The 56,632-nt window shown below is 64.8% G+C and carries 52 protein-coding genes and 1 pseudogene (1 of these 53 cut by a window edge); 31 read left to right on the top strand and 22 right to left on the bottom strand.

The window, feature by feature from the left end; all coding sequences use genetic code 11:
- Positions 1–192, bottom strand: a 192-nt coding sequence (locus QTH90_RS26875) for a hypothetical protein (protein WP_286667634.1), incomplete at its 3' end; no start/stop codon positions are given.
- A gap of 1,023 nt (positions 193–1,215) precedes the next feature.
- Between QTH90_RS26875 and QTH90_RS26880 the strand changes: the two genes are divergently transcribed.
- The 7 genes from QTH90_RS26880 to QTH90_RS26910 all read left to right on the top strand — a co-directional run bounded on the left by QTH90_RS26880 (position 1,216) and on the right by QTH90_RS26910 (position 9,337).
- Positions 1,216–1,722 carry a 2Fe-2S iron-sulfur cluster-binding protein gene (locus tag QTH90_RS26880; RefSeq protein WP_286667635.1) on the top strand — a complete coding sequence of 169 codons (507 nt, stop codon included), beginning with the start codon at positions 1,216–1,218 and terminating at the stop codon, positions 1,720–1,722.
- Entirely contained in the window at positions 1,719–2,705 is a 987-nt protein-coding gene (locus QTH90_RS26885; protein WP_286667636.1) for an FAD binding domain-containing protein, read from the top strand. Before QTH90_RS26880 ends, QTH90_RS26885 begins: the two co-directional genes overlap by 4 nt.
- Positions 2,702–5,017: a xanthine dehydrogenase family protein molybdopterin-binding subunit gene (locus QTH90_RS26890; RefSeq protein ID WP_286667637.1), complete on the top strand. Its 2,316-nt coding sequence runs from the start codon at positions 2,702–2,704 to the stop codon at positions 5,015–5,017. The genes QTH90_RS26885 and QTH90_RS26890 overlap by 4 nt, the downstream gene beginning before the upstream one ends.
- A gap of 171 nt (positions 5,018–5,188) precedes the next feature.
- Positions 5,189–5,542, top strand: a complete 354-nt coding sequence (locus QTH90_RS31550) for a DUF421 domain-containing protein (RefSeq protein WP_353506635.1) — start codon at positions 5,189–5,191, stop codon at positions 5,540–5,542.
- Between the two features lie 9 nt (positions 5,543–5,551).
- Positions 5,552–6,172: a UdgX family uracil-DNA binding protein gene (locus tag QTH90_RS26900; protein ID WP_286667638.1), complete on the top strand. Its 621-nt coding sequence runs from the start codon at positions 5,552–5,554 to the stop codon at positions 6,170–6,172.
- A gap of 400 nt (positions 6,173–6,572) precedes the next feature.
- Positions 6,573–8,546, top strand: a complete 1,974-nt coding sequence (locus QTH90_RS26905; protein ID WP_286667639.1) for a CocE/NonD family hydrolase — start codon at positions 6,573–6,575, stop codon at positions 8,544–8,546.
- Positions 8,543–9,337 carry a hypothetical protein gene (locus QTH90_RS26910; RefSeq protein WP_286667640.1) on the top strand — a complete coding sequence of 265 codons (795 nt, stop codon included), beginning with the start codon at positions 8,543–8,545 and terminating at the stop codon, positions 9,335–9,337. Before QTH90_RS26905 ends, QTH90_RS26910 begins: the two co-directional genes overlap by 4 nt.
- A gap of 66 nt (positions 9,338–9,403) precedes the next feature.
- On the opposite strand, the gene QTH90_RS26915 is transcribed toward QTH90_RS26910, so the two are convergent.
- A complete protein-coding gene (locus tag QTH90_RS26915; RefSeq protein ID WP_286667641.1) occupies positions 9,404–9,838 on the bottom strand; it encodes a VOC family protein in 435 nt (144 codons plus the stop codon).
- A 1,167-nt stretch (positions 9,839–11,005) separates the two neighbouring features.
- Here QTH90_RS26915 and QTH90_RS26920 point away from each other — a divergent pair.
- A complete protein-coding gene (locus QTH90_RS26920) occupies positions 11,006–11,869 on the top strand; it encodes an extensin-like domain-containing protein (RefSeq protein ID WP_286667642.1) in 864 nt (287 codons plus the stop codon).
- Between the two features lie 51 nt (positions 11,870–11,920).
- Here the strand turns inward: QTH90_RS26920 and QTH90_RS26925 are convergent, their stop codons facing one another.
- The 5 genes from QTH90_RS26925 to QTH90_RS26945 all read right to left on the bottom strand — a co-directional run bounded on the left by QTH90_RS26925 (position 11,921) and on the right by QTH90_RS26945 (position 18,751).
- The gene (locus tag QTH90_RS26925) at positions 11,921–12,103 is read right to left on the bottom strand and encodes a hypothetical protein (RefSeq protein WP_286667643.1); all 183 of its coding nucleotides are present in this window, start codon (positions 12,101–12,103) and stop codon (positions 11,921–11,923) included.
- 217 nt (positions 12,104–12,320) lie between these two features.
- On the bottom strand, positions 12,321–15,506 hold the full coding sequence (locus QTH90_RS26930) for an error-prone DNA polymerase (RefSeq protein WP_286667644.1): 3,186 nt from the start codon (positions 15,504–15,506) through the stop codon (positions 12,321–12,323).
- A gap of 96 nt (positions 15,507–15,602) precedes the next feature.
- Positions 15,603–16,427, bottom strand: a complete 825-nt coding sequence (locus tag QTH90_RS26935; RefSeq protein WP_286667645.1) for a methyltransferase, TIGR04325 family — start codon at positions 16,425–16,427, stop codon at positions 15,603–15,605.
- An 18-nt stretch (positions 16,428–16,445) separates the two neighbouring features.
- Entirely contained in the window at positions 16,446–16,874 is a 429-nt protein-coding gene (locus QTH90_RS26940) for a serine/threonine protein kinase (protein ID WP_286667646.1), read from the bottom strand.
- Between the two features lie 977 nt (positions 16,875–17,851).
- Entirely contained in the window at positions 17,852–18,751 is a 900-nt protein-coding gene (locus QTH90_RS26945; protein WP_286667648.1) for a 1-acyl-sn-glycerol-3-phosphate acyltransferase, read from the bottom strand.
- A 75-nt stretch (positions 18,752–18,826) separates the two neighbouring features.
- On the opposite strand from QTH90_RS26945, the gene QTH90_RS26950 reads away from it, so the two are divergent.
- Positions 18,827–19,366: a Rieske (2Fe-2S) protein gene (locus QTH90_RS26950; RefSeq protein ID WP_286667649.1), complete on the top strand. Its 540-nt coding sequence runs from the start codon at positions 18,827–18,829 to the stop codon at positions 19,364–19,366.
- Positions 19,367–19,432: 66 nt separating this feature from the next.
- Here the strand turns inward: QTH90_RS26950 and QTH90_RS26955 are convergent, their stop codons facing one another.
- Positions 19,433–21,091, bottom strand: coding sequence for a sulfatase-like hydrolase/transferase (locus QTH90_RS26955; RefSeq protein WP_286667651.1), 1,659 nt, complete (start codon positions 21,089–21,091; stop codon positions 19,433–19,435).
- A gap of 230 nt (positions 21,092–21,321) precedes the next feature.
- Here QTH90_RS26955 and QTH90_RS26960 point away from each other — a divergent pair, with 230 nt between their 5' ends.
- The 6 genes from QTH90_RS26960 (at position 21,322) to QTH90_RS26985 (ending at position 25,855) form a co-directional block, all read left to right on the top strand.
- A complete protein-coding gene (locus tag QTH90_RS26960) occupies positions 21,322–21,732 on the top strand; it encodes a nuclear transport factor 2 family protein (protein WP_286667652.1) in 411 nt (136 codons plus the stop codon).
- A complete protein-coding gene (locus tag QTH90_RS26965) occupies positions 21,729–22,190 on the top strand; it encodes a MerR family transcriptional regulator (RefSeq protein WP_286667653.1) in 462 nt (153 codons plus the stop codon). Before QTH90_RS26960 ends, QTH90_RS26965 begins: the two co-directional genes overlap by 4 nt.
- Positions 22,191–22,472: 282 nt before the next feature.
- The gene (locus QTH90_RS26970) at positions 22,473–22,646 is read left to right on the top strand and encodes a hypothetical protein (RefSeq protein WP_286667654.1); all 174 of its coding nucleotides are present in this window, start codon (positions 22,473–22,475) and stop codon (positions 22,644–22,646) included.
- Between the two features lie 148 nt (positions 22,647–22,794).
- Positions 22,795–24,087, top strand: a complete 1,293-nt coding sequence (locus QTH90_RS26975; protein WP_286667655.1) for an aromatic ring-hydroxylating oxygenase subunit alpha — start codon at positions 22,795–22,797, stop codon at positions 24,085–24,087.
- Positions 24,088–24,102: 15 nt separating this feature from the next.
- Positions 24,103–24,795, top strand: coding sequence for an aromatic-ring-hydroxylating dioxygenase subunit beta (locus tag QTH90_RS26980; RefSeq protein ID WP_286667656.1), 693 nt, complete (start codon positions 24,103–24,105; stop codon positions 24,793–24,795).
- 121 nt (positions 24,796–24,916) lie between these two features.
- Entirely contained in the window at positions 24,917–25,855 is a 939-nt protein-coding gene (locus QTH90_RS26985) for a transcriptional regulator GcvA (RefSeq protein WP_286667657.1), read from the top strand.
- 11 nt (positions 25,856–25,866) lie between these two features.
- Here the strand turns inward: QTH90_RS26985 and QTH90_RS26990 are convergent, their stop codons facing one another.
- From QTH90_RS26990 to QTH90_RS27000, 3 genes are read right to left on the bottom strand one after another with little or no spacing between them, the layout of a single operon-like run.
- Positions 25,867–26,769 carry an amidohydrolase family protein gene (locus QTH90_RS26990; protein WP_286667658.1) on the bottom strand — a complete coding sequence of 301 codons (903 nt, stop codon included), beginning with the start codon at positions 26,767–26,769 and terminating at the stop codon, positions 25,867–25,869.
- Between the two features lie 11 nt (positions 26,770–26,780).
- Entirely contained in the window at positions 26,781–28,004 is a 1,224-nt protein-coding gene (locus tag QTH90_RS26995) for a CaiB/BaiF CoA transferase family protein (protein ID WP_286667659.1), read from the bottom strand.
- A gap of 40 nt (positions 28,005–28,044) precedes the next feature.
- On the bottom strand, positions 28,045–28,824 hold the full coding sequence (locus QTH90_RS27000; protein ID WP_286667661.1) for an enoyl-CoA hydratase/isomerase family protein: 780 nt from the start codon (positions 28,822–28,824) through the stop codon (positions 28,045–28,047).
- Positions 28,825–29,109: 285 nt separating this feature from the next.
- On the opposite strand from QTH90_RS27000, the gene QTH90_RS27005 reads away from it, so the two are divergent.
- From QTH90_RS27005 to QTH90_RS27030, 6 genes are all read left to right on the top strand, one after another.
- On the top strand, positions 29,110–30,072 hold the full coding sequence (locus tag QTH90_RS27005; protein WP_286667662.1) for a Bug family tripartite tricarboxylate transporter substrate binding protein: 963 nt from the start codon (positions 29,110–29,112) through the stop codon (positions 30,070–30,072).
- The gene (locus QTH90_RS27010) at positions 30,072–31,322 is read left to right on the top strand and encodes a fumarylacetoacetate hydrolase family protein (protein WP_286667663.1); all 1,251 of its coding nucleotides are present in this window, start codon (positions 30,072–30,074) and stop codon (positions 31,320–31,322) included. The genes QTH90_RS27005 and QTH90_RS27010 overlap by 1 nt, the downstream gene beginning before the upstream one ends.
- Positions 31,323–31,324: 2 nt before the next feature.
- A complete protein-coding gene (locus QTH90_RS27015; RefSeq protein ID WP_286667664.1) occupies positions 31,325–32,236 on the top strand; it encodes an NAD(P)-dependent oxidoreductase in 912 nt (303 codons plus the stop codon).
- Complete coding sequence (locus QTH90_RS27020) at positions 32,233–33,381, top strand: alpha-hydroxy acid oxidase (RefSeq protein WP_286667665.1); 1,149 nt, start codon at positions 32,233–32,235, stop codon at positions 33,379–33,381. The genes QTH90_RS27015 and QTH90_RS27020 overlap by 4 nt, the downstream gene beginning before the upstream one ends.
- A gap of 66 nt (positions 33,382–33,447) precedes the next feature.
- Positions 33,448–34,422 carry a tripartite tricarboxylate transporter substrate binding protein gene (locus QTH90_RS27025; protein ID WP_286667666.1) on the top strand — a complete coding sequence of 325 codons (975 nt, stop codon included), beginning with the start codon at positions 33,448–33,450 and terminating at the stop codon, positions 34,420–34,422.
- A gap of 13 nt (positions 34,423–34,435) precedes the next feature.
- Positions 34,436–35,923 carry an aldehyde dehydrogenase family protein gene (locus QTH90_RS27030; protein WP_286667667.1) on the top strand — a complete coding sequence of 496 codons (1,488 nt, stop codon included), beginning with the start codon at positions 34,436–34,438 and terminating at the stop codon, positions 35,921–35,923.
- A gap of 115 nt (positions 35,924–36,038) precedes the next feature.
- Here QTH90_RS27030 and QTH90_RS27035 read toward each other — a convergent pair whose 3' ends face one another.
- From QTH90_RS27035 to QTH90_RS27045, 3 genes are all read right to left on the bottom strand, one after another.
- Positions 36,039–37,370: an MFS transporter gene (locus tag QTH90_RS27035; protein WP_286667668.1), complete on the bottom strand. Its 1,332-nt coding sequence runs from the start codon at positions 37,368–37,370 to the stop codon at positions 36,039–36,041.
- 62 nt (positions 37,371–37,432) lie between these two features.
- Positions 37,433–38,530 carry a M14 family metallopeptidase gene (locus tag QTH90_RS27040; protein WP_444814772.1) on the bottom strand — a complete coding sequence of 366 codons (1,098 nt, stop codon included), beginning with the start codon at positions 38,528–38,530 and terminating at the stop codon, positions 37,433–37,435.
- Between the two features lie 108 nt (positions 38,531–38,638).
- Positions 38,639–39,424 carry a gamma-glutamyl-gamma-aminobutyrate hydrolase family protein gene (locus QTH90_RS27045; RefSeq protein WP_286667670.1) on the bottom strand — a complete coding sequence of 262 codons (786 nt, stop codon included), beginning with the start codon at positions 39,422–39,424 and terminating at the stop codon, positions 38,639–38,641.
- Between the two features lie 142 nt (positions 39,425–39,566).
- Between QTH90_RS27045 and QTH90_RS27050 the strand changes: the two genes are divergently transcribed.
- The 4 genes from QTH90_RS27050 (at position 39,567) to QTH90_RS27065 (ending at position 42,176) form a co-directional block, all read left to right on the top strand.
- Positions 39,567–40,508: a LysR family transcriptional regulator gene (locus QTH90_RS27050; RefSeq protein ID WP_286667671.1), complete on the top strand. Its 942-nt coding sequence runs from the start codon at positions 39,567–39,569 to the stop codon at positions 40,506–40,508.
- 194 nt (positions 40,509–40,702) lie between these two features.
- Complete coding sequence (locus tag QTH90_RS27055; RefSeq protein ID WP_286667672.1) at positions 40,703–41,047, top strand: ArsR/SmtB family transcription factor; 345 nt, start codon at positions 40,703–40,705, stop codon at positions 41,045–41,047.
- The gene (locus QTH90_RS27060; RefSeq protein ID WP_286667673.1) at positions 41,037–41,537 is read left to right on the top strand and encodes an SRPBCC family protein; all 501 of its coding nucleotides are present in this window, start codon (positions 41,037–41,039) and stop codon (positions 41,535–41,537) included. The genes QTH90_RS27055 and QTH90_RS27060 overlap by 11 nt, the downstream gene beginning before the upstream one ends.
- A 21-nt stretch (positions 41,538–41,558) precedes the next feature.
- Complete coding sequence (locus tag QTH90_RS27065) at positions 41,559–42,176, top strand: DUF1801 domain-containing protein (protein ID WP_286667674.1); 618 nt, start codon at positions 41,559–41,561, stop codon at positions 42,174–42,176.
- Between the two features lie 75 nt (positions 42,177–42,251).
- Here QTH90_RS27065 and QTH90_RS27070 read toward each other — a convergent pair whose 3' ends face one another.
- From QTH90_RS27070 to QTH90_RS27090, 5 genes are read right to left on the bottom strand one after another with little or no spacing between them, the layout of a single operon-like run.
- Positions 42,252–43,064, bottom strand: a complete 813-nt coding sequence (locus tag QTH90_RS27070) for an enoyl-CoA hydratase (RefSeq protein ID WP_286667675.1) — start codon at positions 43,062–43,064, stop codon at positions 42,252–42,254.
- A gap of 10 nt (positions 43,065–43,074) precedes the next feature.
- The gene (locus QTH90_RS27075) at positions 43,075–44,514 is read right to left on the bottom strand and encodes an aldehyde dehydrogenase family protein (RefSeq protein WP_286667676.1); all 1,440 of its coding nucleotides are present in this window, start codon (positions 44,512–44,514) and stop codon (positions 43,075–43,077) included.
- 6 nt (positions 44,515–44,520) lie between these two features.
- Positions 44,521–45,315: an enoyl-CoA hydratase/isomerase family protein gene (locus QTH90_RS27080; RefSeq protein WP_286667677.1), complete on the bottom strand. Its 795-nt coding sequence runs from the start codon at positions 45,313–45,315 to the stop codon at positions 44,521–44,523.
- Positions 45,302–47,428: an acetate--CoA ligase family protein gene (locus QTH90_RS27085; protein ID WP_286667678.1), complete on the bottom strand. Its 2,127-nt coding sequence runs from the start codon at positions 47,426–47,428 to the stop codon at positions 45,302–45,304. The genes QTH90_RS27080 and QTH90_RS27085 overlap by 14 nt, the downstream gene beginning before the upstream one ends.
- Before the next feature lie 8 nt (positions 47,429–47,436).
- Complete coding sequence (locus QTH90_RS27090) at positions 47,437–48,417, bottom strand: Bug family tripartite tricarboxylate transporter substrate binding protein (RefSeq protein ID WP_353506636.1); 981 nt, start codon at positions 48,415–48,417, stop codon at positions 47,437–47,439.
- A 99-nt stretch (positions 48,418–48,516) separates the two neighbouring features.
- Between QTH90_RS27090 and QTH90_RS27095 the strand changes: the two genes are divergently transcribed.
- Positions 48,517–49,419, top strand: a complete 903-nt coding sequence (locus tag QTH90_RS27095) for a LysR substrate-binding domain-containing protein (protein ID WP_286667679.1) — start codon at positions 48,517–48,519, stop codon at positions 49,417–49,419.
- Between the two features lie 66 nt (positions 49,420–49,485).
- Here the strand turns inward: QTH90_RS27095 and QTH90_RS27100 are convergent, their stop codons facing one another.
- Positions 49,486–50,523, bottom strand: a complete 1,038-nt coding sequence (locus QTH90_RS27100; RefSeq protein ID WP_286667680.1) for a LysR family transcriptional regulator — start codon at positions 50,521–50,523, stop codon at positions 49,486–49,488.
- Positions 50,524–50,623: 100 nt separating this feature from the next.
- Between QTH90_RS27100 and QTH90_RS27105 the strand changes: the two genes are divergently transcribed.
- Together QTH90_RS27105 and QTH90_RS27110 are read left to right on the top strand one after the other, a co-directional pair.
- The gene (locus QTH90_RS27105) at positions 50,624–51,937 is read left to right on the top strand and encodes an L-fuconate dehydratase (protein ID WP_286667681.1); all 1,314 of its coding nucleotides are present in this window, start codon (positions 50,624–50,626) and stop codon (positions 51,935–51,937) included.
- A gap of 52 nt (positions 51,938–51,989) precedes the next feature.
- Positions 51,990–52,949 carry a Bug family tripartite tricarboxylate transporter substrate binding protein gene (locus QTH90_RS27110; RefSeq protein ID WP_286667682.1) on the top strand — a complete coding sequence of 320 codons (960 nt, stop codon included), beginning with the start codon at positions 51,990–51,992 and terminating at the stop codon, positions 52,947–52,949.
- Between the two features lie 96 nt (positions 52,950–53,045).
- Here QTH90_RS27110 and QTH90_RS27115 read toward each other — a convergent pair whose 3' ends face one another.
- Positions 53,046–53,297: a hypothetical protein gene (locus QTH90_RS27115; protein WP_286667683.1), complete on the bottom strand. Its 252-nt coding sequence runs from the start codon at positions 53,295–53,297 to the stop codon at positions 53,046–53,048.
- A 40-nt stretch (positions 53,298–53,337) separates the two neighbouring features.
- Between QTH90_RS27115 and QTH90_RS27120 the strand changes: the two are divergent.
- Positions 53,338–53,430: pseudogene (locus QTH90_RS27120) on the top strand (thymidylate synthase); the annotation flags it as partial.
- 149 nt (positions 53,431–53,579) lie between these two features.
- Here QTH90_RS27120 and QTH90_RS27125 read toward each other — a convergent pair.
- Positions 53,580–53,885: a hypothetical protein gene (locus tag QTH90_RS27125; protein ID WP_286667763.1), complete on the bottom strand. Its 306-nt coding sequence runs from the start codon at positions 53,883–53,885 to the stop codon at positions 53,580–53,582.
- A 469-nt stretch (positions 53,886–54,354) separates the two neighbouring features.
- On the opposite strand from QTH90_RS27125, the gene QTH90_RS27130 reads away from it, so the two are divergent.
- On the top strand, positions 54,355–56,121 hold the full coding sequence (locus tag QTH90_RS27130) for an alkaline phosphatase D family protein (protein ID WP_286667684.1): 1,767 nt from the start codon (positions 54,355–54,357) through the stop codon (positions 56,119–56,121).
- Between the two features lie 319 nt (positions 56,122–56,440).
- Positions 56,441–56,632, top strand: the 5' portion of a protein-coding gene (locus QTH90_RS27135; protein WP_286667685.1) for a hypothetical protein. The gene runs 78 nt beyond the window's last position; 192 of the gene's 270 nt are visible here — the first part of the coding sequence; it begins with the start codon at positions 56,441–56,443; the stop codon falls past the right edge of the window.

The raw sequence follows: 56,632 nt of genomic DNA on the forward strand, positions 1-56,632 counted from the left end.
GCCGATCGATACGCCTCCGCCCCAACCGTTGTCGGCGTTGCGATCGCCGTCCGGATGGACATACGCGCCGAAGGGCGTGATGTACCAGCGGTTGTCGTAGTACTGGTCCGCTGCAAAGGTTGTCTGCGCAAGGCAGGAGGCGGACGGGAGGGCAAGCACGCAGCAAGCTGCAAGGGCGCGTCGGTCGAACATGAAAGCCTCCTCACGGAGTAGTCGGATGACCAGTGTTGGTGAGAGCTTCAATCGAAGCCAATAAGCCGAAAGACAGATGGGGCGAGCCGGAAATCGGCGTATATGCAAATGACCCGGCCTCCTGATGTGGGTATCGAGTGATGGGGCTCGATGCCCAATAGAAATCCCCTCTCCATAGCGATCAGGTGTGCGCGAAATCGGGTCGACTATTGAGCGGAGCGCGTCACTCGCCGGGCATGCACCTTCGGTTGCAATTTCTGGTGAAAGTGGCGCGGCGGCAACGTCGACCGAGAGAGAAAGCAGGAGGCCACCCAGCGCTAGCTCCACCGCTAGTCTGTAGCGCGGAAGTCACCGACGTCCGAAGGAACTGCGGCGAAGGTCGGCCAACGGAAAACTGAAGCGCAGACAGCCGAACGACGGCTCACGGCCGATCTAGATCTTCGAACTCCTGGTCCGTGCGAGGTGCATCAGGCGCTTGCTCGTCAAGCGACTGCCGATACCTGACGCAGCCGCGCATGAACTGAGGCCAACCAGGGACTGCGATCGCCGGTTCCGTTTTCTCTGGTAGCAACGACCAAAGGTCCGGGTGATGCCAGCAAAGCTCTTGACTGCTGGAGTCCCTATGCTGCCGGATAGCCGCGCGCAGCTTCTGGACTTCAACGACAAGTTCCTCTCGGGACAGCGCATCAAGGTCTTCGTCCATTTGCCGGGTCTCCGGTAGTGAGAGCGAACGCGCTCAGGAGGCATTTTGGCCTAACCCTCTTGCCAGCTTGTCCTGTCGCTACGAATAGGCGATCTGAGAGCGCACGACGCGGCCACATGGCGCCCGGCCGGCATTTGCAATTGCGTCAAGTGGTTTGCTTGGTGAAGCTGCTGGGCCACCGATTCTCAAGCTCGTGAGTTGAGGAAAAAAGATGACGCCGTCGCGCATTTCTCCGTGCTAAGAAACGCACTCAAAAGACAGTCACGTCGGCGCGGATCGATCTGACAAGCGTTCACTTCCACTCACCTCACGAGGAAACGATGACCATCCGTATCAATGGCTCAACGGCGGAGATTCCCGGTGATCTGCGGGTTTCCTTGCTCGATTTCTTACGCGATCACCTTCATCTCTTCGGGGCCAAGAAGGGCTGCAATCAGGGCGCGTGCGGCGCGTGCACCGTACTTGTAGATGGCGAGCGCGTGCTCTCGTGCCTGGCATTGGCCGTGCAGTGCGATGGCCGCTCAGTCACCACCGTTGAAGGCCTCGCCCCAAATGGCGAGTTGCACCCGCTGCAGAAGGCCTTCATCGAGCACGACGGCTTTCAGTGCGGCTACTGCACACCTGGCCAGATCTGCTCCGCCGTGGGGATGTCCCAGGAACTACGGCGAGGCGTTCCCAGCCACGTGACGGCCGACCTGTCGGAAGACTCCGTTTCGCTCAGCCCCGACGAACTGCGCGAACGCATGAGCGGCAATCTGTGCCGCTGCGGTGCCTACAACGGCATCGTCGCGGCTATCGCCGAGACGTACTCGGAGACGCCGACATGACACCCTTTACTTACGCCCGCGCGGCCGATGCGAGCGATGCGCTGCGACTCGGCACCGATCCGGGCGCCAAGTACCTCGGCGGAGGCACAAATCTGGTTGATCTCATGCGCGAAACCATTGAGCGGCCTACGGTGCTGATAGACGTGACCGGCTTGTCGAGCGAGATCGAGGAACGGGCAGATGGCAGCTTGCTGATCGGTGCGGCGGCCCGCAATACCGCCCTTGCCGCGCACCGTGCGGTGCGGACTCGCTATCCAGTTCTCGCAAGGGCGGTCGTTGCTGGCGCGTCCGCACAGATACGCAACATGGCGACAGTGGGCGGCAATATTCTGCAACGCACCCGTTGCAGCTACTTCTATGACGACGAGGGCTCGCGATGCAACAAGCGCAGCCCGGGCCAAGGATGCGACGCTGCGGAAGGCTTCAACCGAAGCCACGCGATCCTCGGCGCATCGGCAAGCTGCGTAGCCACCCATCCATCCGACATGTGTGTCGCGCTCGCAGCGCTCGGCGCGCTGGTGTATCTGCAGAGCTCGAACGGCGTACGCACGTTGCCGCTCACAGACCTGCATCGTCTGCCCGAGGACCATCCTGAGATAGAAACACAACTCGAGCCCGGTGAACTGATCACGGCTGTCGAGTTGCCGGCGCTCTCGTTCGGGGCGCGTTCGACCTACCGAAAGGTGCGCGATCGGGCGAGCTATGCCTTTGCCCTCGTCTCGGTTGCGGCGGCTCTCGAGCTCGATGGCAACACTGTCAGGAACGTGCGTATCGCGCTGGGCGGCGTCGCCCACAAGCCGTGGCGTGCCTGGAAAGCCGAGGAGGCACTCAGAGGGCAGCCAGCGACAGCAGAGAAATTCCGTGCCGCAGCGGAAGCGGAGCTCGCTGACGCCCAGCCGTTGCGTGACAACGGATTCAAAGTCGAACTGGCGAAGCGAACGATCGTCGCCGTGCTCGGTGATCTGAAGGAGATGAAGGCATGAGCATCATTCAGGAGACCGTTCAGGCGGTGATGAAGAAAGCCATCGCAGTCGCGCCCGACGCATGGATGCCCGGTGGCAAGCCAGATCCGCTGATTGAGCACAAAGGCGGTTTGATCGGTGCGCCTATCTCGCGCGTCGACGGTCCTCTCAAGGTGCAGGGGCAGGCGCGGTTCGCCGCCGAGTTCCCGATGGAGGGCATGGTCTACGCTGCGCTCGCATACAGCACCGTCCCCAAGGGGCGGATTGCGACGCTCGATACGAGCGCTGCGAGAGCGGCGCCAGGCGTTGTGCTGGTGATGACCCACGAGAACGCGCCTCGCATGAAGCCGATGCCGCTTTTCATGTCGAAAGACAAGGCGGCGGGCGGCGACGACCTGCCGGTCATGCAGGATGACCGCGTCCATTGGAACGGGCAGCCGATCGCTGTCGTGCTCGCGGAGACACAGGAGCAAGCCGATCATGCGATGGCGTTGATCCACGCCACCTACGAAACCGAGCCAGCGACCACGTCCTTCGCGGCCGCCAAGGCGAAGGGGACAAAACCCGGCACGTTTCAGGGGGAGCCGCTGAAACTGGAAATCGGCGACGCCGAGGCGGCGCTGCGAGCGGCGCCGTACCAGATCGATGTCACATACTCCACGCCGCGGCATAACCACAACGCCATCGAGCTGCACGCGGCGACGGTTGCCTGGAAAGGCGACGAACTGGTCATTCATGACGCCTCGCAAGGCGTGGCCCACATGGCGTGGTCCATGGCACAGATCTTCGGTCTCGACGAGAAGCAAGTGCATGTTACGTCGCCCTACGTGGGCGGCGGCTTCGGAAGCAAGACGCTCTGGCGACACCAGGTTCTCGCGGCTGCGGCCTCGAAGCTCGCCGGTTGGCCGGTGCGCATCATGCTCACGCGAGAGGGCGTTTATCGGGTGGTCGGAGGGCGGACGAACACCGAGCAGCGTGTAGCGATAGGCGCGCAGTCTGACGGTCGTTTCGACGCGCTGATTCAGAGCGGGGTGGTCGCGATGACTGAACACAACAATTTGCCGGAGCCGTTCATCTTGCCTGCACGCTCCGCGTATGCGGCCGGCAGCTTCAAGCTCGACGTCGAAGTCGCAACCATCGACATGCTTGCCAACACCTTCATGCGCGCGCCCGGCGAGGCCGTCGGAACCTTCGCACTGGAGAGCGCTATCGACGAACTGGCAGATCTGATGAAGATGGATCCGATCGAGCTCCGTATTCGAAACGAGCCGGAAAAGGACCCGACCACGGGCTTGCCTTTCTCGTCGCGCCACATCGTCGAGGCATATCGAGCCGGCGCGGAGCGCTTCGGGTGGAGCAGGAGAAACGCGACGCCATGCACGCGCCGCGAAGGCGAGTGGCTGGTCGGCATGGGCTGCGCCACGGCGACGTATCCCTACTACCGCATGCCGGGCGGCGCGGCGCGGATCACGCTCACGAAAGACGCACAGGTCACGGTCGAGGTTGCGGCCCACGAAATGGGGATGGGTACCGCCACGGCGCAGACGCAGGTGACGGCGGCACGGCTGGGCCTGCCTATCGAGCAGGTGCGCTTCTGTCATGGTGACTCTCGCTTCCCGGGCCTGGTGCTGGCCGGTGGCTCGCAGCAGACGGCTTCGATCGGCAGCGCGGTCATGGCAGCGCAACATGAACTCATCGTCGAGTTGTTGAAACTCGCCGGCAAAGACTCACCCCTGCATGGCTTGAAACCTGACGAAGTCGCCGGCCGCGACGGCGGCCTCGGAAAGGTCGATGAACCCGATCGCTTCGACAGCTACGCCTCCATCCTGGCGAGAGCAGGGCGAGAGAGTCTGGTTGTCGAAGCGAGTGCGCCGCCTCCGCTGGAAACGCAGCACTGGTCGATGCACTCCCACGGCGCCATGTTCTGTGAGGTGCGAGTGAATGAGGTGACCGGTGAGCCGCGGGTGAGCCGCTTTCTCGGCTCGTTCGACTGCGGGCGAATTCTCAACGCCAAGACGGCGTCCAGCCAGTTCCGCGGCGGCATCGTCATGGGATTGGGCCTCGCGCTGATGGAAGAAACGCAGTTCGATGAACGCAATGGCCGCATCATGAATTCGAGCCTCGCCGAGTACCACGTACCCGTGCACATGGACGTGCCACACATCGAAGTGATGTGGGACGACATCCCGGATCCGCATTCGCCGATGGGTGCACACGGAATAGGGGAAATCGGCATCACGGGCGTGGGAGCGGCTGTTGCAAACGCCATCTACAACGCGTGCGGGAAACGCGTGCGTGCGTTGCCGATCACGCTCGACAAGTTGATAGCCTGAGCGGGTGTGTCGGCGCCGCGGCCCAATGGAGACAGCAGACAACCCATCTCAATCTGGCAGGAAGCCTATGAGCAAGGAGGCGAGAGACGACACCGACCGGGGCGGCGCACCCCATTCGGGAACTCCCGCCCGCAGGCTCCCGCGGCCCATCCCGGCGAATCCGCGGGGCACATGGGTGTCGCCTTGAGGTTGTTGCGCGATCCCCGTGAGGAAGGCGCGCGCGGTTGTGAGATCTCTTCGAGAGGAAGGAAGAACCTGCCATCGGGCGGTGCTGGCGCCTTCCGGATGATCATGGCGTGGATCCGATGGTTCTTCGGTGAAGGCTCCGACCTCGAAACTTGGCAGATGGCAGCGCAGGCGGTGGTGACGTTCTTCATCGCGCTGCTTCTCATCCGGGCTTCGGGGCGGCGCTCTTTCAGGCAGCACACGCCGTTCGACGCCTGCGTCACCGTGCCATTGGGGGCGGCTCTCAGCCGTGCGGTGGTCGGTGCGTCTCCATTCTGGGCCACGGTTGCGATCAAGTAACTTGCTTTGATGAAGAAGCCCGAATTGCCGCCCACACGACCGCGTTCGATAGAGGCGCTGCGCAAGGCGACGGACGCCTGCCGCGAATGCCCACTGGGCGCCCGCGCGACGCAATCTGTCATGGGGGAGGGCCCGCTCCACGCGGTACTGATGGTGGTGGGCGAGCAGCCGGGCGACAAGGAGGATTTGTTAGGCCGGCCTTTCGTGGGTCCCGCGGGCCGGCTTTTCGATCGTGCCATCGCCGAACTTGGCTGGAGGCGCGAACGGCTCTACATCACCAACGCAGTCAAGCACTTCAAGTTCGAGTTGCGCGGCAAACGCCGCATGCACAAGACCCCGGCGCAGCGCGAGATCGAGGCCTGTCGCCATTGGCTCGAAGAGGAGATCGCGCGCGTGAAGCCAAAGGCTTTTCTCGCACTCGGGGCGACCGCTGCGCGCACTTTGCTACAGCGGCCGGTGGCGGTGATGCGTGAACGCGGGAAGTGGCAGGAAGACGCCGCCGGTCGGCGCGTGCTGGTCACCCTTCATCCATCGGCGCTCCTGCGGGGCGATCCTGCGCAGCGTGAGGCCGCATGGACGGCTTGGCTCGAGGATCTTTCGGTCGCGTCAGATCTACTGTTGCCGCGTTGACGGATGGGCTAACGGTCCCGTGCGCGGTCGGCGATACGGGCACATTGACTGCACAGCCAACGCTCTGCTTCCACCGCCCAGCGAACTCGAACGCCGCGACGACGCAATTTTCCGAGGGTCGAGGTCCTCTGAGAAAAATTTGGCGACCGACAAGCCGAGCAGTCATGCGACCGTCGCAAGGTGAGTGCGAGTGGGAGCGGTCCCGTTAACGCCAGGCGTGTTAACCACTGTGTACTTTGACATTGCGACTGCCCGCCGAACAGTCGGGCATGTGCGCCGATCATCGCGAGCGAGGCGATGCCGCATAGCTCGCTTGAAGTTTCGGAGACGGTGGCTATATTTTCCGGCTACACGATCAGCTGAAGCGCGTGCGTTGCCGGACATGCACAAGGAGAGCCTGATGAACCTCCCGCCCAACACGTGCAATGGACAAGCAAAGCTTGCGAGCGCCGCTGTGCTGTCTCGTGACGAACCTTCAGGCCGAGCGGTCCTTCTACTGGCATTGGCAGGATCAGTGTGGGGCACCGCCGATATGGCGTACGCCCAGTCTGTATCAGACGTTACTTGCCACATCGAATACGCCACGACTCGTGATGGCGTCCGGCTGGCGACCGAGGTCTACCTTCCGGTGGTTCCAGGCCGGTACCCCGTGGTGATGCAGCGGACCCCTTACAACCGCAATGGTGCACCGGAGGACGTCAGCTGCGTCAACGCGACGCTTCAGACGTATGCGCGTAACGGCTACGCAGCCCTGAACCAAGATGTTAGAGGTCTGTACCGCTCGGAAGGCATCTTCGACGCGATGCGGCAGGAGGCGAACGATGGCTACGATGCCATTGAGTGGGCGGCGCGCCAGCCCTGGTCTAGCGGGAAAGTGGGAACATTCAGCGGCTCCTACGTCGGCTTGACGCAATGGCAGCCAGCGATCCGGACCCCTCCGAGTCTGGCGGCGATCTCACCCAACATCACGGCCTCCGACTATCACGATCACTGGACCTATGTGAACGGCGCGTTCGCGCTGTGGTTTGCCCAAAGCTGGATTCCTCTCACCTTGGGAAAGGAAACCATGCTCCGTCAGCTCCTCGCGTCGCCCATGTCGCGCGCGGACGCGAACGCGCAGGTAGCGGCCTTCACCGAACGTAGCAACCGGGATCTCACCTCGAATTGGGTTTGGCAGCTTCCTCTGAAAGCATTCCCAGAGTTTAGGTCGATCGCACCGTACTACTACGAGTGGCTTGACCACCCCAACTACGATGCCTACTGGCAAGCGCTCGATGTCGAACCGCGCTACCAGAACGTGCGAGTGCCGACGCTCAACAGCGGTGCGTGGTATGACATCTTCCAGGTCGGCACTGTCCGGAATTTCCAGGGCATGAAGACCAACGGCGGAACCGCCGAGGCCCGACAAGGGAGCAAGCTGATCATGACCTGTTGCGGGCACGCTGGCACTAGCGGGCAAGTGAGCTGGGGCACCGCCAGCTCGCCGATCACCACCGAGTTGCGCTTCTTCGATCGCTATCTCAAGGGCATCCGCAACGGCGTGGAGACAGACCCTGCCGTCCAACTCTATGTGCTCAATCCTCCGGACACCGGAACGCAGGGCAGCGGCTTCTGGGTCTATGGAGATCAATATCCTCTTTCCGGTACGCGCAATACCACCTATTTCTTCACCAGCGGTGGCCGAGCCAACAGCAGCGCTGGCGACGGCAAGTTGGATCTGTCTCCTCCCTGGGCGGACTCCACAAAAGAAGGCAAGCGCCGTCTCCTTGAGGAACTGCGCTCCAGCATCCCCGACCAGTTCGTCTACCACCCGAACGACCCGGTCCCGACGGTGGGCGGCAATCTGTGCTGCCAGCCGCTGTTGTTGGCCGCTGGCGCGCATGACCAGACGCGGGTCGAAGCTCGCAACGACGTCCTCGTCTACACCAGCGAACCTCTGGCGGACGACATGGCCGTGATCGGACCGGTCAAGGTGGTGTTGTGGGCCGCTTCATCCGCGCGAGACACCGACTTCACCGCCAAACTCGTGGACGTGCACCTGGATGGCTTTGCGCACAACGTGCTTGACCGTGTCGTGCGGGCGCGGTTCCGCGAAGGATCGAAGGCACCACCGAGCCTCATTCGGCCTTTTACGCCGTACGAATACACCATCGACCTCGGCAACGCCGGAACCGTATTCAAGAAGGGACATCGCATCCGCGTGGAAATCTCGTCTTCGAATTTCCCCCAGTTCGCCCGTAACCTGAATACCGGCCTCGACGATTCTGAAAGCGTGCTCAGTATTTCGGCGCTACAGGTTGTATTGCACGACAAGCACCACACTTCACGTCTCGAACTGCCCGTCGCCACCACCGAACGAATTCCAAATCCGTGACGGCTGCCCTGCGCAAGCGCCTGCTCCGACTCCTTTGCACCGCGGCAACTGCGTGGGTCGTACTTGGATCGGCAGGGGCATTCGAAGCGCGCCGCATGACGGGCGAGGGCGGTTTCATTTGCCCCTATCTCACACTGCAACGCGTCACGCACAAGTTTGACTTGAACTGTGGAATGGAGACTGACGGTCCAGGGGCCAGCCCTAAAGGGCCCAACGAACTCAAGATCAGTTTGTCCGGCGGCGCGGATTTTCATTTGACCCGTTTGAGAACTGGTCAGTGCAGCTCAGAGTACACCGCTGTTCAGAATCGCCCCGCGTCCATTCAGACTTTTCACGGGGAAGGACTTGGGAGCTTCGGCGGGCTGGACGCGTCTATCAGTTTTGCCTTCACTGATGCTGGGGAGTCGGGAGCCGAGGACACGGCCGAGTTCGAAATCAAGCTCTTGTCCAATGCAGCAACCGCGATCGCGTGCAAGCCGGAATTGCCGCTCATCATGGGCTTTCACCGAGCGTATGGGCCTGATGGCACGAGGCGAGAGGGACTTCAGTTCGAATCGACGGCTGCAGCGGAGCGGTCCGCCTTGCCGAATTCGGGTGGCCTGCGTGGCCAAGGCGGCGCCCTTTACAGCCCGTTTTCTTCTTCTGACGGCAGGTCGAACCTGAAGCCTTCAATGTCGACGAACAAGGAAGAGAAAGCGCAGTCCACGGGCCTGGTCGTTGTTGTTGGTGCCGTCTCCTTTGCGGCGGCGGCAGCAGTTCTTGGCTTCCTCGTCCATCGCCTTTTGCGCTAGCACGTCGTGCGTTCCGTTCCGTCAGGGACTTCCGGATTGTTGTACGCGCGCGAGAGCCGCCCGCCCTCAGCCGATTTGCTCGGCAAGCCCGACGATGATGCCCTCAGGCCCACGCATATAGGCGAGCCGGTACGATTTCTCGTACTGCATCTGGCCAATAAGTTCTGCGCCATGGGCCTGCATCCGCGTGAGGACAGCATCGATGTCATCCACGGCGAACATGATGCGGCGAAGACCCAGAGCGTTCACTGGCGTGTCCACGGGCCCAAACCTGACTGCGTTTGGCGTGTGGAACTTGTCCAGCTCAATACCCTGCCCATCGGGTGTCCGCAGCATCGCGATGGTGGCTCGGACGTTTTCAAGCCCTATCAGGCTCCCGACAGACGGCCCTTCAACCGTGGTTTGCCCTTCAAGCTCGAGACCCATCTCGACAAAGAACGCCTTCACCGTTTCGAGATCGTCGACAACGATCAAGACGTTGTCCATTCGCTTGACTGTCATGTCCTTCGGATCTCCTTCAACGGATGACTTTACAGAGGAAGCAGCCCACCCGAGAGCTGCCTTGGCGACATGCTGGTTTTGCCGCTCTGATTCGGAGGCGTGCCCGCTTCAGAGGATAGTTTCCACTGCAAACCTGCCGCACGGGCGCTGGTGGGTTCGTGGTGTGCGCAATTCCTCAATGGTGCCGGTCATAGGCGCCGTGGCGCTCAACACCTGCTTGGCACATGCCGCGCCATCAGCCGCGGCGCGCGAGCGGCGTTGTGGCTCATGGATCGCGCAGTGTGCGGGCTTTTTCGATCTCGCGCACCAAACAGAGTTGCAGTTGCGCGCACGTTTCAGACATGGAAAATTTGCCGACAGATCTTGACAGGAACGCGCCGACCCGCCGGTTGACTAAAGGGCCGATGCTCCTCCATGTCGCTAGGATGTTTGTCGCATGCCTGTCAGCGCATCACCGCCGATCGATCCGTTCTGGCCATTCCCGCCTTGGCCCAATCGGCTGGACGGAAGCGAAGAGGAACGTCGCGCGAGCGCGCGGGCTGCAACGTGCGAGGAAGAGATGGAAGCCGAAATCGAGGCGGAGACCTCTCGCTTGTGGGCGAAGTACCTGGAACTGAGAGCGCGATCCGAAAAGTAACGGCGGTCTGCCGTTGTTAGAGCGGACTCAGCTCAGCGGTCCGACGCGCAGCCGGCAAATTCCCCGGTGCGGGCGTCCCGAGATCGCCCCCACCCGAAGCGATACGACAGTTGAAAGGAAACCCTTTGCATGCGGGCACTGGCGCGCCAAACCGGCCAATTCCCACGTGAGAAGGCGCTTTCGAGATGTGTGGGCTTAGTCTTTATGCACCTGCACCTAGGGAACAGTCGGCGCACCCGAATCGGTCGGGTCACGATTGTCAACCACACGCTGCTGGCCGGCCATGTGCCCGGCTGACTGGGTACGGTGGGGGACTTCGTGGCAGTCACCAATTCGTGTCGGTCGCGCCCCCGCGGTGCGCGGGTCTGTCGGCCGGGCCACGCGCGACGTACCGCCCTTCATCCGGTCGGGCAGCGGTGCTGTCGTCCTGCCACGCCCGGTTGGCGGCCGTGAAGCAAGCGCACCGGCTCTTGTCCTGACAGGGCAAGACGCATGGCGGCCGTGCTGCAACCAAGGCCGCTGCTGCCGAGGTGCCGGCCGGGCTTCAGCGCCAGCTGCCGCTTTCGTCCTTCCAAAGCTGCGTCGTAAAACTGGTCGTCGCCTACATCGGCAGGTTGAACGAGGAGCAACGCTTGGCGGGCATGCCTTCGTTGCCGAGCCCAACCCATATCGCAAGCGTCGTGTTCTTGCTGGTGCTACTTTTTGGTGCGTGGGCGCTCAAGGCGGGCTGGATTGCCATTCCCGAGCGCTATAACCCGTGGGCCGAACTGGACACGGCCGAAGCGCCAAACCTCCTCACCTCCGTGAAGCTCGCGCGCGCGCAGCGTGATCCCGCGCGTTGCCTCGCGCTGCTGGAAGCCTCAGGCATGCACTTCGAGCCCGTGCCCGACCGCACCACAGCGGAAGGTTGCGCATTGCGCAACACGGTACGCCTGGCCCGCGTGCGCGAATTGACGTTGGGCACGCCGGTGCTGCTGAGTTGCCGCGCCGCGCTCACCTTTGCGTTGTGGGAGCGTCATGTGATCCAGCCCGCGGCCGCCGAATTGCTGGGCACGCGCATCGTCCGCATTGATCACCTGGGCGGCTATGCCTGCCGAAATGTAGTGGTCGGCCGGCAGCAGCAAGAAGGTGTGCCCGGCCGACGCAGCCAGCATGCAACGGCCGACGCGTTGGACGTCACCGCGTTCACTCGCGCAGAGCGTGGCCGCGTCATCGCTATCGGGCGCGACTGGATGCCCGATGCCTCGCAAGCGCTGACACCGGAAGCTGCGTTCCTGAGCGAAGCGCACAAGGGGGCTTGCCGGGTCTTCGACAGCGTTCTCGGCCCTGACTACAACGCGGTGCATGCCGACCACTTCCATCTAGAAGTTGGCGCCCGGCGCGCATGTCGCTGAGCCCATTGCGCGACGTTTCGTCGAGGGTGCAGCGATCGGCCGCCAGCAAGGTCAGGTCTTGGGATCGATTCCGCGGATCGGATGCTTGGTCAGATCCTTGCCGATCTCAACGCGCTTCTCTTCGTTCGCCTCATCTCGGAATTCACTCGGCTCCTTTTCGGTGGCCTTTTCCATGTTCGATTTGACAGAGGCGCGCTCGTCCTGTCCCTTCTTGGCATCATTCTGAGTTTTCATCACTGTCTCCGGTGTGAACCGAGCGCGGGACCGGCCCCGTCGCTACGGTCCTGCCTGTTTAACGCCTGAGCGCGGCTTCCGGCATCAGACGACAGGCCCATGTCTCGTAGGGCGCTGGGCCGCCTCTCGAATTCAGCTTGGCGCGAGGGGGCCGGCACCGCCGCTGGCCGAAGCCACAGCGTCGGCGAAAATCAGAGGATCTCCCCAAGACACTGCACTAGCGGAAATCGCGGCTCTTCGTCCGGAGCGCGCCCAACAGCGACGTGTGATCGACGAGCTTCATGGCCACCAGCGACTGCACGCCTTTCTCGCTCTGCCAGACGCCTTCGACGCTGAGAAGCCTTGCGGTCATCAGAACCGTCCTTTGCTCTTCGACCAGCTTCGGCCACACGATGATGTTGACGGTGCCAGTCTCGTCCTCGAGCGTTGCGAAGACGACGCCCTTGGCCGTGCTGGGGCGTTGCCGGTGCGTCACGATCCCGCTGGCACGCACCGTCTGGCGATTCTTTGCGCGGGCACGCAATTCCTCCGAGGTCTTGATGCGCCACTCGGCCAGCTGCGGACGGATGATCGAAAGAGGGTGCCGGCGCAGGCTCAGTCCGAGCGAGCCATAGTCGTCGGCGATTTCGGAACCCTCTTCTGGCTCTGGGAATCGAATCTCATCTTCGAAGGTGCGCGCCTCGCGCAGCATCTTGGTCGGCCGCGTGTCGATACCTTTCGCCGCCCATACTGCGTCAGGGCGCCGTCCGGCGAGCCCGAGCAGCGCGTCCGCGCTCGAAAGGCACTGCAGGTCATGCCCGTCAAGCTGCGCCCGCATGGCCAGGTCCTCAACGCTCGCGAACTGTTGTTGCGATCGCGCTGCAACGATCCGCTTCGCGGCTTCTTCGCGCATGCCGTTGATGCGCGACATCCCTAGCCGAACGGCGCGCAATGGTGCGTCGTAGGTCGTGTCCCAGCGATCGGACGCCGGGCCTTGCGCTGGCTCTTCCAACGTCGATTCCCAGTCGCTGATCGCTACGTCGACCGGGCGCACCACGACACCATGCTCGCGGGCGTCGCGTACCAGTTGGGCCGGTGCGTAGAAGCCCATCGGCTGAGAGTTGAGGAGGGCGGCCAGCATCGCGTCCGGGTGGTTTCTCTTCAGCCAGCAACTCACGTACACCAGATGCGCGAAGCTGGCTGCGTGGGATTCCGGAAAGCCATAGCTCCCAAAGCCCTCGACCTGCTTGGCCAGGCGCTGAGCGAAGTCTTCGCTGTATCCCTTTTTCAGCATCCGCTCGATGAGTTTTCGCTGATGCACTTCCAGACCGCCTCGCTTTCGCCAAGCGCCCATCGCGCGGCGCAACTGATCCGCCTCGCCGGCGGTGAAGTCCGCGGCGACCATGGCGATCGCCATGACCTGCTCCTGGAAGAGGGGGATGCCCAGCGTCCGCTCGGTCGCGTGACGGATCTCCTCGCTTGGGTATTCCACCCTTTCTTCGCCCATGCGCCGTCGCAGGTAGGGGTGCACCATGCCACCTTGAATCGGTCCGGGCCTCACGATCGCTACCTGGATCACCAGGTCATAAAAGGTCCGAGGCCGCATACGAGGCAGCATGCTCATTTGCGCGCGACTCTCGATCTGGAAAACGCCGACGGTGTCGGCTTTGCAGATCATGTCGTAGGTGGCTGGATCTTCGGCCGGCACGTCCTGTAGGCGCATGGGGCCGGCTCCGGCTTTCGCACCCGCCAGGTCGAGCGCGCGGTGTATGGCCGTGAGCATGCCCAGCGCCAGGATGTCGACCTTGATGAGGCCCGTCGAATCCAGGTCGTCCTTGTCCCACTGGATGATGCTGCGGTTCTCCATCGCCGCGTTCTCGACGGGCACGAGGCGACTCACCTTGTCACGACCGATGACAAAGCCGCCAGGGTGCTGGCTTAGATGCCGTGGAAAACCGCGGATCGTGTCCGCGAGCGTGAGCCAGTGCACAACGGTTGGGTCCGTCGGGTCGATCTCGTTTTCCAGCAGGCAGGCCTCGCTGATCCACTTCTCGTCAGTGCCGTAGGCAGTGCTGGCCAGCTGATCGATCTTGTCTGCGTCGATGCCCATCGCCTTCCCCACGTCGCGAAGCGCCGATTTCGTGCGATAGGTGGTGGCCACGGCCGTGAGGGCGGCGCGATCGCGTCCGTACTTTTCGTAGATGTACTGCATCGCCTCTTCGCGCCGCTGATGCTCGAAGTCGACGTCGATGTCCGGCGGTTCCCTGCGTTCGACAGAGATGAAGCGTTCAAACAGAACGCTCATGCGATCGGGATCGACGTTCGTCACCTCGAGGCAATAGCAAATTGCGCTGTTGGCCGCCGATCCACGTCCCTGACAGAGGATGTTCCGGTCCCGCGCCCAGTGCACGACGTCCGCGACCGTGAGGAAGTAGCTCTCGTATTCGAGCTGGGCAATCGTCTTGAGCTCGTGCTCGATCTGCCTGCGTACCTTGTCGGGCAAGCCGGCCGGATACCGCCGCTTCGCACCGTCGTAAGTAAGCTTGCGAAGGTGCGACGCCGGCGTTTCGCCTTCCGGGACGACCTCGCGCGGATATTCGTACTTGAGTTCTTCGAGCGAAAACGTGCACAGGCTCGCGACCTTCACGGTTTCTTCCATCCACTCGCCCGGCACCTGCCGGGCCAGCATCGCGCGTCCGCGCAGATACGCCTCTGCATTGGCCTGCAGCGCGTACCCAGCTTTCGCCACCGTCGTGCCGACGCGCACCGCGGTGAGCACGTCCTGAACCTGTTTGCGCTTGCGCGTGTGCATGACCGGGCTCGAACTGGCCAAGATCCGGATGCCGGTCCGCTCGGCGACCTGTTCGACGATCCATAGACGCAACTCGTCGTCCATGAGCAGCGGTCGCGGCGCGACGATCCATGCCCGCTCCGGGAACCAGGTCTTCAACCACATGGCCTGTGCGAAAAGCGACTCGACCGTGGCATCCGCGTCCGGGAGGAGCAGCACCAAGCAGCCGGGCATGCCGACCAAATAGGGCGCCTGGATGTTCTTGCCCTCTACGTCCGTTACAAGGGCGCTGTAGCTGCCCTTGGCGGCCCTCCGGCGCGCGAGCGTGATGCATTCGCAAAGGTTGCCCCAACCGAGCTTGTTTTGCGCCAGGAACACGAGCCTGGCGTGTGGATGGCCGCTCTGGGTGGTCAGCAGGATCTCGCTGCCGCAGATGAAATGCAGGCTTGCTTCCCGCGCTGCCAGGTGGGCGCGAACGACGCCGGAAACCGAGCACTCGTCTGTCAGCGCCAGGGCTGAATACAGCTTGGCAGCGGCCCGCTCCACCAGTTCCTCAGGCTGCGATGCACCCACGAGGAAAGTGAAATTCGAGCGGCAGTGGAGCTCGGCAAAGGCGGGAGGCTCGGAGGACACAACTGTATATAAATACAGTATTTTGCACTTGTCTTCGAAACGTGTCGCGCGAGGAGGATTCCGTCGAGACTGGTCGGCTCACTTGGGTGGAAGCCGTCATGATCGGCCGTCAAAATACAGGCCGGTGAACGAAGGGAAGGAGCGCTCTGGATACCCGGGCAAATACAACGAACGCTCGTGAACCTGCCACCGATCCCTCAAGTTGTAGCCCAGCGCTTCCACCTCACGAATCAATCTTTCGGTGTTGAAAACATGCATTGGCGCAAAGCAGCCTTCACCGATGTTTTGCGTGGTGACGAAGTCTTCTCCCCCATAGAGTGGCAGTTTGTTCAGCAGCAGGTACTGAGGCCGCGTCATGCATCGCCTGAGCAGGTCGCCAGGGCGTGCGTCTTCCATGTAGTGGAGGGCGCCTGCGGCAATCCAGATATCGGCGCCATGTCTAACGACAGCTTCGTTGAGATCGACTGTGAAGCTCAACGCGGGCGCTTCCCGCTCGACCGCCAGCCTGCGCCCGAGGTCGACCATCGCTGGGACCTCGACAACTTGCCATGCCAACCCGGCCGGCATGTCGAGGTAGGGCCGATAAGCGTGGTAGTGCACGCCTACGGAGCCGCCGATATCCAGCACGCTCCTAGCTCCTCGACGAAAGGCTCTGTCGAGCCACCACATCACAGGGTAGTCGTACGCAAAAACCTGCCGCGTTCGAATCTCAACATACTCAACGGCCAGGCGCTCGTTGTTGAAGCCTTCGTTCACTGGCAAGCGTTTGTGGGCAGCCGTGAAGCTGTCATAGACGCCGAAATAGAAGCCTAGCCCCTCCTTCGCGAGAAACTGCTGTCTCCGCCATCGGAGCAATGCGGGTCGGGTTACCGGTCCCTCCAACAGCTCGCGGACGATCTGGGCGGCGCTGGCGTGTGACATGCCTGCGCTCAGCAAGAACTATTGAGGCGTGCCCGTTTTTTCCTTGGGATTCGTCGGCACGTCGGGCCGCTCGCCCTTCACACCCGCTTGGGGTTTCAGTTCATCCTTGCTCGGCTTTACCTCGGCTCGGCTCATGGCCCCCGTCCGCTGCGGGGCGTTTGGCTGGTTGTTGGTCATGGTCGAGGGCTCGCCCTTAGGGACCTTGGTGTTCGCCGGACTGCGGTTCTCTGAGCGAGCTTCGGATTTCACTTCTTCGCGTGACGCAGGATTGCTCCCGTCGGGACGCTGCGTCGGGTTCGCGACGCCGGCAGGCGTTTTCGTGCTGGCCTGTCCTCCCTTTGCTGGATCAGGCGCAGCAGGCTGCGCTGTGGTCTGAGCAAGAACGCCGCTCGAGAGGCTGAGCATGCCGACGAGCGCAACTGTGGTGAAAATCTTTCCCTGCTTCATGGTGGTCTCCCAAGCGAGTGATGCCCCAAATTGGGAGCGCTACAACTCTAGGAGGGTGTTGCGTCCCGAGTGTCAGGTTCTGGCGCTCCAGCCTGTAGGTCTGCACGTCTGAGTGCAAAGCGAGCTTCTGGCGTCGTCACCCACTCGAGGCGGTCAGGCAAGAGATTGAAGATTGATTTCGTTCGGCGCGATCCGGCCATCGCCGCGCACGCGAGCTTTTCAGTGCGCATCGCTGGCTGGCGACACCATTGAGGTTCTGGTACTGCGAAGACCAGAGCGGATCATCGTTCGAGCCGGCTCGCCTCTTTGCGCTGGCGACGGATCCACCGCTTGAGGAGCGCATTGCCCAGCGCCAAGGCCCCCAGCACGACAAGTCGCTCAGTCAATATGCAGGCCGATCGCTCGACGCGCCGAACACGGTAGCGGGTTAGGCCGAGCAGTCGTCGGTAACGCAACAGGCCCCTGGTTGCAGATCGGCCGCGCGACGGAACCAGGGTCCAAATGCGAAAGCATCTCGTCGAGTAGCAGCCCGGTGGAGATGTTCTTTTGCTTGTCGAGTCGGCGGATCACGACCATCAACGGTCCGGGACCGCTGTATGCCCGTTCGCCGTCCGCCGTTTCCCTTGCTGGCGCCGATCGACGGCGGCAAGCCACACTCTGGCCGCGCCGACGTGGACCAACAAGACAACAGCCGTCCCGCCTAGCTCGACGTTCGCCGACATGGCTACTCTTTCATCATCATGACGCGCAGCGACGATCAAGCCTTCACGACGAGGCGTTTGAGTTAGCTCGACGTGTCCGCCAGCCGCGGAGCAGGGCCGCTTAGCCCCAACGCGCTGGAGGTTGCCCTGGAACACTGGGGAACGTGGCGAGACTCGGTCAATTGGTGAGCCAATAGAGCCAAGGCAGCGGCAGTAGCGTCGACAGCCAAGGTTCAGATGGTCATCGCGGCCGATGAACGGCATCGCTGCCGACCACTACATCGAGGAGGCGACGGGTTGACTCCTGATTTGCGCCAAACATTCCGTCAAGATCAGATCGCACATTTGTGCAGCTATTGATGCGCTGAGGTGATTGGCTCCGTCCGCTCCTACGGATGAGGCCTTTCCGAACGCGACTTTCGCGACATGTCCGTGATAGCGAGGAAGCGCAACCTGCATCGCAGCAGCCAGCTTCTCCCTGTTTCGCGCCGTTCGGCGCAACGAGCTCAGCGGATGCCTCTGCGCATCCGGCGAAATGACATTGCTCACCAGCGCAGGCACGAATCGCACCTGCGGAACCAGACGGGCGAACAAGACAAAGCTGTCTGACCAATTCTCCAATGACGCAACGGCGCGCTGCACGCCAGACGTGGCGGGGTCGGGCTCGATGTCTCCCGCCGGGAAGGTCAACAGAGCGCCTCCTTCCTGTAGATGCCTTGCCGCGCTTCGTACGACAGCCATAAGCCCTCCCGAGCCTTCTGGCAGAAGAATCAGCTGCTGCGCGACGTTCGGCAGGGCCCGAAGGAAGGGGCGATCCGCAGCAATCACTCGAAGGTCCTGCCGGGGTGAGAGACTCGTGAAGAGTGCGACCGTGTCAGTCATCCCAGGGTGATTTGCCAGAACAACCACAGGGCCCTGCGTCGGTACGTGCTCCAGGCCCGACGTGACCAGGCCCGCGGTCATGCGGCTTATCAACCAGGCGCTACCTTGGGCAAGGCCCTCCTTGCCGACGCGACTGTCGAACTCGTGAGCAGTCCATGCAAAGCGACGAGCCATGGGCCAGAACAGATGGCGCAACGGTGTGCCACAAAAACGCGACAGGCCGACCGCGTCCATGAGGTCGTCAATGTTGACCTCGGTGAGCGCGTCGACTAGCGGTTGTGCAGTGGCGGACATCTCGCGATTGGATGGAGTATCGTCGCACAACGAGGGCCAAGTCCTGTTCGGCCCAAGCGGCTTGCTTGATACGAAGTGACCCTACGCCGTGTTCTGCTTGTGATCGCATTTCTGGTCGCCACGGGCGCCTGGATCGCCTTCGTGTCGTGGATGACGGGGCAGGAACGAAAAGAGCCAGCCTACCTGGAAATCGACCTTGCGGAAATTCCGGCGGGCAGCCCGAAGTTCTACACCTTCCAACGCACACCGCTTGCCCTCGTTCGAACCACCGAGGCCATGCTCGATGACCTTCGGGCGCAAACCACCCACACTTGGAACCTGCGTCCGATAGCGCCCGGACGTCCATCATTCTTCGTCTACTCCCTGCTGAGTCCGGCCGACGGATGCGAGGTCGAACACGTACCCCTGGGCGCCGACCGCTATGCGCCGGTGCGTCCGTGGCAGGGCGGCTACCGCAACCCATGTCGCTTTGGCGAATGGGACTACGCTGGCCGCGCGATCAAGCAGTACGCGGACCAGGACGCGCAACTGCTGCGGAGGGCCGATCTGGATGTTCCGGACTTCGAAATCAGGGAAGACCACATCCTGCGCATCACCCGCGCTCCGAAGCGGTAGGCGAGAGCAGGGCCGGGACGACCCTCACATCGGTGCATGACAGCGGCCTTCTTCCAGCCCCTGCGCCTATTGCCTCCCGGGCTGCACTTGGCGCAGTTGGTCCTCATTTATCTTCTCACCCAGACGTCGCATGACCCACCGGGTTCTATCGACAGGTGGTGACATCGCTCCGAGATCGACAGCCACTCGCCGCTCGTCGACATAGCGGATGGCCGCTGAACCGAGCAGGGTGGGCACGAGGTCCGCATGCATCGCCTTGGCTTCATGGTTGGCACGGAGCCGTTCCCAACGCGCGGAGTTGCTGGCGCGCCATTCATCGCTCGCCCACATGACGGCCGGGACTGTCGTGTCCCAGGGCGTCGGATCCTTCAGCGCGTGTTGAAAAAGCTTTCGTCCATCGTCAAGCAGATTCTCACCATGGTCAGCCGTGTACATCACGAAGGACGAGCCGCCCGCTGGCGCCAACTCTGAGATCACAGCGTCGATGAATCGGAGGGATTCGGCCGCGGCGTTGTCGTAGGCGCGGATGAAGTCCGGCAGCGTGGAACCATCAGGGAGTCCAGAGAGCTTCGAGCAGTCGGCCTGGAAAGCGGCTGTTGCGGGCTCATAGCGATCGCAGTACGAAAAGTGTGCGCCGTAGGCATGCACGACGATCAGTTTCTTGGGCGCGTTCTGCGCGAGCACCGATCTGAGCGATGGCAGAAGGCTTTCACGATCGGTCCTCTTTATCGCGACGAACTCGTCGGTGTTGGCGTCGGGCCACGCAATACCTCTTTCCTGGACGGCAAGCCAATACGTGTGGAATCCAGTTTCCTCGAAAGCCTTCATGAATGTTGCGTCCTTGCTGACCCGAAATGCACCGCCAGGCATTTCGCGCGATACAAGCAGAGGGACCGACGTGTGCGTGCTGCTGGATCCGGACGTCACATCGCAATAGATGATCGCGTCCTGATGGCTGAGGCCGACTTGCTTTTGCCCGCCGCATGCGCCGAGCCGGTCGGCGCGCACTGATTCCCCAATGATCAGGATGTATGTCTCGCTCTGCGGGTGAAGTCCCGGCGACCGCGAGGCCCCCCAACTCGCGGACGCCGAACGAGGATTGGTGGGCGCATAGGGCGACGCCGTCGAGACGAAATCGTCAAGGCCGATCGCCGATGCCGCGGCAACGGAGATCACATTCAGCGGCCACGCCCGCAACACAGTGTCATGAAAGATGGCGCCGCATGTGACTGCGGAGAAAGCGATTGCCGCAAGGGTGACCGAAGGCCATTTCCCGCGCACCGCCTGCGTTGTCGGAGTGCGAAACGACACCCAGATCGGCACGGCGAGCAGGACCGCGGTCAGGGCTATCCAGAGGACATGAGGCTGAACCACCGGCCACGCTTCGTGTGGGTCCGGCCGAATCAAGGCCGCCTCGAGAAGGTTGACATCGCGTAGAAGGTCCGCTCCCACGGCCAGGACGCCGAACAGCGCCGGGACGTATGTGAGGACCAGGAATACCCGAAGCCCTAGGATCGCCCGAAGCAAGCCAAAGAACACTGCGGTTGCGGCAAGCGGGCAGACGGCGCCAAGATCCCAGACGTGCGCGGATGAAAAGATCGTCAGGGCCGGGATTAGCAGGATTGCGCCCCAAACACAGTCGATCAGACTGACGACGCCAAGCCGTCTGTCTGCCATTGGCGCGGATGCCAAGCGCGCCCCATGTGGATCGCTATGCTGCTCCATGACCTCTTAAGCAGAATGACGGAATTCTGGCCAGGATGCCTGCCGACCTGATCGCTGGCGGTGGAAGACATTGCCGAGGGCAGGGGCTGGCCGTCCTGGGAGATGCCTGTCGAACTCGATCTTGCACATCGAGGAGCAAGGCAGGAACAGTGTGATCGCCCATTGACATAGAGTGCGCTCTAGCTTGCCAAATACCCGTCCCAGATCACCTTTTTACTTGGAGACGGAAGATGCAAGCGAACAAGATGCTCATGCAATCTATCTTTTCAGAACTGGCCAAGGGCAACGGTCGGCCATTTGTGGACGCGATGGCCGACGACTTCTGTTGGACCTTCAAGAGCAACGGCGTTTGGCGCGGCAGCTACCGCGGAAAGCGGACGGTGCGCGAGGACTTGCTTGCTCCGCTGATGGCGCAATTTGCCGACCGCTACACCAATACTGCCCTGCGGCTCATCGCGGAGGGCGAGCACGTGGTGATCGAATGCCAGGGTCGCGTTACCACCAAGTCGGGGCAGCCGTACAACAACCAGTATTGCTACGTCTGCCGCATTGAGGGCGGACAACTCAAAGAACTGACCGAGTACATGGACACCGCGCTGGCCGAAGCGGTGCTGGCGCCGCCCGCGAGGCCGGGCACATGAGCGATGCAGGACTGCGCATTGGTGAGTTGGCGGCGCGCAGCAATCGCAGCGTTCATGCCATCCGCTGGTACGAGTCGCAAGGGCTGATGCCCGGTATCGCCCGCGACGCTGGCGGCCGGCGCGTCTACCACGCCATGCACCTCGGTTGGTTGGACCTGATGGATCGGCTGCGCCGCACCGGCATGTCAATCGCCGAAATGCGCGAGTACACCGCGCTCGTGCGCCAGGGCCGGGGGAGCCTGCGCCAGCGCAAGGAACTGCTGCAGGCCCACCGCGTGCGCGCCCAGGACACCATCGCGCAGTGGCTGCAGGCCTTGGAACTCATCGACGGCAAGATTGCGTTCTACGACGAGTGGCTGGCCACGGGCCAAGCCCCCGCGTTGTTGCCGCACCAAAGCCTCCCCGAGGCGCCGCCGGTTGCACCGCGTGCACCGAGGAAGCCGCGCAAATCTCGGTAGCGCTCCAGCGGGTGGACAGTCGCTCAGGTCCCGAAGTCGACAGGCGATTTGAACGTCCGCTTGCTTGATGCCGCAACTTCCGCTCACCGCGTGGTGCGGTCCTTCAATATCAAGAGAAGCTGACCATCTGGTCAGCGGCGCATCGCGACAAGAAGCTTCCACGCTCCGGGACCAAACTCGCGTTTGTGCCGCGCCGTGAGCTTGTGGGCGTTTGGACAGCAATTTGTGACGCAACGCCGATATGGTCGTACCATCCGGCCCTCGCATCCTCTAGAGGCCGCCATGCCCGACGACAACGCGAAGTTCGACAAGGAAGCCCTTTCCCTGATCGAGTCCCTCAAAGGCCGGCGCAAGCCAGCAAAACGCGCACCGCGGAAGGCGGCGGCCGCCCAAAGCGACAAGCCGTCGAAGCAGGCGCCAGTCGTCGTGGCCCGTCGGGCTACGGGCCGCTTCTGAGCGACGAGGCCGTGTCTCATCTGCGAGACTCCTTGTGCCAATGGGAGTCTTCAGTGTGTTGCTTCGTCGTCCGGCTGAATCAGGATACACACTGGTCGCCCGCAGGCCTGCGAAGATGCGCACCTGCGGCAGAGTCAAGGGGCAGTCCATGATGAATCTCGATGCGCTGGTCGAGCCCGACCGCGTCCACAAGACCGTCTACACCGATGCCGGGATCTTCGATGCCGAGATGGAGAAGATCTGGGAGCGCATCTGGGTCTATTGCGGCCATGAGTCTCAGGTGCCGAATCCCGGCGACTACTACGCCGTGACCATCGGCCGCCAGCCGATGTTCATGCTGCGGCAGGCCGACGGTTCGGTCCAGGTGCTTTACAACCGCTGCCCGCATCGGGGTGTGCAACTCGTGGGCAATCTGAAGGGCAACACGGGCCACAGCATCGTCTGCTCCTATCACGCGTGGAGCTTCCACCTGGACGGCAGCGTGCGTGCGATCCCGCTGGCCCAGGGCTATGAGGGCACGCGCATGACGCGCGACAACCCCGATTGCGGCGTGAAGCGCGCGGCGCGCGTGGAGAGCTATCGGGGCTTCGTCTTCGCCAGCCTCTCGGCCGACGGCCCTTCGTTGAAGGAGTTCCTCGGCGAGGCGCGCGTCGCCTTCGACGACATGTGCGACCGTTCGCCGGTCGGCGAGGTGGAAGTTGTGCCGATCTGCCATCGTGTGATCCAGCACTCGAACTGGAAGTTCTTCATGGAGAACCAGCTCGACGCGCTGCATCCCTCGGTCACGCACCAGTCGACCGGCATCGCAGCCGGACGCGTCGAGAAGCGGCTGAAGGCGCAGCAGGAGAAGGTACCGCTGTACTACCACTACCTCTCGGCCTTCGCGTCGAGCTTCGAGCAGTGGGACTCCGTGCAGACGATCAATTTCCCGCGCGGACACGGCATCCTGAAGGCCTACATGGGCCTGCGCCCGCAGGACCCTGACACGCTCGCGCACGAGGCGCTGCTGAAGCAGGCCTACGGTGAGCAACGCGCCGAGGAATACCTTTCGCGCAGCATCCATCACGTGCTGATCTATCCCTACCTGTCGGTGCAATCGCCTTTGCAGCAGTTGCGCTGCCTGCGGCCGATCTCGCCTGACAAGACGCTGTCGGAGATCTGGCACTTCCGCCTCAAGGGTGCGCCCGAGGCCATCTACCGCCGCAGCCTCTGGTACTACAACCTCGTGAACTCTCCAGCCACGATGATCAATGCCGACGACCTCGAGAACTGGACCAAGGGGCAGTGGGGCCTGCAGTCGAATGGCGGCGACTGGGTCAGCTTCCATCGCTACTTCGGCGACGACCGCGAGGAGGGCGGCGTGACCTATTCCAACCACGGCACTTCCGAAGCGGTGATGCGAAGCCAGTTTCGCGCCTGGTCGACCTACATGGCTTCATAGCGCAGGAGCACCGCCATGAGCCAGCAAGCATCCAACGGCCCGAGCGCCGCCATTCCGAGCGCCGGACCCGACTTCGAGCACCTGCTCGCCCAGGACGTGGTGATCGAGGCCGCGACCGGCGATGCGCCCACCGGCGCGCAGGTGATCGCGCCAGACCATTCGCCGCGCGCGCCGCAGTTCGGCGCTGCGCCTGCTGCTCAGGGCGTGCCGCGTGCCGGCTTGACCGTGGGCAACGACCTGCAGCGCGAGGTCGAGCAGTTGCTCTACCTGCAGGCCGAACTGCTCGACCGCAAGCTCTGGCAGGAGTGGATGGACCTGTTCGACGAACGCGGCATTTACTGGATGCCGGTCACGCTCGAGCAGACCGAGTGGGAGGGCTCGCCCTCGATCTTTGCCGAAGACAAGTTGATGATGGAGATCCGCAAGGGCCGCGTCTCGCACCCCAACGCATGGTCGCAGGCACCGATGTGGGAGACCAACCATATCGTCGGCAACGTCGCTATCGAGTCGGTGGACGGCGCGACGGTCCATGTGCGCTCGCGCTTCCATCTGATGGAGCTGCGCCGCGACACGGTGCGGCATTTTGGCGGTATCTACCGGCACACGCTGGCGCGCGACGCGGGTGGCGCGCTGCGCATCGTGCTGCAGCGGGTCGACCTCTTCAACGGGCAGGCGCCGTTCGACTACGTGCTGCAGATCTGGGTCTAGCCGCCATACCGTTCAGAGACCAAGCACCGGCTTGGCGCGCGCCGTTCCGGTCAAGGCGTTTGCGCCACTGACCCCGGGAGGGCGGATACTCGCCCGTTCCCATTTCGCTCGCTCCCACATCGTGTCCCGTCAGATTCCTCCCCTCAACCCACTGCGAGCGTTCGAGGTCGCCGCCCGGCACCTGAGCTTCACTCGCGCCGCAGAAGAGCTTTTCGTCACGCCCTCGGCCGTTAGCCACCAGGTCAAGACGCTGGAAGAGAACCTGGGCATCGCGCTGTTCGTGCGCGACGCCAAGGCGCTGTCGCTGACCGGCGCTGGCAAGGCCTACCTGCCGGGCGTGCAGGAAGCGTTCCGCCAGCTCATCTTCGCGACCTACCAGCTGCATCGCGAGCAGAGCGTGCCCGCGCTCAAGGTCAACCTGCCGCCCACCTTCGCGGTCAAGTGGCTGATCCCACGCATGGGGCGCTTCATGCAGTCGCATCCGGAAATCGACCTCAAGGTGTCGACCTCCAAGCACATGGTCGATTTCACGCGCGAGGACTTCGACCTGGCGGTGCGCTACGGGCGCGGCATCTATCCCGGTCTCCATGCCGAGCGATGCCTGCAGGTGGAAGTCTTCCCTGTGTGCAGTCCCGCGCTGCTGAGCGGGCCGAAGCCGCTCGCCGTGCTGGACGACCTGCGTCATCACACGCTGCTGCACGACGACAGCACCTATGACGATGTCAGCAATCCCAACTGGTCTACCTGGCTGGCCAACGCCGGCGTGGACGGCGTCGACACCACGCGCGGCCCGTCGTTCTGGCCCAGCCATCTGGTGATCGATGCGGCCATCGACGGGCTGGGCGTGGCGCTGGCGAAGAAGAGCTGGGTGCAGCAGGATCTCCTGAAAGGCCGGCTGGTGCGGCCGTTCCCCGATCTCAGCCTGCCGGTCGAGTTCTCGTACTTCATCGTCTACCCGCAGGATCGCGTGAGCGACCCGCGTATCGAGGCGTTCATGGCCTGGGTGCGCGAAGAGTTGGCGCGCGACGCCGAACCGGCCTCCCAGATCGGCGAGGCCTGAAGGGCTGGGCGCTACAGCCGATACAGACGTACCGCGTTGTCGTGCAGCAGGGCCCGTCGCTCGGCATCGGGCCGCCCGGCAATGGCTTCCCGAAACGCCGACAGGATCGTGTCGTAGCGCGACACCAGGCTGTCGACCGGGAAGTTGCTCGCGAACATGCAGCGGTGGGGTCCGAAGATGGCAATGGCGTCGCGCATCAGCGGCACGTTCTCCTGAGGCAGCCAGGGCCGACCTCGCTGGCCCAGACCGGAGATCTTCAGTGCGGTATTCGGTGCGGCCGCAAGCACCTCCAGGGCCTGCCGCCAACCGCGCAGGCCCTCGGAGCTGCGATCGACCGGCAGACCGGTGTGGTTGAGGATCAGGGGGGTCGACGGGAAATCGCAGGCGAGCGCTACCGCCTGGTCCAGGTGCCACCATGGCGCCTGCAGGTCGAAGGACAGCCCGTGTTGCGACAGCAGCGCGTAGCCGGCCCGCCAGCGCGGGTCGTCCATCGAGCCGGGCTGGCCCCGGCGCGCGTCCGATGGCGTGGTCGCCACCACGGGCTTGTTGCGGATGCCACGCACCAGGGCGAAACCGGCTTGCAAGGCCAGCACCTCGGCCGCGTCGTCGGCCGCCAGCCGCGCGTGCGCCACGAGAGCCGTCGGCCGCCCGGTGCGCGCGGCCAGCGCCGTGAGCCAGCGGGTCTCGTCCACCGGCGTGTCGCGCGCCCACTCGGCCTCGATATGGATCGTGCCCGCAGGCGCGCAGCCGGCGGTGTCGCGCGCCAGGTCGTCTGGCAGATAGTCGCGCTTCAGGGCGCTGTAGTCGCCATAGCGGAAATCTTGAACCTCCTCGCCCTGCAGCCAGGGGTAGGGGTTGGCCGCGAGATCCCAGAAGTGCTGGTGCGCGTCGATGAATGCGTCGTCGTCCGCCATGCTGCGTGGATTCAGGCTTCGGCCGACGCGACGCTGTCCACCTCGCCGAATGCGCCCGCTTCGCGCAGGGCCTCGAAGCGATCCGCGGGCACGCCGAGTTCGTCGAACACCTCGCGTGTGTGCTGGCCCAGCAGCGGCGCGGCACGGCGCACCTGTTGCGGCGTGCCGCGCAGCTTGACCGGGAAGCCCAGCGCCTTGACGGTCCCCTCCACCGGGTGCTCGATCTCCATCACCATCTCGCGTGCGCGCGCCTGCTCGCTGTCCAGCGCTTCCGCGTAGTCATTGATGGGGGCAGCGGGCACGCCCGCGGCCAGCAGCGCATCCACCCATTCCGCGGCGGGCCGTCGTGCGAACTCCGCCTCCAGCAACGGGATCAGCTCGGCGCGGTTGCGGATGCGCGCGACGTTGTCCGTGAAGCGCGGGTCGGCGGGCAACTCGGGCCGGCCGATCACACCGCACAGCGCCGTCCAGAGCTTGGGGTTGGCGGCGCCGATCACCATGTAGCGATCGGCCGCACGCACCGCCTGGTACGGCGCACTCATGCGGTTGGCACTGCCCAGCGGAGTCGGCACTTTGCCCGTGCCCCAGAACTCCGCCGTCTCCCAGATCGACAACCCGAGGGCGGTCTCGAACAGCGAAGCGTCGATGTACTGGCCGGTCCCGGTCTGGTCGCGCCCGATCACTGCGCTCAGGATGGCGTAGGCCGCGAACAGGCCCGCGCCGAGGTCGGCGAACGGTACGCTGGACTTCATCGGCGCGCCGCCGGGTTCCCCCATCACGCTCATCACGCCGCTGGTGGCCTGCGCAATCAGGTCGAGTCCGGGGCGCCGCGACCAGGGCCCCGTCTGGCCGAAGCCGGAAATGCTGGCGTACACCAGGCGGGGGTTGATGGCATGCAATGTCTCGAAGTCGATCTTCAGCCTTGCCGCCACGCCTGGGCGGTTGTTTTCCACCAGAACGTCGGCCTGGCGAACGAGTTCATAGAAGGCCTCCAGGCCCTGCGGATTCTTCAGGTCGATCTCGACGCTGCGCTTGTTGCGGTTGAGCGCGAGGAAGCCACCGCTGTCCTCGCCCTTGAGCCGGAAGCCCATGGCGCGGCGGGTCTGGTCGCCGACGCCCGGCGCCTCGACCTTGATGACATCGGCGCCCATGTCGCCTAGCAGCATGCAGCAGAAGGGCCCGGCCATGATCTGGCTGACATCAAGTACGCGGATGCGGGAGAGGGGGAGCGTCATGCAATGTTCCTTTTGGACGATGTCTTTGCGTGGGGCCGGCTCAGCGGCCGACGAAACCAGGGTGCGCCTTCTCGAGGAAGGCCTTGTAGCCGATGCGGAAGTCTTCGGTGTCGAAGCAGTCGTAGGCCTCGTCCAGTTCATTCGGGCTGAGCGCTGCCGGCTGCTCCAGCCGCTGCACGAATCGCTTGTGCCAACGCGCTACCAGCGGCGCGCCCCGCGCGATGCGCAGCGCCGCCGCGTAGCTTTCCTCGACGACTGCAGCGTCGTCCACCACACGATTGACCAGCCCCTTCTGCAGCGCCTCGCGAGCACCGAAGACGCGCCCTTCAAGCACGATTTCGAGCGCGGCGGCGCGTCCGGCCAGCGCGAGCAGGCCGCCCAGCTCTCCGTACGACATCACCAGACCCAGGCGATTGATCGGTGCGCCGAAGCGGCTCGATTCGCCGCAGATTCGCATGTCGCATACCGATGCCAGCTCGAGACCGCCGCCCACGCACGCGCCCTGGATCAGCGCGAGCGTGGGGTGGCGGCTGTTCGCCACCGCCTGCATGGCCCGGTGGGTCACCTGGCCATAGGCGCGTGCCTGCGTCTTGTCGAGCCGCGTGCGCGGGAACTCCTCGATGTCGGCGCCGGCCGAAAACGCGCGCTCTCCGGCGCCGCGCAGCACGATGCAGCGCACGTCGTCGTCCTGTTCGAGCGTTGCAAAGATGTCGCCCAGGCCCTGCCACATGCCCAGGTTCATGGCGTTCATTTTCTCGGGGCTATTGAGCGTGAGCGTGACGATGTGGCCGTCGCGTTCGACGATGATGGGTTGTGGCATGGCTCGGAAGAAGTCTCGGTTGGAAGGCGCCGCGGCGCGGAACGAGGCGAAGTTTAGGGAGCAGGCCCGTCCACTCCAAGCGAGAAAAACTGGGCGCGCCTTCAAGAAAAACTCGGGGTGCGATGCTGTGAGAAATTCTCGGCCGCCTTTCAAGTTATTCCACGTTGTCCCGTCGCGTGCCGCTTCCTACACTCGCTCCCGTTTCGTCTCGATCACGCCATGCGCCGGTCGAAGCGACGCCAGAACCCGGCGCCCCGCGCCACACAAGGGACTTCAGGAGACATCATGCAAAGACGCCATTTCCTCGCGGCCGCAGGCTGTGCCGCAGTACATCTCGCGGGCCATGCGCAGGCATTGCCCGCCAGCCCCATCCGCATCGTCGTCGGCTTTCCCCCGGGCGGCGGCACCGACGTCGTCACGCGCGTGATCGCGCAGAAGCTCGGCGTGCTCTGGAAACAGACCGTGGTGGTCGAGAACAAGGCGGGCGCCGCGGGCGTGATCGCCGCCGAGTACGTCGCCAAGCAGCCAGCCGATGGCACGACGCTGCTGATGACCAATTTCAGCAACCATGCGGTGGCCCCGAGCCTCTACCCCAACATCGGCTACGTGGTCGAGCGTGACTTCACGCCGATCATGCTGGTGGGCGTCGCGCCCAGCTTGCTGGTGTGCCGTCCCGACCAGGCGGCGCGCACCGTGCGTGCGCTGGTCGAGCGCTGCCGTGCGCAGCCTGGCGCCGTGACCTTCGGCTCCGCCGGGCCCGGTTCGGCGCAGCATTTGTCACTGGAGATGTTCAAGCTGCGTGCGGACATTCAAGCGCTGCACGTGCCTTACCGCGGTTCGGCCCCGATGATCACCGACCTGCTCGGCGGGCAGATCGACTACAGCTTCGAGACCATGACTTCGGCCACCCCGCACGTCGCGAGCGGGAAGCTCGTGGCCATTGCCCAGCCGCGGCCGCGCCGCGCCGCCGCGCATCCGGGCGTGCCCACGCTGGCCGAGTTGGGCTACCCCGGCTTCGACGCCAGCACCTGGTACGGCCTGGCGGGCCCCGGCAAGATGCCGCCGGCGCTGGTGCAGCGCATGAACGAGGACTTCAACAAGGTCCTCGCCATGCCCGATGTCGCCGAAAAGCTGCTGGCCTACGGCGCCGAGGACGGCGGCGGCAGCGCGGGGCAGTTCGCTTCCTTTATTGCGAGCGAGAAGGACAAGTGGGCCAAGGTGATCCACGACGCGAAGGTGACCGTCTGATGTCCATGCTCCACGTTTCCTCCGAAGAAACCTTGCCCGAGGACGCCGCGGGCGCGACGCTGGTCGGACGCGCCTGGCTGCCCGGCGTCGAAGGCGGCCCCTGTGTGGTCGCGCTGCGCGACGGACAGTTGCACGACATCACCGCTCATGCGCCCACCACGGCGGCGCTTCTCGCGAGGCCCGACCGCCTGGATGTGGCCCGGCGCGCGCCCGGCACGCCGCTGGGGACGCTGGCCGACTGGCTGCGCAGCACCTGCGAGCATGGACCGGACCCGGCGCGCCGCCATCTGCTCGCGCCTTGCGACCTGCAGGTCGTCAAGGCCGCCGGCGTCACCTTCGTGGCCAGCATGCTGGAGCGCGTGATCGAAGAGCAGGCGCGAGGCGATGCCTCCCGCGCGCATGCGATCCGCGAGTCCATGACCGCCGTCATCGGCAGCAACCTGGCCGCTGTGAAGCCCGGGTCGCCCGAGGCGCGGGAACTCAAGGGCGTGCTCGCCGCGCAGGGCCTGTGGTCGCAGTATCTCGAAGTGGGCATCGGACCGGATGCCGAGGTCTTCACGAAGGCAACGCCGCTGTCGTCCGTCGGCACCGGCGTGCCGGTCGGCCTGCATCCCGGATCCGACTGGAACAACCCCGAGCCGGAGGTGGTGCTCGCGGTGACGGCCGATGGCGAAATCGTCGGAGCCTCCCTGGGCAACGACGTCAACTTGCGTGACTTCGAAGGGCGCAGTGCGCTGCTGCTGGGCAAGGCCAAGGACAACAACGCCTCGTGCGCGATCGGGCCGTTCATACGCCTCTTCGACGCGGAATTCACGCTCGCGGACGTGGAGCAGGCGGTGGTGACGCTAGAGGTGCGCGGCGAAGACGGCTTCACGCTCGCGGGCAGCAGTTCCATGGCGCGCATCAGCCGCTCGCCGGCCGAGATGGTCGGGCATGCGATGGGCGCGCACCACCAGTATCCGGACGGGATCCTGCTGTTCTGCGGCACCATGTTCGCGCCCACCGACGACCGGGGGGCGCCCGGTGCCGGCTTCACGCATCACGATGGCGACCGCGTCGCGATCCGCAGCGCACGCCTCGGTGGCCTCGTCAACTCGGTGGGTCGCAGCGACCGCCTGTCGCCGTGGCGCTTCGGCATCGGCGCGCTGATGGGCAATCTCGCCGCGCGTGGCCTGCTGGGTCCGGCGCCGGTGACCACCGCTGAGCTGCCGCACGATCTTTCCCTCGCGACCCTTCCCCGACACGCTTGAACATGTCACTGCCTCGCATTGGATTCATCGGCATCGGCCTCATGGGCGAAGCCATGACACGAAGACTTCTGGACCTCGGCCATGCCGTGACCGTCTGGAACCGCGAGCCCGAGCGGCTCGACCTCGTCGTGCCTCACGGCGCGGTGGCGGCCGCGTCGCCGGCAGAGGTTGCCGGTGCCAGCGACATCGTGCTGCTGTGCGTGCTCGACCGTCAGGCGGTCGAGGCCTGTGTGTTCGGCCCATCCGGCGTGGCGACTTCCGCAGCGGCGCGCGACCGGCTGCTGGTGGACATGTCGACCATCGAGCCCGCCGCCGCGCGGGCGCTGGCCGAACGTGCCGCGAGCGAAGCCGGCCTGCGCTGGATCGATGCGCCGGTTTCAGGCGGACCGGCCGCCGCGCGCGACGGCACGCTCACGATCATGGCCGGAGGTGCGGCGCAAGACATGGCGCAGGCGCACGACGTGCTGGCTGCGCTCGGCGCCCATGTCACGCACATGGGCGACGTCGGCGCCGGCCAGACTGCCAAGATGATCAACCAGGCCATCGTCGGCGCCGGCTTCGCCCTGATGAGCGAAGTCGCACTGCTGGCTGAAGCCTCCGGCATCGACGCCGCGCGCCTTCCGGATTGCCTGGCGGGCGGCTTGGCCGACAGCGTATTGCTGCAGAAGTTATTTCCGCGCATTCACGCGCGCCAGTTCGATCCGCCGATCGGCTATGCGCGCCAGCTCTTGAAAGACCTGCAGGCCGTCACCGCCTTCGCGAACGACGTGGACTGCGAGCTGCCGCTCGTGCAGGCCGCAACGCAACGCTATGACGCCTACGTGGCGGGCGGCGGCGCGCTGGCCGATTCGGCTTCCCTCATCCGTCTCTATGAGTCGGCCCGCAACACTGCATCGAAAAAAACGTCGTCGTGACCGTCATCACCAGCATCGAGGATCTGCGCGTACTCGCGCGCCAGCGTGTGCCGCGCATGTTCTACGACTACGTGGATGTCGGCTCGTGGACCGAAAGCACCTACCGCGCCAATGAGCAGGACTTCCAGAAGATCCTGCTACGCCAGCGCGTGGCAGTGAACCTCGCGCAGCGCAGCACGCGCGCCACCATGCTGGGACACGACGTGGCGATGCCGGTGGCCATTGCACCCACGGGCCTCACGGGCATGCAGCACGCCGATGGCGAGATCCTGGCGGCGCGGGCGGCGCGGCGTTTCGGCGTGCCCTTCACGCTCTCGACCGTCAGTATCTGCTCGATCGAGGACGTGGCCGAAGGCACCGGCGGCCATCCGTTCTGGTTTCAGTTGTACGTGATGCGCGACCGCGACTTCGTGACGCGCCTGATCGAACGGGCCAAGGCGGCGAACTGCTCGGCACTGGTGCTCACGCTCGACCTGCAGATCAGCGGACAGCGCCACAAGGACCTGAAGAACGGACTCTCGGCGCCGCCGCGCCTGACGCTGCTGAACCTCCTGAACATGGCCGGCAAGCCGCGATGGTGCGCGGGCATGCTGGGCACACGGCGCCACACCTTCGGCAACATCATCGGCCACGTGAAGGGCGTCGACAACATGACGTCGCTCGCCGAGTGGAGTTCGCAGCAGTACGACCCGGCGCTGAGCTGGGAAGACGTGGCCTGGATCCGCCGCCTGTGGGACCGCAAGCTGGTGCTCAAGGGTATCCAGGACGTCGAGGACGCGAAGCTGGCCGCCGCCTCGGGCGCCGATGCGCTCATCGTGTCGAACCACGGCGGGCGGCAGCTCGATGGCGCACCGTCGTCGATCCGCGCGTTGCCGGCGATCGTCGATGCCGTGGGTGACCGCATCGAAGTGCACATGGACGGCGGCATCCGCTCGGGCCAGGATGTCCTGAAGGCCGTCGCGCTGGGTGCGAAGGGCACCTACATCGGACGCTCCATGCTCTATGGGCTGGGTGCGATGGGCGAGGCCGGCGTAACTCGTGCGCTGGAGATCATCCACAAGGAACTGGACCTCACGATGGCGTTCTGCGGCCATACCGACATCCGCGACGTCGATGCCGGGGTGCTGTTGCCCGCGAGCTTCTGAGCTCCAACTTTTCTTCCCTTTCCTGAAACCAACGACCTCGATTCGAGGCACCCCGGAGACAACGTCATGCAATTCCGTTCCCGCACCCTTCGACTCGCGCTGAGCGCTGCCGCTCTCACGCTGGCGGCCATGCCGTCGCTCGCCGAGCCGTCCGGCTATCCGCAACGCGCCATCGAACTGGTGGTGCCGTACCAGGCGGGCGGTGGCGCCGACGTGATGGCGCGCGCCTTCGCCACGGCCGCCGTGAAGCATCTCCCGCAGAGCGTCGTCGTGGTCAACAAGCCCGGCGCGGCCGGCGTGGTGGGCTGGATGGACGTCATCAAGGCCAAGCCCGATGGCTACAAGGTGGCGCTCACCACGGTGGAAATCACTTTCCTGCACTACCTGGGACTGGCCAAGTTCGACCAGCACGAGCTCAGGCCCATCGCCAAGCTGAACGCAGACCCGGCGGTGGTCGTCGTGCGCGGCGACGCGCCCTACAACACCATCGAGGAGTTCCTCGCCCAGGCGCGCAAGCCCGATGCCAATGTGCGCATCGGCAACGCGGGGCAGGGTTCGATGTGGCACCTGGCCTCGGCCGCGCTGGCCGAGAAGGGCAACGCGAAGTTCAACTACATCCCGTTCCCGGGCGGCGCCCCCGCCATCCTGGCGCTGCTCGGCGGACACATCGACGCCGTCATCGCCAGTGCACCCGAGGTGGCGCCGAACGTGCTCGCGGGCAAGCTCAAGGCGCTGGGCGTGATGTCGGAGAAGCGCCTGAAGGTGTTCGAGAAGGTGCCGACCCTGCGTGAGCGCAACATGGACCTCGTGCTCGGCACGTGGCGCGGCCTGGCCGTGCCGAAGAACACGCCCGATGACGTGGTGAACGTGCTCAAGGTCGCTGCCGCCAAGTCCATGCAGGAACCTTCGCTGCGCGAGATCATGGAGAAGCAGTACTTCACGACCGACACGTACGAGGACGCGGCCACCTTCGAGGCCAGCATGGCGCGTGAAAGCGCGGCCATCAAGGCGATCGCCGCCAAGATCGACCTGCAGAACTGAAGCGCGAGTGTCCATGCTTCAATCCATCGACGCGCGGACTGGCGCGCCCTTCGGCGAGCCGTGGGCCGGATCGGACGCCGACGGCATCGACGCGGCCGTGGCCGCGGCCCAATCGGCGGCAGACGTCTTCGCCGCCGCGCCGGCCGCGCTGCGCGCCCGGCTGCTCCGCCAGATCGCGACTGCCCTGGAGGCCCAGCGCGCATCGTTGGTGCCGTTGGCCGACCGCGAGACCGGTCTGGGGTCGGTCCGCCTGGAGGGCGAACTCGACCGCGCTGCGTTCCAGTTGCGTGAATTCGCCGTGCTCCTGGAGACGGGTGGTGCGAATTTCGTGCTCGACCAGCCGCCTGTGGCAGGCCCGCCGCCGACTGGGCGGCCACGCATGACGCGCGTCCGCGTGCCACTCGGACCGGTTGCTGTGTTCGCGGCCAGCAACTTCCCGTTCGCCTTCTCCGTCGCGGGGGGCGACACCGCGTCGGCCCTCGCGGCTGGCTGCCCAGTGGTCGCCAAGGGGCATCCCGCCCATCCGGGCCTGTGTGTCCAGGTGGCGGCACTGGTAGCCGATGCGGTCGCGCGCTGCGGGCTGCCCGCCGGTGTCTTCCAGTTCGTTCAGGGTGCTGCGGTCGAGGTGGGCGAACGCCTGGTGCAGGCGCCATCGATCGACGCCGTGGCCTTCACCGGCTCGTTCAGGGGCGGCACCGCGCTGGCACGTCTCGCGGCGGCGCGGCCGCGACCGATTCCGTTCTACGGCGAACTGGGTTCGGTGAACCCGGTGGTCGTCATGCCACGGGCACTCGCTAACGATGCGCCGGCAAAGGCGGCGCTGCTTGGCGGGTCGATTTGCCAGGGCGCGGGGCAGTTCTGCACGAGTCCCGGCGTGATCGTGGTCTTCCGGGACGAGGCGGGCGATGCCTTCGTGACCGCATTGGCCGAGGACCTGCGCCAGCGCGAGACGCACGGCATGCTGAGCGAAGGCATCCGCGCGAATTTCGAGCGCGGCGTGGCCGCGTGGCGCCAGCACGATCGGCTCGAGGTGCGCGTGGATGCTGAATCCGCAAGCGTTTCCGGCGCACTTCGTCCGTTCCTGGCCGAGATCGCGGCCAGCGATTTCGTGGCCGACCGCGCCCTGCATGAAGAGGTGTTCGGTGCCGCCGCGCTCGTGGTGCGGGTCGATACGGCGGAAGAGGCCATCGCCGTGCTTCGTGCGATCGGTGGGTCACTCACCGTCACGCTGTGGGGCTTGCCGGCGGACTTGGCCACACCGGACGCGGCCGAGGTCGCCGTCGTGCGTGCCGCAATGAAGATTGCGGGACGCGTGCTGTTCGCGGGCGTTCCGACGGGTGTGGCCGTCTGCGCGGCCCAGCACCATGGCGGCCCATTCCCCGCTTCGACCGCTCCCTTCACCACCTCGGTCGGCCAGGCTTCGATGGAGCGGTTCCTGCGCCCGCAGGTGCTGCAGGATGCGCCGGAATGGTTGCTTGAGCGGGACCGCGTGCTGGTCTGAGCAACAGCGAACTTCTTGGCGGGATCGCCGCCGCGTCAAGCAGGCGCGCCAGGCGTTTGACAGCCTGGCGTCCTGAGGCCGAAGACCGCCGGTCGCAAGCGGCCGGCGTGTCGCGTCACTTCGTGACGTCGACGTCGCGCGTCTCTGGCAGCAGCGCCATCGCGATCAGGCTGATCACGCTGGTCGCGACGATGTACCAGGCCGGCGAGACCGGGTCGCCGGTGACCGCCATGAGCCAGGTGACGACCAGTTGCGTCGTACCGCCGAACACCGTGGCCGCGATGGCGTAGACCAGCGACAGCGTCGTGCTGCGGATGGCGATGGGGATCAGTTCCGGCACGACGACCAGGCTGGCGGCGCCGCTCATCGCGGTCAGCAGGGCCAGCACGCCGACGACGACGAACAGTGTCCCCGCGGTGGGTGCGCTATGCAGCCAGACGAGCATCGGCACGATCGCGATCGCCAACGCCACGCGCGGCAGCAGCATCATCGCCTTGCGGCCGTGACGGTCGCACAGCCAGCCTGCGAGCAGCGCGCCGCCGAAGGTCAGCAAGCCGGCCAGCAGCACCGAGCTCTGCGCAACCGCAGGCGGCAGCTTCAGCGCCTTGATCGCGTAGGTGGCCATGAAGTTGCCGAACTGGCTGGACACCACGGTGGCCATCATCATCAGCACGCCCAGCACGACCCAGCGCCGCTGTTGGCCGAAGACCTTGCCCACGATCTGAGCGGTGGATGCGCCTTCGTGATGGCCCAATGTCTCGGGCAGGCTGCGGCGGATGTAGACCGCGATCGGCACCAGCACCAGGCTGAACAGGAACGGCAGCCGCCAGCCCCAGGAGGCCAGATCCTGCGGCGACAACGAGCTGGAGACGATCACGCCGAACAGTCCGCCGACAGCGACCGCCAAGCCCTGGCTGGCGAGCTGCCAGCTGGTGTAGAAGGCGCGCTTTCCGGGCGGCGCCATCTCCAGCAGAAGCGCGGTCGCGGGTCCGACCTCTCCGCCCAGCGCCAGCCCCTGCAGCAGCCGGCAGACGACGACGATGATCGGCGCCGCGATGCCGATCGTCGCGTAGCCGGGCGTAGCCGCGATGCCCAGCGTGCCCACCGTGATCAGCACCACGGTCAGGATCAGCGCCGGCTTGCGCCCGACGCGGTCGGCGAAGGCGCCGATCAGCACGCTGCCCAGTGGGCGGGTGAAGAAGCCGACCCCGAAGGTGGCCACCGATACCAGCAGCGAGCCGAACTCGCCGGCGACCGGGAAGAAGGTCTGGCCGATGTAGATCGCGAAATACGCATAGAGCACGAAGTCGTAGAACTCCAGCGCGTTGCCGGCGATCGCGGCAGCGACCGCCTTGCGCGAGATCGTCGGTTGCATCGGCGCAGTGTCGGCGCGCGGCAGCGCCGGGGGAAGGAGGCTGCCGGCCGAGCCGGCGGTCGAGGTGGTCATGAGGGAGGCTCCGGTAAGTGAGTGGCGGGTCGAGGGGACAAAGGGAACGCCGTGCGGTGGCGTCAGACCGGCACGCGCTGCAGGCCGGTCAGCGCCTGAACGAAGGCCTCGCGGCCCTGGCGCCAGACGGCTGCCTTCCAGTCCGCGGCATCGGGATAGAACGCGGCCTTGAGCGCGGCGCGCGCGGCGGCAGTACGGTTGGCGTCGGCTGCGCGCCTCCAGGTCCAGTGCTCGGCGCGCAACGCCTGCTGTACCTCCTCGGCTGGCCAGGTGCCAAACTCCAGGCAAATGTTGGTGTGCTGGGCCTGCGGGCATTCGTCGAACTGCGCGAACTGCACCGGCCCGGTCATCGGCACGCTGGACGAAGTGCCGGTGTGCACCGAGGTCAGTTCGCCCCACCAGCGCTGCGCGCGCTCGAGGATGTTCGTGTCCTGATCGGGCGACGCGAAGATGCGCTCGCCGTGGCCGTAAGGGCCCAGCCCGGTGTGGATGTCGATCGAGCCGATCTGCCGGCACTCGCGGCCGTGGCGGCGCAGGATCGCGCGCAGCGCGCGGTTGCTCCAGGTCGGCGCCTGGCCGCCGAAGAACATGCCGTCGGCGTAGGTGTACTGGCCCAGCGAGACGGCGCGCTGCATGCCCTTGGGCCCCACGCGCTCGGCGTAAGCCGCCAGCGCCGCCGCGTCCGCTGGCGTCGGCGGCCAGGCCTCGGGCAGCAGCAGGTCGTGAATCTCGCCATACGCGGCGTTGACCGGCAGCGGCGCGTCGAAGTCAATGCAGTTGCGGTTCAGATCCACGTTCTCCTGGGTCACGCGGCGCGAGTGCGAGAAGCCCCAGGGATTGACCGCGTGGATGTACAGGACCGCGGTGTCGCGCATCCGCTTGCCGGCGGCTTGCTCGGGCGGGCCCAGTTCCAGCAGGCCGGTCTGCACCGCGGAGCCGCAGTAGCCCTCGACGCCATGCACGCCACTGATCACGATCAGCAGCCGTGCCGCATCGGCGGGGCCGTCGCGCACGACATCGATCGCGAGTTCCTCGCCATCGGCGCCGGCCAGGTCCAGCACGGTCGATTCGACGACCAGGTCGCGCCGGCAGGCGGCATCTCGGAATCGCTGCCGCGCCTGCGCGTAGCTGGAGGAGAAGAGGGCGGCTGCATCGGCGATGTCGGTCGGCGCGTGGGACTCGGGCGTCGGGCGGCTGGGCGTGAGCGTGGCGAATGCGTTCATGGGGATGACGAGGTGATTGGGTGTCGGAAGATGGAGTTGCAGGAATCAGGCGGCCAGCCGCCGCGCACGGCGCACGTGGCAGGCCTTGCCGAAGGCCGCGAAGATCGCGTGCGCCAGCGGGCTGTCGCCGACTCGCATCTCCGGGTGCCACTGCACCGCGAGCGTGAAGCCGGGCGCGTCGGCGACCGTGAAGGCCTCGACCAGGCCGTCCGGAGCGATCGCCTCGATGCGCAGGCCCGGTGCGAGCCGGTCCACGCCTTGGTGATGCAGCGAGTTCACCTTCGCGTGCGTCGCACCGGCCAGCCTCGCCAGCAGGCCGCCAGGCGTGAGCGCGACCTCGTGCGCATCGTCGTACCAGCGCTCGATGGGGCGATCGTGGTCGCCTTCGCGATGGTCCAGCCGGCCTTTTTGCGCGTGCACCGCGCGCTCCAGCGTGCCGCCGAACGCGACGTTGAATTCCTGGAAGCCGCGGCACACCGCGAGCACGGGCACGCCGGCGGCCACCAGCGCCGGCAGCAGCGGCAGCACGGTGTCGTCGCGGTCGGGGTCGGTCAGCGTGGTCGGCGGCAGCGGTTCGGCGCCGTAGCGCTGGGCCTGCACGTTCGTCGGCCCGCCAGTCAGCACCACGCCGTCGACCGCGGCGATCAGCGAGGCGGCATCGATCGCCGCGCCGGCGGCCGGCAGCAACAGCGGCAGCGCGCCGGCGGCCTGGTGCACCGCGCGCAGGTAGCTATCGAACGCCTGATGGATCGCGTGGCCGTGGAATTCACCGCGGTCGGCAGTGATCGCGACGACGGGGCGGACGGCGGCGGGTGGCAAGTGCAAGTTCATCGATCGGCCTTACTGAGGGTTCAGGCATCGCTGTGATGCCACTCCCGCCAATGTAGGAAGTAGCATCAAATGCGTAAAGTGCATTTAAGTTGTCTCCATCCTGCAGTTAATGCATGATGACCAGTCACTACGCCAGAGCCGAATGAACACCCGCCAGCTGCGCCATTTGCTCGCCGTCATCGAGACGGGCTCGGTCAGCGCGGCCGCGGACCGGGTCCACCTGAGCCAGCCGGCGCTGTCGCGCAGCCTGCAGGCACTCGAGGACGAGTTGCGCGCGCCACTGTTCGACCGCCGCGAGCGCCGCCTGGTGCCCACGCCGTTCGCGCAGGCCTACCTCGCCCGCGCGCGCCGCATCGTGTTCGAGGAGGCTGAAGGCGCCCGCGAACTGTCGCTGATGCACTCCGGCCGCGCCGGATCTCTGGCGCTGGGCATGGGTTCGGCGCTGGCGCGCGGCCTGCTCGGACGGCTGTTGGTCGAGTTGATGGCGGGTGCGCCGGGGCTGAGACTGCGCACGCTGATCGAGACCACCGACCGCCTGCTCGACGCGCTGCGCAACGAGACGCTGGACTTCTTCATCGGCGACGTACGTGCCGCTGATACCGACATCGAACTGCAGGTCGAGCCGCTGTACACCTGTCGCTTCGGCTGGTTTGCGCGCCAGGGCCATCCGCTGCAGAGACGGCGCGCACTGGCCATTGCCGACGTGCTGCGCCATCCGTTGATCGCACCCGGCTTTATCGGGCCGGAGGACGAGCGCCGCTTCCTACGCCGCTACGGTTTGACCGGCTCGATGCTCGACCGCTTCACGCTGCAGTGCGCCGACGGCAGCACGGTGAGCCAGGTCATGTTGGCGACCGACGCCGTGATGCCGGCGATCGAGCTGACGATGCTGGAGGAACTGCGCGCCGGCACCGTGATTGCGTTGGATGTGCAGCCGGCGCTGGATGCCGAACTGGTACTGGGCATCGTGCAGCGCGCCGGCCGAACCCTGGCTCCGGCGGCGGCGCGGGCGTTCGATTTCGTGCGGCAGTATCTGGTCGGGCTGGAGGCCGAAGCGGCGCCGGCTGACGGGGCTGCCCGCTGAACAAGCGTAGCGCCGCGCCCGGCCATGACGGGCCGACCCGATCCGCAGCCGACATTGAGGCGATGACGGTCAACGTCAGGAAAGGGCCCCTGGGCGGACCTCGGTAGGCGGCGAAAGCGGACGTTCGGGACGCATGACGGCGGTCCTTTCAAATAGTTTTCCAACTGGAGAACTGTTGCGGTATAGTTTGCCACATGGAAAACTATTCTCCAGTGCTCAACAACGTGTTCCACGCACTGGCCGACCCTACCCGACGGTCAGTGATTGCGAGGCTCGGCAACGGCTCTGCGTCAATCAAGGACCTTGCAGAACCCTTCGGTTTGGGCCTGCCTTCGTTCCTGAAGCACATCAAGGTTCTCGAAGGCAGCGGCCTCATCGCATCCGAGAAAGTAGGCCGGGTGCGAACCTGCAGACTAAGACGTGAGAACTTGACCGCTGCCGAACAGTGGTTCGAGCAACAACGCGCGGCCTGGCAAAGCCGTTACGAAAATCTCGATAGCCTATTAACTACCCTGAAAGGTGAAGAAGGTGAAAGTTGACGTCCAATTTGATTTCCTTGTTGACAAGGAAAAAAACACCATCACGACAAAAAGAACGTTTGCTGCCAAACGGCAACTGGTTTGGGACTGCTACACCAAAAGCGAACTGCTTGACCGGTGGTTTGCGCCTAAACCATTAACCACGAAAACCAAGTTCATGGATTTCCGTGAAGGCGGGTATTGGCACTACGCGATGGTTGAGCCCAATGGCCAGGAATACTGGGGCCGCATGGACTACCAGACAATTCAACCGATCGACAGCTACACCTCGCTGGACGGCTTTTGCGATGACACCGGTGCGCTGAACCCCGCGCTTCCCAGATCCAAATGGAACGTCACCTTCTCGGACGCCGGGACGCATACCCTTGTGGAGACGGTGGTTTCCTACGCGTCGGCTGAAGCACTCCAACAAGTCATGCAGATGGGATTGAAGGAAGGCCTGACCTCGACTTTGGAGCGTCTTGACGAACTTCTTCTGGACCTCAACTGAGCATTGAAATACCCGACTCCGATGCCCAAGCCAAAACACAATCCCAAGGTGGATGCGTATGCCGAAAAGGCCGAAGACTTTGCCAAACCCATCTTCGCCCATCTACGCGCGCTCATCCACGCAACGTGCCCGGAGGTCGTCGAGGAGGTCAAATGGGGGAATCCGCATTTCGACTACAAGGGCCACATGATGTGCATTTTTGCCGCTTACACGGCACACTGCTCTTTCACGTTCTATAAGGATGCACTGATGGGCGATGCGCGTCTCAAGGCCAACGATAGTGTCCCGGCCGCGAAGCGTTTCATGGGTAAACTGACCAGTGCTGCTGATTTGCCACCGGACCAGGAGCTGAAATCCTGGATCAAGGAAGCCATGGCCCTCAATGAGCAAGGCCTGAAACTCCCGGCACGAAAATCCAGCACGCCCAAAGAAGTCGGAATGCCTGCGGAATTTTCTGAAAAGCTCCAGATCAACCCGGGAGTTAAAAGCATCTTCGACAGCAAATCGGCATCATTTCAAAAGGAATACAAGCTCTGGATTGGTGAAGCGAAGACTGCGGCAACACGCGACAAGCGCATCGAGGAGGCACTGTCCTGGATCGCGGAGGGGAAGGGACGGTTTTGGAAATATGCCAAGTAGTGACAGTCCGCTCTCAGGCGTGGCCGAAGCATCGCGCGTCGATGCTTGAGCGCCCGTGAATGCCGCTCGCTCGGATCAACGTCCCGAAAAGCGTGCGGGCCGCCGTTCGACAAAGTGCGCCACGCCCTCGGTGAAGTCTTCGCTGCGGATGCTCTCGACCATCTCCGCATTGGCAAGGGCCACAGCCGCGCCGAGCGACTGATAGGGCGCTTCCCAGAGTTGTTGCTTCATCACCCGCACCGAGCGCGGCGAAACCTCGGCAGAAAGCGTCTTGGCCAGGGCATGCGCCTCGGCGAGCAATTGATCCGCCGCGACGACGCGATTCACCAGGCCCATGCCGAACGCCTCCTGCGCGTCGATCTTGCGAGATGTGAGCAACAGGTCTGTGGCATGGGCATGGCCGACGATGCGCGGCAGCATCCAGGCGATGCCGTGCTCGGCGATCAGGCCGCGCTTTGCGAAGGCCGTGGCAAAGACGGCTTTGTCCGAGGCAATTCTGAAATCGCTGTAGAGGGCCATTACCAGGCCGAGCCCGGCGGCGGCGCCGTTGATCGCGCAAATCACGGGCTTGGGGGCCGCGGGAAAGTAAGAGTATCGCGTCTGGTAATCGGCCCTTCGATTCATGTCGAACGGGCGCATCCATTCCTCCGCGCGAATGTCCTCAGGCGGCAGCACCTCCAGTTCTTCCATGTCCATGCCCGCGCAGAAGGCGCGACCTGCGCCGGTTAGAACGATGGCGCGCACGCTCTCGTCCCGACCAGCCTGCTCAACGGCCGTGCGCAGTTCTGACTCCAGAATCTTTGTCAGCGCGTTCATGCGCTCGGGCCGATTGAGGGTGATCGTCGCGATGGGTCCTTCGACCGTGTAGAAAAGTTGTTTGAAAGTCATGGTCAGTGGCTCAGTGGATGGAGTTCTCGAGGAAGGCGGCGGGCAATTGGATCGACACCGGTTCGAGGAACTCCTCGATTCCGAAGCGCCCGTTCTCGCGGCCAATGCCTGATTTCTTGAATCCGCCGAAAGGAGCGGCGGGATTGAAAGGGGCGCCATTGATGTCGACCTGCCCAGCGCGCAGGCGGCGGGCGACGGCAAGGGTCGCTGGAGTGACGGGGCCCCAGACCGTGCCCGCGAGGCCGTAGTCGGTGCCATTGGCCAACGCGATACCGTCCTCTACTTCGTCATAGGCGAGCAATGCGAGCACCGGACCGAAGACTTCGTCCCGTGCCACCGCCATCTCGGGCGTCACATCGGCCAGCACGGTGGGCGGTACGAAAAAGCCATGTGACGGTATTGCGGCCGGGCCACCGAGCAGCCGTGCGCCCGCGGCCAGCGCCTCCGCAATCAGGCCTTCGACTTTGCGTTGCTGCGCCTTGGAGATCAGGGGGCCAAGGCGCGTCGCGCTATCCGCAGGGTCGCCCATGCGGTAGGCGGAGAGCAGATCAATGATTGCGGCTTCGGCGGCGCCAAGCAAGGGCCTCGGCACCAGCAGTCGTGTGGTCGCCGAACAGGTCTGGCCGGAGTTGAGCATGCAGCCTGCCAGCGTGGCCCTGACCGCGGCCGCCAGATCGGCGCCGGGGAGCACCAGCGCCGCAGATTTTCCACCGAGTTCGAGAGCAACACGCTTGATGCCATCGCCGGCGATTGCCGCTATGTGGCGCCCCGCGCGGGTGGATCCCGTGAAAGACACCATGTCCACATCCGGGTGCCGCACCAGTGCCTCGCCGACCTCCGAACCGATACCGTGGACCAGGTTGAACACGCCTGCCGGAAGGCCAGCCTCAAGCACGGCGTCGGCGAGCAGAAAGGCGCTGCTGGGAGCCAGTTCGGACGGCTTGAGAACGACCGTGCAACCGGCCAGCAACGCAGGAGCGATCTTTCCGGTGATCTGGTGCAGGGGATAGTTCCACGGCGTGATGCATGCCACCACGCCGGTCGGCACTTGCCGCACCAGCGAATGGCCAACGCGCGAGTCCCATTCGAAGTCGGCGGCGAGGTCGGCGTACATGTCCCAGGCGGCGATGGGCGCGCCGACCTGAATCCGGGCAGCCAACTTGCGCGGCATGCCGACCTCCCGGGAAATGGCGGTGGTCAGTGCCTCGGCTTTTTCGTGCAGAGCGGCGGCGACACGGCGTACTGCCGCGACGCGCTCGGCCAGTGGTGTGGCGGCCCAGCCTTCGAACGCTCGGCGCGCGGCGACCACTGCTTCATCGACGTCAAGCACCGAGGCGCTGCGATAAGAAGCGAACGTTTCCTCGGTAAAACTGTCGACGACAGGCAGATCCTTCTCCCCATGGGCGGGAGTCATGACGCCATCGATGAAAAGGTGATTGAAAGGGGTCATCTTGGGTCAGTCCTTGGACAGGTTTGAAATCTTGGAAGCGTCCCGCCTTGCGATGAACTCGCGCATGACGCGCTGCGGTTCCCCGGTGGAATAGCACTCGAGCTGATAGCGGATGCCGGCGCTGCACGCATCGTCAAATCCTGGTTGCGTGCGTTCGCGGAAGCGTTGCTTGGTCGTGCGCAGAGCGGCACCGGGCAGGGCGGCCAGCGCCCGCGCACGCTCCAGCGCGCGCGGCAAGACCTGGTCAGGTGCGACCAGGTCATTGACCAGGCCAAGCGCATGCGCGCGCTCGCCGCTGATCAGCTCACCTGTCAGGGAGAGTTGCTGGTTGAGCGAATGGCCGATCTGCAGCGACATCAGGTAGGAGCCCACGATGCTCGCGAGTCCCGCCTTGACTTCGGGCTGCCCCATGCGCAGCGTGGGGTGCGCCACGCGGAGATCGCACATCAGTGCGAGTTGGAAACCCGCACCGACTGCGGTGCCATTGAGCGCTGCGACGATTGGTTTGGACACGTCGCGCACCGCCTGGTACATGGCGTGCTGGCGGTTGAGCCAAGCCGCCAGCGTGTCGGTGCTGATCGTCGCTGACTCGTCCAGATCCTGGCCGCCGCAAAAGGCGCGTTCACCTCGGCCGGTAAGTACGATGGCCTGAACCTGCGGGTCGGCGTCGAGAGCGTAGAGGTGGTCGCTGAGTGCGGCGCGCAAGGACGCATTCACTGCGTTCATCACGGAAGGCCGGTTGAGCCAAACCACCGCCGTGCCATCTTGCATCTCGACCAATGCAGTGTCAGTGCCCTGCATGCGAGCCTCCCCGGCGTTCGATGACCGCGTCGACCGCCCAGCCGCCTTGGCCTGCGTCGCCAACGATCAGAGGATTCAGGTCGATCGACGCGATGCCCTGCGGGTGTGCCGCCGCCAGCGCGCCGAGCGCGACCGCTGTGCGGGCCACGACATGCAGGTCCATTGGCGCCTCGCCGCGTACGCCTTCAAGAATCGGGGCGATGCGCAGCCGGCGCAGCTTGGTGATCACGTCGGATTCGGAGAAGGGGTGAAGCAACACGACGAAATCGCGTACAGCTTCGACGTACTTGCCGCCGTCGCTGACCATGACGACGGTTCCGAACAGCGGATCCTGCCGGACGCCCAGTGCAAATTCGCGACGCCCTCGAACCCTTTGCGCGACGATCACACCGTCCATCGAGAGACCCATCGCGGCGACACGTTCGGAGCATGCGGTCCACGCGTCGACCACTTGGTCTGCGGTATGCACGTCGATGAAGACCAGCCCATGTTCCGACTTGTGGGGGATCTGCGCAGAACAGGCCTTCACCACGACCTGCGGCCCCAAGGCTTCCCATGCAGCGGTGGCCTCGTCGGCATTGCGGCACAGTCTGTACGGCACGGTATGAACGCCTGCGGCGGCCAGCAAGTCGAGGCTGTCGGCTTCGCTCAGCAACGGTGCGTCGCCAACCGGCAGTGCAGGTGCCTGCGTTGCAGTGGTTTCCAGCAGATTGCGTTCAGCTGCCTGCTCCAACAGCATTCCGTGACGACTCCACTGATGGAGCGCGTTGATGGCGTCCGTCTCATGCGAAAACACCGGAACGCCTGCTGCCCGGAAGGCCTGCCGTACCGAGGCCTGCGGCGCGGAAACCACCGTCGGCTTGTTTCGCATGGTGGCGAAACGCGCCGTGTCGCGCGCCATGCCTGGGACGTCGTAACCCTCGCCTGCCACTGGCACGCCGATCAGAAACATGTCGGCCTGCGGGTCGGCCGCCAGTGCGCCCAGCGTGTCGGCATACATGCCACCCTGCGTCATCAGAGAGGCTGTGAGGTCGACGGGATTCTGTGCAGTCGCGAAGCTCGGCATGATGCCGGCGAGGGCGTCGATGACCGGACGGCTCAGCTCTGCAAGTGGAAAGTCCAGCGATTCGGCTGCATCGGCACACAAGACGCCGACAGCGCCGCTATGGCTCATGACGACCAGATGCTCGGCGACTCGGGGCGGGGCGCTCAGATACAGCTCGACGGCGTTGACGAGTCCCAGGACGTCGTTGGCACGCCAGATGCCATGGCGCTCCAGAAAGGCGTCGACCACCACGTCGTCGTTGACGATGGCACCGGTGTGCGACGCGGCAGCCTTGGCGCCGTGTGCACTGCGGCCCGACTTGAGCGCGACCACGGCCGCTCCGCGCGCCGAGGCGAGGCGAGCGACCTCCGCCAGCATGGCCGGATCGTTCAGCGATTCGATGTACATCAGCACAACGCGGATCTCGGGATCGGCGGCAGCCGCCGACGCGAGTTCGCACACCGAGGCGTCGGCATCATTGCCCGACGCAACCAGATAGCGCACGCCCACGCCTCTCTCTCGCAGCATCGCGTAGGGCATCACGCTCGCCGCGCCGCTCTGGCTAATGATCGCGACCGGGCCGTCCTGCGGCGCGATCTCCATGAACATGGTGCTGAAGTTCATCACCGCGCCGGTCTGGAAGTTGGCCACGCCCTGGGCGTTCGGTCCGACCAGGCGGATGCCGAGACGTCGAGCCTGGGCCACGAGTTCCCGCTGCCGGGCGAGCCCCTCCGCGCCCGTTTCGCCGAAGCCAGAACTCATCACGATCGCTGTGCCGACACCACGCGCTGCGCATTGATCGATCACGCCGGCGACCGCGTCCTGGCCGACCGCGACAATCGCTACGTCGGGTGTCTCCGGTGTCGCCGCGAGCGAGGGGTATGCAGCAATGCCCTGAATCGTCGACCGCTTGGGATTGATCGGATAGACCGCCCCCTGGAAGCCGAAGCGTTGCAGATAGTGCAGCGGCCGGCCGCCGACTTTGTTGCGGTCTTCGGTCGCGCCGACAACGGCGATGCGACCAGGCGCGAAGGCTCGTTGAAGCCGTGGATCAAGAAGGTGTGTCATGGTGCGGGTCAGTCGAGGCTGGCGCCAGAGCTCTTCACCACGGGCGTCCACTTCGCGGTGTCGGTCTTGATGAGTGCCGTGAACTCTGCAGGAGTGGTCGTGCGCGCGTTGGCTCCGTCGGCCTCCATGCGTTTTTTCATTTCTTCGGTGGCCATGACCGCGGTGATCTCACGGTTCAGACGCTCGATCACGGGTACTGGTGTGCCTTTGGGCGCCAGCACGCCATACCAGATCGTCACGTCGAATCCCTTGAGTCCGGCCTCCTGAGCGGTCGGCACGTTGGGCAACAGCGGCGAGCGATTCGGCCCGGTCACCGCAAGCGCGTGAACCTTGCCGGCGGCGATGTTCTGGCTCTGCTGCGCGATGGTGTCGAACATCATCGACAGGCGCCCACCCAGCAGATCCACCATTGCTGGTGCGGAGCCCTTGTAGGGGACGTGCGTTATCTGGATGCCGGCCGAGGTGCGGAACAGTTCGCCGGAAAGGTGATTCGAGCTGCCGTTTCCGGCGGACCCGTACGTGAGCTCGCCGGGCCTGGCCTTGGCGAGTGCGATCAGATCGGTCAGATTCTTCGCGGGGATGCTCGGGCTGGTGACGAGGACGTTCATCGTCGTGGCCATCAGGCTTACCGGAGCGAAGTCCTTCGCCGGGTCGTAGCGCAACTTCGTGTACAGGCTCGGGTTGATCGCCATCGTGCCGGTTGTGCCGAAGAACAGGGTATGTCCGTCGGCCGGCGCGCGTGCCACCAGTTCCGCCGCGATGCCGCCCCCTGCGCCGCCACGGTTATCGATGATCACCTGCTGTCCCAACCGGTCGCCCAGCTTCTGGGCCAGGACACGCGCCATTGCGTCGGTCGGACCACCTGCGGGGAAGGGCACCACCAGGGTGACCGGTTGCTTGGGATATGCGGCGTCTTGCGCATGGAGCAGTGGCGCGGTCAGCAGGCACGTGGCTGCCAGCGCGGCTGCGAGCGATTGCGAAATCTTCAAGGTTGTCTCCTTTGATGGAACGGCAAGCGCAGGTTAGGCCTTGACATGATTTCCAGAAAGAGCAAGTTATCGATTTCTGATTTCCATTAAAGTGAATTCATGAAGTTCAAACTGCTGAACACGTTCCTTCTGGTGGCAGACATGAAGTCGCTGTCCCGGGCCGCGGTTGCCTCGGACGTGGCGCAGTCCCTCGTGAGCCGGCAGATCGCCATGCTCGAAGCCGAGTGGGGGCGCCGGCTGTTCGACCGCACCGGGCGAGGCATGGCGCTGTCCGACTTTGGCCGGCGGATCTACCCGGAGGTCAAGCGTGTGGTCGAACAGGTGCGTCAGCTCGACGCTACTGCGAGTGAAGCGGCCGGCGTACTCACTGGTACGGTGCACGTCGGCGTGCTGCCTTCGTTGTCGCGCCAACTGTTGCCGATGCTGTTGGCCGACATGCGTGAGCGGGCGCCGGCGATTCGCCTCCACGTGATGGAAGGCTTCAGCGGCACACTCGATGAGCAGCTCGCGTCCGGTCGTCTCGACATGATTGTGGTGAACCGCTACGGCTCGTCGGCGCTGCGCGGCGAAGATGTGCTTGGAAAAGTCGAGACGTTCTTGATCGGCAGGACGGGTCGCAAGGAACTGGAGGCCAAGACCATTCCGTTTCGCTCCCTTGGAGGCATTCCGCTGGTCTTGCCGGCGGTACCCAATGGCCTGCGAACCACACTGGACGTGCTCTCGCGGCGGCACAACGTCGCGCTCGACATCGTGATGGAAGTCGATACAGCCACCGCGATGACCGATGTCGCAGCCAGCGGGCACGCTTTCACTTTGCTGCCCATCACGGCGGTGACGCGGGAAGTCGGGTCGGGCTTGCTCTCGGCTTGCCGCGTTACGAGCCCTGGCATCCGGCGGACCATCGCTCTGAGCCTGACGCGGCAACGACCGCTGTCGGAAGGTGCGCGGCTGGTGGCGTCGCGCGTCCGGATGCTGGCGTCAGGGTTGCTGACCGATCTCTGAAGAAGCGACCTCGGCGCGGCGGAAGGAGCCCTTCACCAGCGCATCTGCTGCTCGATGCCAAGGCCTTTACAGCGAACGGCGACGGGCGCTCCCATCCGTTTTTGCGGCAGTCCTTTGCGTTGTTGCCTGGACGACCGGCGGTTCGGCCTTCCGGTCGCGGATGCTGTCGCGCAGCGCCCCGAGGAAGAGCTTCAGCGCCGGTGAGGGATCCTTTTTCTTGCGCGTGATGATGCCGAGGTTGGCCATCGAGATCGGCAACTGCACCGGAAGAATGGCGAGCAGCCCGTATTTGGCGTAGTGCAGTCCCACATCGAGCGGCACCACCGAAATCATGTCGCTCGCCTCCAGCAGCGAGGTGGTGGCGAGGATCGACGAGGTCTCGACGATGTCGGGCGGTTGCGCCAGGCTCGCGTGCTGCAGAGCTTGCTCGACGCGCCGCCGCATCGGGCTGCCCAGCGGATGCAGGACCCAGGTTTGCGCAACGAGGTCGAGCAGGGTGATCTCGGCCAGCGCGAACAAGGGATGACCGGGGCGCGCCACCACGCTCATCGGCTCGCCCGCGAGCTGTTCGATCGCCAGGTCCTCGTCGTAGAACTGGTCGGGCAAGCGGCCCAGCACGACGTCGACGTCTCCGCGCAGCAACGCCGGCATCAGCAGGTCGCTGGTGTCGACCTGCAACGAGATGCGCACGCGCGGGTTCCCGGCCTTGAAACGTGCCAGGGCCTGGGTCAGCAGGATCGGCGTCGCGCCCATCACGCTGCCGATACGAACCAGGCCTGCAGCGCCGGATGCCAGCGCAGCCATTTCGTCGCCCGCGTATTCGAGGTCGTGCAGCACGCCGCGTGCGTACCGGATCATCACTTCGCCGAAGACGGTGGGCTCCATGCCGCGCGTGTGACGGGTGAAAAGAGTCACGCCCAGGCCATCCTCCAACTGCTGCAACAGCACCGTCGCCGCAGGCTGGGTGGTGTGGATGGCGGCGGCGGCCCGGCGCAAATTGCGGTGCTCGTCGAGCGCATTGAGCAGCATGACCTGCCGGCTTTTGATCCGCAGGCGTCGGAACAGGCTGCCAGGGAGCACCGAGGGAGCGGGATCGTCGTTCATGGATATACCGCAATTGGGATCACAACATACTAAATGACGATTGGATCGATATACCGCTCCCTCCTATGCTGGACGTTCACTCATCCAAGGCAAGGTCAGCGTGGCTACGAAAATCACCCATGTGTCGGTGCGAGACATCCGGTTTCCCACCTCCCGTTCCCTCGACGGTTCCGACGCGATGAATGCGGCGCCGGACTATTCCGCGACCTACGTGGTGCTCCACACCGATGCCAAGCCGGGGGTCGAGGGCCACGGGCTGACCTTCACCATCGGCAGAGGGAACGAGATCTGCGTGGCGGCGGTGAAGTCGCTGGCGCCCTTTGTCGTGGGGCGCACGCTCGAAGACATCACCGGGGACATGGGCGCGTTCTGGCGCCAGATCACCACCGGCGACAGCCAGCTGCGTTGGCTCGGCCCGGACAAGGGCGTGATTCACCTTGCCACCGCCGCGATCGTCAATGCGGTGTGGGACCTCTGGGCCAAGACCGAGGGCAAACCGGTCTGGAAGCTTCTTTCAGACATGAGCCCCGAAGAACTCGTACGTTGCCTGGACTTCCGCTTCGTCACCGATGCCCTCACGCCCGAAGAGGCGCTCGCGATCCTGCGCCGCAACGCGCCGGGCAAGGCCGCGCGCGAGAAGGAAATGCGCGAGCAGGGATACCCCGCCTACACCACCTCGGCGGGCTGGCTCGGCTACTCCGAAGACAAGGTGCGCCGTCTGGCGCGCGAAGGCGTGGCCGAGGGCTGGACCCACTTCAAGCAGAAAGTCGGCGGCAACATCGAGGAAGACATTCGCCGTGCCACCATCCTGCGCGAGGAGATCGGCTGGGACCGCAAGCTCATGATGGACGCGAACCAGGTCTGGGACGTGGATGAATCCGTCGCCAACATGCGCCGCCTGGCGGCCTTCGACCCCTGGTGGATCGAGGAGCCGACCAGCCCCGACGACATCCTCGGCCACGCCGCGATCCGCGAGCGCATCGCACCGATCGGCGTCGCCACCGGCGAGCACTGCCACAACCGCGTGATGTTCAAGCAGCTGCTGCAGGCGCGTGCCATCGACTTCTGCCAGGTCGATGCGGCCCGCCTGGGCGGCCTCAACGAGGTGCTGCTGGTGCTGCTGATGGCCGCCAAGTTCGGGGTGCCCGTCTGCCCGCATGCGGGCGGCGTGGGCCTGTGCGAGTACGTCCAGAACGTCTCGATGTTCGACTACATCGCGGTCTCGGCCTCGCTCGACAACCGTGTTCTCGAATACGTGGATCACCTGCACGAGCACTTCCTCGACCCGGTGGTGATCCGCAAGGGCCGCTACATGCCGCCGAAGCGACCCGGCTACAGCATCGAGATGCATGCCGCCACGCTCGAACGATTCGAGTTTCCCGGCGGCCCTGCATGGACCGAAGCCCCGCGCTGAGCGTCGCCTTTCTTCATCGTCTTCCCACAAAACCACTTCAAGAGACAACACCATGAAGACCTTCCTCTCGCGTTTTCTGCCCGTCGTGCTGTGCGCCCTGGTCGCGCCGACGCTTGCGCTCGCCCAGGCGGCCTATCCATCGAAGCCGATCGAACTGATCGTCCCGTATCCCGCCGGTGGCGGTACCGACGTGCTGGCGCGCGCCTTTGCACTTGCATCGGCACAGCACCTGCCGCAGAGCCTGGTGGTCGTGAACAAGCCCGGCGCCAGCGGCGCGATCGGATGGTCCGACGTCATCAACGGCAAGCACGACGGCTACAAGGTGGTGGTGCTTGCGACCGACCTGATGACGCAGCCCAACATGGGCCTGACGAAGATCACGTACGAGGACTTCACGCCCATCGCGCGCCTCAACTACGACCCGGCGGCGATCACCGTGCGCGCCGACGCGCCCTGGAACACCGTCGAAGAGTTCATCGCTGCAGCCAAGAAGGGCGACTTCCGGGTCGGCAACGGCGGCAATGGGTCGACCTGGCACTTGGCCGCCGCCGCGGTGGAGGATAAAACGGGTGTGAAGTTCAACCACATCCCCTTCGCTGGTGCCGCACCGGCGGCGCTGTCGCTGCTTGGTGGCCACATCGAGGCCATCACGGTCAGCGCGGCGGAGGTCTACACCTACGTGGCGGCGGGCAAGCTCAAGTCGCTCGGCGTCATGTCTGAACAGCGCATCAAGGGATTCGAGAACGTGCCCACGCTCAAGGAGCGCAATATCGACATCTCGATCGGCACCTGGCGCGGCTTGGCCGTGGCCAAGGGCACGCCACCCGAGGCCGTGAGCAGTTTGCGCACGGCCACGGCCAAGATCGCCAACGAGCAAAGCCTGCGCGACGCGCTTGACAAGCAAAACATGGGCTACGCCTATGCAGATGGCGACGCCTTCGGCGCAGTGATGGCGAAGGACCACGCGTTCTATCGAGACCTGATTGCCAAGCTCGGCCTGAAGACGCAGTAGTAGAAGGGCACCGCTTGCACCTGAGGAGGGCCTGTACGACCTTTCTCAATCGGCGCCGACGATGAGCGGCCTTCTCGAGCGTCGGCGTGCAGGCGCCTACAGAACGTGGAGGTCGGCTCGGATGCGATCGCCGACCGTCTCCTCCGGGCTCTCGGGCTGCAAGTAGTTGTCGCCGATCGCTGCGCACATATGAACGACCAGCTTGGCGTACTCGACCAAGTTGCGGTCGAGCGGATCTCCAGCTCGGATGAGTCCAACCTCCACAGCCGCCCGGCTGAACAGTTCCAGCGGATTGTTCGGGCCGACCGGCTCCCTGTCTTCATCTTCGCTGACGTAGGTATAGAGCATGGCCAACTCCTTTAGATGCGCCCTGCGTCCAGCATACTGCCGTCGAGCGGGATCAATCTTCGACTGCGAATTCGACGACTTCGAGATCGTCGGGTACGACCCACATCCCGCAATCAAGGCCCCGGTCGCGGTCTGCACCGACAAAAGGCATCAGCTCGCGTTCACCGATCCCGATAGCCTGGCCTCGCAGGAGCCCTGCCGTTCGGCGATGCCTGACGCACGGCCAAGTCAAGCCATCTCGCGGCAGTCAAACGCGGCCTTGCCGGTCAGCGTTACTGGCGCTCACTTGGAATCGGGCGCCTTCTTGCCGTCGGCTGCTGCCGGATGCTTGGGCTTGTTGTCCTTCGCCATGGAATCCTTGCCCGTCGGCTCCGGGGCTGCGGCGGCCGTGCTCTTTGCTTTCTCCTCCTTGCTCACGGCCGGATGATCGCTCAATGGCTTGGCATCCTTGGTGATCACGGATGGGTCTTGGGGGTTCGGCGCGGTAGGCCCGGTCGAGCCGCCGCCAGGGGCTGCAGTCTGCGCGATCGTGGAAGCAGATCCGAGTGCGAGGCAGGCAGCGAGCACCGCCGTTGTCACTGTTCTCATGGTGTCTCCTTGTAGATGATTCGAGATCACCACTGGGCGCCGTTTGGCGAGGATTGACTGCGCGCCGTGGCCGCCGCTCACTGTGGGCATGCGCCTACCCTCGATGCTGTTAGGTCGGTCGATGCAGTGCCCGAACTCAAGTTGCGGCGACCTTGGTAGACGACTCGAGCCTAGCGCCCTGCGCGGGCGTGCGAACCTGGTCAGGGTCCATTTGCGCTGCCGCTTCACCGCAGCCCTTCCTCATGCGGCGCGCGGATCGAGATGCCGCTGACAGGGACAGAACGCGCCGCGGCGTGCCCACTTGCGTCGGAACGCAACCGGATGCGACTACTTGTAATCGTTTGTCGCACGCCAGCCCTTGGCGCGAGCCTACAGGCAGCACCGATAGCGGCGTCTTCAAATGCAGCTTCCATCCGGCAGGGCTCGACACGGAGGTCGTGAACGGGTTGCCGGGCTCAAGGAGCGAACCATGCGCGACGTCACCCGCCCCGCCGGCCCGGACCCGCGGTCCCCTTCGGAGGACCGGCCTTCCCAGCCGTCGCGACGTGGGTTTCTGCGCAGTGCCGTGCTCTATGCGATGTTCGCGGGAAGCGGCGTGAGCATGTACGGCTGCGGGGGGGGCGGAGGAGGCGGCGGCTTCAACCCCGGCGCGGGCGGCAGCGGCGGCGGCGCGGGCAGCCCGCCGCCCGAGTCGACGCCGACCTTCGCCCAAGGCGTCGGCAGCGGCGACCCGCTGTCCGATCGCGTCATTCTGTGGACGCGCGTCACGGTCGCAAGCCCGGGCGCACTCAACCTCACCTGGGAGGTCGCGAGCGATGCCAACTTCGGCGCCATCGTCGCCCGAGGCAGCATCGGAAGCGGGCCCGAGCAGGACTACACGGTCAAGGTCGATGCGACCGGGCTGCAGCCCGCGAGCGTCTACTTCTATCGCTTCTTCCTAGGCTCCGAGGCGTCGCCCGTCGGACGCACCAAGACACTGCCTGTGGGCAATGTCTCGCAGCTGCGCCTCGGGGTCGTCTCGTGCTCGAACTTTCCGGCGGGCTACTTCAACGTCTGTGCCGATCTCGCCAAGCGCACGGACATCGACGTGGTGCTGCACTTGGGCGACTACATCTACGAGTACGGCGAGCTGGGCTACGCCTCGCAGCTCGCGATCGCGATCGACCGCGAGTCGCAGCCATCGCGCGAGATTCTGTCGCTCGACGACTATCGCCAGCGCCACCGCCAGAACCGCTCGGACCCGGACCTCATCGCCCTGCACGCCAAGCTGCCCGTGATCGCGGTCTGGGACGACCACGATATTGCCAACAACGCATGGTCCGGCGGCGCGGAGAATCACGCTCCGGCGAGCGAGGGAAGCTTCGCCGAGCGCAGCGCCGCCGCGACGCAGGCGTTTCGTGAATGGCTGCCTGTACGCATGCCCGATGCCGCCAATTTGCGAAAGATCTATCGCTCGTTCGATTTCGGCACGCTCGCATCGCTGCACATGCTGGACACGCGGCTGATCGGTCGGGACGAGCAGGTGACGCTTGACACTTACCTCGCGGGCGGTGCCTCCGCCCCCTCGCGCCAGCTCCTCGGCGCCGAACAGTCCGGCTGGTTGTCGACGCGCCTGTCCACTTCGCCTGCGACCTGGCAGTTGCTCGGCTCGCAGGTGCTGATGGCCCGCATGGAGATCCCGTTGAGCGTGGCCAGTGCCTTCAACGCGCAGACCCTCGGCGACTTCGTGCTCGCCCAGTCGACGCCGGAGGCACTGCGCAACGACGAGCAGCGCGCGCTATTGGCACAGCGACGTGTTCCTTACAACCTCGATGCGTGGGACGGCTATCCCGCCGCGCGAGAAAGCGTCCTCGCTGCTGCGCGCTCGATGGGCAAGAACCTCGTCTCGCTGGCAGGGGACACGCACAACGCCTGGGCGAGCAACCTGACCGATGACAGCGGCCAGCGCGTCGGGGTGGAGTTCGCGACCGCTTCGATCTCGTCGCCCGGCTTCGAACGCGTGCTGCCGCTGATCGGCAACACGGTGTTGTCCGATGCCTTTCCGAGGATGGTGAAAGACCTGCGCTACGCCGAAACGAGCAAGCGCGGCTACCTCGTCCTGACGCTGACCCCCGCCGAAGCGCGGGCGGATTTCATGGAGATCAGCACCGTGCTGAGTCGCGATTACAGCGCACGCGTGGCGATGAGCCTGCATGCGCTGCCCGGCGTCAGCGGGCTCGAGGTGTTGCCGGTCTAGCGGACATCGCCAACGGGCCGCGCACGGCCCGAGGACCCCGGGGTGCCGCCATCGAGGTCAACACCCGGCACCAGGCCATGATTCGGTCCGACGCTCGACTTCGCTTGGGCGCCAGACTGGCTGTACCGCAGGTGCGGCGGCGCGAGCATGACCGGTTGAACCAGCGCGGTGGCGCCCTCGAGGAGGGCGCGCGAAGGCGTTGGTAGTCATGAGCCCGCCCTCATGGCGCGCTGTCCTGCAGTCAAGGGCCGTGCGCGCCTGCAAGCCGACGCCATGACCTCTGTGCACTATCTGAGGGTGTTCCTAAAAGGCCAGAACCATGTCCACAGATCGAAGCATCCCACTTTCCGACGGCCACTCCCTTGAATACCGCGGCTTCCGCTTTGAGCTACGCGCATCGGGCGCACGCGGCGGCTATCAGCCCATCGTCGTTCTTGTTCGAACTCCTGCGGATGAGGAGGAGACGCAACTGCCCAATGACACCGAGGAAACTGTGTATGGCACGGAGCCG

This window comes from Variovorax flavidus (genome assembly GCF_030317145.1).
In the GTDB taxonomy this organism is placed as follows: Bacteria; Pseudomonadota; Gammaproteobacteria; order Burkholderiales; family Burkholderiaceae_C; genus Variovorax; species Variovorax flavidus.

Bases quoted from the DNA above. Each gene is read 5' to 3' on its own strand.
- QTH90_RS27015 (WP_286667664.1), top strand. From the start codon at position 31,325: ATGTCACTGCCTCGCATTGGATTCATCGGCATCGGCCTCATGGGCGAA.
- QTH90_RS26980 (WP_286667656.1), top strand. From the start codon at position 24,103: ATGAGCCAGCAAGCATCCAACGGCCCGAGCGCCGCCATTCCGAGCGCC.
- QTH90_RS27070 (WP_286667675.1), bottom strand. From the start codon at position 43,064: ATGACTTTCAAACAACTTTTCTACACGGTCGAAGGACCCATCGCGACG.
- QTH90_RS26925 (WP_286667643.1), bottom strand. From the start codon at position 12,103: ATGAAAACTCAGAATGATGCCAAGAAGGGACAGGACGAGCGCGCCTCT.
- QTH90_RS26945 (WP_286667648.1), bottom strand. From the start codon at position 18,751: ATGTCCGCCACTGCACAACCGCTAGTCGACGCGCTCACCGAGGTCAAC.
- QTH90_RS27075 (WP_286667676.1), bottom strand. From the start codon at position 44,514: ATGACCCCTTTCAATCACCTTTTCATCGATGGCGTCATGACTCCCGCC.
- QTH90_RS26915 (WP_286667641.1), bottom strand. From the start codon at position 9,838: ATGACAGTCAAGCGAATGGACAACGTCTTGATCGTTGTCGACGATCTC.
- QTH90_RS27045 (WP_286667670.1), bottom strand. From the start codon at position 39,424: ATGAACTTGCACTTGCCACCCGCCGCCGTCCGCCCCGTCGTCGCGATC.
- QTH90_RS26935 (WP_286667645.1), bottom strand. From the start codon at position 16,427: ATGTCACACGCCAGCGCCGCCCAGATCGTCCGCGAGCTGTTGGAGGGA.
- QTH90_RS27085 (WP_286667678.1), bottom strand. From the start codon at position 47,428: ATGACACACCTTCTTGATCCACGGCTTCAACGAGCCTTCGCGCCTGGT.
- QTH90_RS26970 (WP_286667654.1), top strand. From the start codon at position 22,473: ATGCCCGACGACAACGCGAAGTTCGACAAGGAAGCCCTTTCCCTGATC.
- QTH90_RS27125 (WP_286667763.1), bottom strand. From the start codon at position 53,885: ATGAGAACAGTGACAACGGCGGTGCTCGCTGCCTGCCTCGCACTCGGA.
- QTH90_RS26905 (WP_286667639.1), top strand. From the start codon at position 6,573: ATGAACCTCCCGCCCAACACGTGCAATGGACAAGCAAAGCTTGCGAGC.
- QTH90_RS27035 (WP_286667668.1), bottom strand. From the start codon at position 37,370: ATGACCACCTCGACCGCCGGCTCGGCCGGCAGCCTCCTTCCCCCGGCG.
- QTH90_RS27130 (WP_286667684.1), top strand. From the start codon at position 54,355: ATGCGCGACGTCACCCGCCCCGCCGGCCCGGACCCGCGGTCCCCTTCG.
- QTH90_RS27030 (WP_286667667.1), top strand. From the start codon at position 34,436: ATGCTTCAATCCATCGACGCGCGGACTGGCGCGCCCTTCGGCGAGCCG.
- QTH90_RS26940 (WP_286667646.1), bottom strand. From the start codon at position 16,874: ATGAAGCAGGGAAAGATTTTCACCACAGTTGCGCTCGTCGGCATGCTC.
- QTH90_RS26965 (WP_286667653.1), top strand. From the start codon at position 21,729: ATGAGCGATGCAGGACTGCGCATTGGTGAGTTGGCGGCGCGCAGCAAT.
- QTH90_RS27055 (WP_286667672.1), top strand. From the start codon at position 40,703: ATGGAAAACTATTCTCCAGTGCTCAACAACGTGTTCCACGCACTGGCC.
- QTH90_RS27005 (WP_286667662.1), top strand. From the start codon at position 29,110: ATGCAAAGACGCCATTTCCTCGCGGCCGCAGGCTGTGCCGCAGTACAT.
- QTH90_RS26960 (WP_286667652.1), top strand. From the start codon at position 21,322: ATGCAAGCGAACAAGATGCTCATGCAATCTATCTTTTCAGAACTGGCC.
- QTH90_RS27095 (WP_286667679.1), top strand. From the start codon at position 48,517: ATGAAGTTCAAACTGCTGAACACGTTCCTTCTGGTGGCAGACATGAAG.
- QTH90_RS27100 (WP_286667680.1), bottom strand. From the start codon at position 50,523: ATGAACGACGATCCCGCTCCCTCGGTGCTCCCTGGCAGCCTGTTCCGA.
- QTH90_RS27000 (WP_286667661.1), bottom strand. From the start codon at position 28,824: ATGCCACAACCCATCATCGTCGAACGCGACGGCCACATCGTCACGCTC.
- QTH90_RS26990 (WP_286667658.1), bottom strand. From the start codon at position 26,769: ATGGCGGACGACGACGCATTCATCGACGCGCACCAGCACTTCTGGGAT.
- QTH90_RS26880 (WP_286667635.1), top strand. From the start codon at position 1,216: ATGACCATCCGTATCAATGGCTCAACGGCGGAGATTCCCGGTGATCTG.
- QTH90_RS26890 (WP_286667637.1), top strand. From the start codon at position 2,702: ATGAGCATCATTCAGGAGACCGTTCAGGCGGTGATGAAGAAAGCCATC.
- QTH90_RS27010 (WP_286667663.1), top strand. From the start codon at position 30,072: ATGTCCATGCTCCACGTTTCCTCCGAAGAAACCTTGCCCGAGGACGCC.
- QTH90_RS26885 (WP_286667636.1), top strand. From the start codon at position 1,719: ATGACACCCTTTACTTACGCCCGCGCGGCCGATGCGAGCGATGCGCTG.
- QTH90_RS26955 (WP_286667651.1), bottom strand. From the start codon at position 21,091: ATGGAGCAGCATAGCGATCCACATGGGGCGCGCTTGGCATCCGCGCCA.
- QTH90_RS31550 (WP_353506635.1), top strand. From the start codon at position 5,189: ATGGGTGTCGCCTTGAGGTTGTTGCGCGATCCCCGTGAGGAAGGCGCG.
- QTH90_RS26900 (WP_286667638.1), top strand. From the start codon at position 5,552: ATGAAGAAGCCCGAATTGCCGCCCACACGACCGCGTTCGATAGAGGCG.
- QTH90_RS27065 (WP_286667674.1), top strand. From the start codon at position 41,559: ATGCCCAAGCCAAAACACAATCCCAAGGTGGATGCGTATGCCGAAAAG.
- QTH90_RS27025 (WP_286667666.1), top strand. From the start codon at position 33,448: ATGCAATTCCGTTCCCGCACCCTTCGACTCGCGCTGAGCGCTGCCGCT.
- QTH90_RS27115 (WP_286667683.1), bottom strand. From the start codon at position 53,297: ATGCTCTATACCTACGTCAGCGAAGATGAAGACAGGGAGCCGGTCGGC.
- QTH90_RS27080 (WP_286667677.1), bottom strand. From the start codon at position 45,315: ATGCAGGGCACTGACACTGCATTGGTCGAGATGCAAGATGGCACGGCG.
- QTH90_RS27050 (WP_286667671.1), top strand. From the start codon at position 39,567: ATGAACACCCGCCAGCTGCGCCATTTGCTCGCCGTCATCGAGACGGGC.
- QTH90_RS26975 (WP_286667655.1), top strand. From the start codon at position 22,795: ATGATGAATCTCGATGCGCTGGTCGAGCCCGACCGCGTCCACAAGACC.
- QTH90_RS26995 (WP_286667659.1), bottom strand. From the start codon at position 28,004: ATGACGCTCCCCCTCTCCCGCATCCGCGTACTTGATGTCAGCCAGATC.
- QTH90_RS27110 (WP_286667682.1), top strand. From the start codon at position 51,990: ATGAAGACCTTCCTCTCGCGTTTTCTGCCCGTCGTGCTGTGCGCCCTG.